The following is a 56,173-nucleotide window of genomic DNA, read 5'->3' as shown; positions in this document are numbered from 1 at the left end:
TGTCGGCGACGTTGCCCGCGTCCTTGAGGACCTGCTGGCGGCGCTTGACCTCGCCGGCGAGGGAGGCGTGGACGCGCTCGACGAGACCGGCCTGGTTCTCCAGGTTGGTGATGACTCCGGCGACGTGCGGGAGGTCGGCGAACGGCGCGAAGGTCGCACCGCCCTTGTAGTCGACGAGGACCAGGGCGAGGTCCTCGGGCGGGTGCGTGGCCACCAGGGCGAGGACGAGGGTGCGCAGCAGCTCGGACTTTCCGGAACCGGTCGCGCCGACGCACAGGCCGTGCGGGCCCATGCCGAGCTCGGAGGACTCCTTCAGGTCGAGCAGCACGGGCTCGCGGGCGTCGCTGATGCCGATGGGCACGCGCAGGAAGGCGCGTTCGCCGCGCGGGGCCCACAGGCTCGCCAGGTCGAGGCGGGCCACGTCGTCGATGCCGAGCAGGTCGGCGAAGTCGACGGGCCCGGACAGCGGGGCGTCGATGAGGGACTCGGCGGACAGGCGCAGCGGGGCGAGCATCCGGGCCAGGCCCTCGGCGAAGGGGATGCCGACCTCGTCCACGGTGCCGTGGGCGCTGATGGGCTCGTCCTGGCGCAGGTCCTCGATGAGCACCTGGTCGCCGTCGACGGTGATGCGTACGCCGACGTGGCCGGGCTCCTGGATGCGCTGTTCGAGCAGGTGGAGGACGGTGACGCCCATCTCGCGCAGGCCAACCGCGTCGTCGGGGCGCGGCAGTTCGACGGCGTCCTCGCCGTGCCCGTCGGTCACGACCAGCAGCCGCGACGTCATGGAGAGGGCGTCCTTGCCGGACAGCCCGCGGCGCACCTCGGCCGCGTAGGAGGCGCGGCGGCGCAGTTCCGGGCCGATCTGCCGGGCGAGCTGGTCGGCGGAGGGGGCGATGCGGCGGGCGGCGACGGGGCCGTCGAGCTGCTCGGTGTCGAGGAGGTGCGGCATCCACTTGGCCCACTCCCAGTCGGGGAGCCGGTCGCCGGGCGCGGCCAGGGCGATCGCCACGTCGTCGGGGGCGTGCATGGCGGCGGCCTGTACCAGCAGGGCGCGTGCGACGCGCAGGCAGTCCTCGCGGGGGCCGATGACGCTGATGTTGCCGACGCGGTCGAGAGGCACGGTGAGCGGGAGCTCGGTGCCGTTGCGGAAGCGGGCCGTGAGCGCCGAGGCCTCGTTCAGCATGAACTGGTCGGGCGGGGTGAGGACCGTGGAGCCCTGCTGGCCGATCTGCAGATCGCGGACCGGCATCTCGCCGGTCCCGACGCGCACGCGCAGGAAGTCGCCGTCGGTGCGGCGCCGTTCCCACAGCCGGGCCGGGTCGCGGACGATGTCGTACAGGGCGTGCGGCGGCGGGTTGAGCACGTCGGCGTGCTCGCCGCGCTCGCGTTCCTCGGCGGAGAGCTCCTCGCGCAGGTCCTCCAGGTAGGCGAGGTAGGCCTCGCGCTGGGTGCGGCGGGTGCGCTGGGCCTTGCCGCGCTGCGAGAAGACGAGCGCGATGGAGCCGACGATGGTGACGACGAGGATCAGCGCGCCGAGCGCGGCGAACTGGCTGTTGCGCACGACCGTCATCATCACGACGGACGACATGACGCCGGCCACGGGCAGCAGCGACATCGCGATGCTGCCCGCCTTCCCCTCGGGGAGGTTGGGCGGGGCCTCGATGGTGCGCGCCTCGGGGGGCGCCGGCGGCCTGACGGTCCGTGCCGGGCGGTGGATCAGTCGGGTACTCATCGTCAGTGGCGCTTCTGGGAGAGCTGGAAGACGTCCGCGGCGAGCCGGGAGGCGGTCTGCCGGGTCGAGTGGGCGAGCAGTTCGGTGCGGATGCGGCCGCCGTCCGCCAGGTGGCGGTCGTAGGGCAGGACGTGGACGCTCGGTCCGGCGGCCTCCAGGGTGCGGACCGCGTCGGCGAGGTCGACCCCGGAGTGCGGGGCCTGCTCGGTGATGACGACGGCGGTGCTCGCCAGCATGTGCGGCGGCAGGCCCTTCATCCACTGGAGTACCGCGAAGGTGCTGCTGACGCCGTCCAGGGTGGCGGGGGTGGCGAGGACGCGGGCCTGGGAGGCGGAGAGGGCGACGCGGGCGACCTCGGCGGGGAGCGTCTCGCAGTCGACGACGGCCACGCCGAAGTAGCGGCGCAGCGCCACCATGGCCCGTTCGTAGGAGCGGGTGTCGAGCATCGCGCCGATCTGGCCCTGGCTGCCGGGCAGCAGCCAGGCGTTGTCGCGGAGCTGGACCAGGTAGCCGGTGATGTCGAGCAGCGACATCTGGGGCTCGACGATGTCGGCGACGTCGCCGGTGGTCCAGCGCAGGCTCTCGGCGCCGAGCCGGATCGGCAGCGAGCCGAGCGCAGGGTCGGCCTCGACGAACAGGACGGGGTCCTGCCGGTAGTGCGCGTACGTGGTGCCGAGCAGGGCGGCGACCGTGGACTTGCCGGCGCCGCCGCGGATGGAGGTGACGGCGATCTGGCGGCCGGTGGTCACCGGCTGCTGGAGCAGTTCGGCGGCGCGGGTGGCTTCGGCGACCTCGCGGGCGGCCGAGGAGGAAACGGTTCTCCGTACGGCGCGCAGGGCGCGGGCGCTGAACGGCTCCCCGTGCCGGGGCTTGCGGCCGGTCCCGGAGAGCTGCCGGTCCACCGCGGGCTTGGAGTCGGGCGTACGGGGCCGCTGCCCGTGGCCCGCGGCGGCGTACGCGCCCTGGGGGCCGGCGGGCGCCGGGGCGGCCGCAAGCCCCGGCACGGGGCCCTGGTGCGGGTACCCGTACGCGGGAGCCTGGGCGGGAGCGGGCCCACCGGGGCCGGCCACCGGCCGGTGCGCCGCGCCGGCGCCCTGCGGTCCGGCGCCCGGGACCTGGTGCGCCTGCGGATGCCCGTGCGCGGGGGCCTGCCCGGCAGGACCCGAGGCCGGCTGCTGCTGCGGCCCCGTCTGCCCCTGCGCCGGAGGCTGCGCTCCGCCCCTGAGGTCGCGCAGGACGTCGCCCTGCCAGTTCTCTGCGTTCGGCATGTCTGCCCCTGCCCCTCTTCCTCAGAACTTGTTGAGCAGTTGCCCGTACACGCCGAACACGCCGACGGCGAGCGGGAAGAGCCCCACCATGCCCACCGATTCGATGAGGTCGGCCGTGCGCCGCAGGCGGACCTGCACGTGGTCCGGCGGCTGCACCGCGAGGACGAGCAGCGGCAGCAGCGCCGCCACGACCAGGACGGCCAGCGGACCGGCGCCCCCGTCGTGGCCGGTCCACAGCATCACGAGGCGTACGACGAGCAGCGCCGCGGCGGCGATCAGCGCCACGACCTCGGCCACCAGCGGGAAGGCGCGCGCCCTCGACAGCAGTACGACGGCGACGAGCGACGGCAGTGCGACCGTCCACACGGACGGCTTCTCGGCGAGCGTCAGCAGCCAGCCGGCGGCCGCGGCCGAGATCGCGGTGACGATCGTGGCGAGCGCGAGCCCGCGGTGCGTGGCGGCGAGCGCGTTGCCGACCTCGTGGCGGCTGACGGAGGCGCCGCCCGAGCGGCGGTCGTCGAGGGCCGTGAGCCCCGAGGCCATCAGGGCGAGCCGCGGCAGCAGGCCGAGCAGCACCACGGAGACGAGGGCCATGACCGCGCCGAGCCGGGCCGGGTCGCTCTGGACGGCGGCGACGACCTCCCACAGGGCGGTGATCACGGCGGTGGCCACGGCGCCGAAGAGCCCGCCGCGGCCGAGCGGGGAGCAGTAGCCGAGCAGGGCCAGCGTCAGGACGAGCGCGCCCGCGACGGCGGCGAGCCGCGCGGTTCCCGGCCAGTCGTAGGCGTCCGCGGCCGTCCACGCGGTCAGGACGCCCAGTCCGCCGGATGCGAGCAGGAGCGCCGTCGCCAGGCCCCGGTTGCCCTGGCCGATCCGCGAGACGACGGCGCCGGTCGCCATCAGGACGAGCGTGACGGCGGCCAGGGCGCCGGCCAGCGAGTCGAGGGCGAACTCGTGGCGGGCGAGCAGGGCTGCGGTCACGGTGAACGCGACGGTCGCCACGCCCGCGCTGCCCCGCCGGGCGGCGGGACGCCAGCGCCAGGCCTGGAGGTCGAGGTCGTCGGAGACCAGGTCGGTGACGTCGTGGACCACCGGGGCGGGCGGTGCGGAGTGGCTCCTGACCAGGCGCAGGACGGCTCCGTCGGCTATGCCGGCCGTCGCGAGCGTGCTGTCGTGCGGCAGCGCGGTACCGTCCGGGGCGATCAGCTGACGGGTCAGCGGGCGCGAGGCGGCCCGGTCGTCGAGCAGCTGGAGTATGTCCGGGAGCAGTTGACCGATCGGCGTGTCGGACGGCAGGACCATGTCGGCCCGGCGGCGCTCGCCGATCAGGGTCACCCTGCTGAGTTGCGCCCGGGAAGTCGTTGCTGTGCTCACCACTTGCGGGAACCTATCATCGCGGGTTTGCGACCTTTCGGGGCCAAAGGGGACATGGCGCTGCTGCCGGACCGTGAAATCTCCCGGATCTGCACGCCTGATGCTTCTTCCTCTACGACTGCACCGGCGCGGGCGACTTGGCCGAGTGCGAGGGCGTGGGCTGAGACGTCTTCGTCGGGTTGGGTGACTTCGACGGCTTCGCGGACTTCGCCGGCGACGGGCTCGCCGGGGTGGACGGCTGTTGCGAGGTGCCGGGCTGCCCGAGCGGTTGCAGCTGCCCCTGTTGTTGCTGTTGCTGCTTCTGCTGCTCGGCCTTCTGCTTCGCGAGCGTGTGCTGGACGAAGGACCAGCCGACGCAACCCGCGCACAGGACGGCCGCGATGGCGATGCCCGCGAACAGCTTCCCGAGCCGTTCGTCCGCCGTGCGCCGCGCCCGCTGGGCGCCGAAGAGGAGGGCATCCCTCATCCTGCGGCGGCGTACCGCCACCGACTCCAGAAGCTGGCTGTCGTAGTCCCGTGCCATCTGTCGTCCGTCGCCCCAGTCCCGGCTCGTCGAGCGCCTGCCACCGCTCCAGGGCGCGGCTGCTGAGTGTGCGCCATGCCGAACCCCCGTGTTTTGCCTCTGCAACATAGAGCATGCATGCGAATCCAGCACATCCGGACCGGGGAATGAACCGGAGCGGGAAGCGGAGAGCCGGCGGCTGCCCGGCCGGTCACGGCCCCGGTGCCGGGTCCTTGGGCTCGCCCGCGAGGCGGACCGTGCTCATGATGCGCATGATCAGGGCGTCGCCGACGGCTCCCGGGACGCCCGTACGGCCGTAGAAGTTCCAGGCGACGAGGTCGCCCCGGGAGTTCTTGAAGCCGAAGACGACCGCCCGGCCGTCGCCGGCGCAGCGGTTGGGCCGGGCGGCGCCCTCCGAACGGGCTGTGACGTAGCTGCCCTTCACCCCGGTCCGCGTCGTGTACTCCTTGGGCTTGTCCCACTTCACGACGCTCTTGTCCGGCTGCGTGTACGCGGCGTAGACCCAGGTCGGTGCGGTCTTCTCGGCGACCTCCGCGGCGTCCTTGGCGCCGACCGCGCCCTTGGTGCCGGTGTTCGCGAGCCTGACGTCCGTGACCTGGCCGTCGCCGTCCCCGTCGATGCTGCACCACCTCGACTTGTAGAGGGCGGGCGCGGTGTGCCCGATGAGGACCTTGTCCGGGTCCACGTCGTCCACATGGCCGCTGAAGACGGTGGGGGCGAGGACCTCCCAGTCCGGTGGGACGTCGAAGGCGGTGCCGTGCTGCGGGTTGACCACCGTCTTCCAGCCCGCGACGATCGGCTTCGACGGGTCGGCGGGGGCGGCCGGCGGGCGCTCCCCGTCCCTGCGGAAGAGGACCACGGCGCCGGCGGCGGCCGCGAGCGCCACGGCGGTCAGCGCGCCGACGCCGGCGATCGCCGCCCTGCTCCTCCTCTTCTTCACGGGTGCCTGCGGGGCCGTCTGCGGGGGTGCCGGCGGGGGTGGGAACTGGTACGGGTTCGGGGTCTGCACGTCGCCCTCCTGGTCGACCGGCTGTCTACGGGGCTACTTGCCGAAGGAGAGGATCGCCCGGCTCGTCTTGCGCGGCTCCGGGCTGTGGACCCGGCCGTTGACCATGAACACCCGTCCGCCCGACCAGGCGAGGCGGATGCCGTGCGCGTAGAAGACGCCCTCGGCGCCGCGGGCCACGGCCGGGCTCTGCAGGACCGGCTGCGCGGAGCCGTCGGCCGCGGCGAGGGACACGACCGAGGCGGCCTGGCCGCTGCCGGGCGAGACGTAGGCGACGACGCGCCCCTGTTCCACCGCGAGCGGCCACATGGTGCGGCCCTTGGGCTGCTCGGCGGTGCGCCACTTCTCCTTGCCCGTGTTCAGGTCGACGGCGACGACCTGGTTGGTGTCCTCGGTGTCGAGGGTCTTGGCGGGCTTGCCCGCGCCGAGGTAGAGGGTGTCGGCGTCCACCGCGGCGGCGTAGCACTCCTGGTGGCCCGTGGAGTTGCCGAAGCCGTTGCACCGCCCGCTCACCCCGAACCCCGGGGTGTTCTGCGAGCGGACCCGGCCGTCGGCGGCGAACGCCGTGACGTTCCAGGTCTTCTTGTCCTTGTGGTGCGCGGTGACGACCAGCGGGTCCACGGAGAGCACCCGGCCGACGGTCCAGTCCTTCTCGTACGTGTGGTTCCACCGGGAGGCGCCCGTGGCCGGATCCAGCTCCTCGACCATCGACCGCCCGCCGGCGAGGGCGTCGCCGCGGTCGAAGCAGTAGCGCAGGGCGACCAGCCGTGCCCCGCCGGCGAAGGCGGCCGGGGTGCAGCCGTTCGTCTTCGAGGTGCCGAACAGCTTGCGGCCGTCGCTGACCGAGAAACCGCTCATGACGGCCGTCCGGGCGACGGCCACGGTGTCGCCGGCGATCGCCATCTCGAAGGAGAGCGCGCTGTCCTGGTCGTTCTCCGGGGGCACCCGTACCTTCCATCCGGCCTTGCCGGTGGTGAGGTCGATCTGTTGGAGGTCGGTGCAGTGCGCGCGCTCCGAGCCGGTCTCCTTCACTCCCACGACCAGTTTGCCGTCAGCGGACGGGGCGTGCGGCAGCCCGCACATCGGTGTCTGGAGGGGCAGCTTCCACCGCTCCTTGCCGTCGGCCGCCGCGTGGGCGACGAACTCGGCCTCCGTCGCCCTGACCACCACGTCTCCGACCCGCCACGGGCCGTACTGCGAGGCTCCGCCGCCGGCGACCTCGCTCCGGTTGTCGCTCAGCCAGACCCTGGCCTCGCCGGGCCGGATGCCGGCGTTGGGGTCGTAGACGTGCGGTCCGACACCGGGGCCCTTGCCGTCGCCCTGGTCGACCGGGGGCGTACCGGAGGGCGCGGCGGCCGGGTCCTCGCCCGCTGCGCCGCCGCCGCGCACCGCGAGGTACGCCCCGGCGCCTGCGACGAGCAGGGCGGCGGTCAGACCCGCGATCACGGTGACCCGGCGCCGGCCGGGGGAGCGGCGGCCGGCCGGTCCCGCGCGTCGCTGGTCGAACGCCGGCGGCGGCGGCCCGAAGCCGGCCTGCGGGGGCACGGCGCTCGGCCGCTGCTCTTCGGGCTCCGGCGGTGCGCCGGGTGTGCGACCGGTCATGGGGAGAGTCTCGCCTCCGCGAAAGCCTTTCTAGAACAGATATTCAGACTTCTTCGGGGCCCGGGCGACCCGGGTCGCCCGGGCCCCGACACGGGGTTAGCGTGGATTCCGGGTCTTCGTCCTGTCGGGTGAGGAGGCCGGACATGAGGACACGCTGGCGCAGCGCGGCCGTGGCCGCGGCGGCCCTCGGCCTGGTGGTGTCGCCCGTGGGCGCCGGTGCGGGAGCGGCGTACGCGTGGGGCGCGGCCGCCCCGGCGTGGCCGGCCGTGACGGTCCTGGCTCCGGACCCCACCCCCGCCGCCGAGGAGTTCCCGCAGCTGACCCCCGCCGTGGCGCGGGAGTTGGACGCCGCGATCCGGAAGGTCCTGACCGAGGCGAAGGTGCCCGGGGTGATCGTGGCGCTGTCGGCGCCCGGCAAGGGGACGTACGTCCGGGCCTTCGGCGTGGCGGACGAGTCGACGGGCATGCCCATGTCCCCCGGCCTGAACACGCGGATCGGCAGTGAGACGAAGACGTTCACCGTGACCGCCCTGCTCCAGCTGGTCGACGACGGAAAGGTCGGCCTGGACGACCCGATCGGGAAGTACGTCGACGGCGTCCCGAACGGCGACCGGATCACCCTGCGCGAGCTGGCGGGCATGCGCAGCGGCCTGTTCAACTACTCGGCCGACGAGGACTTCGGCAGGGCGTTCCTCACCGATCCCGGACGGCCCTTCACCCCGCAGCAGCTGCTCGCGTACTCCTTCAAGCACCCGGTGCTGTTCGAGCCGAACGCGAAGTTCGACTACAGCAACACCAACCTGATCCTGCTGGGGCTGGTGGTGGAGAAGGTCACCGGGCTAAGGCTCGACGACTACATCAACCGCGAGGTCGTCGCGGCCGCCGGGCTGAAGCACACGCTCTTCCCGGTCGGCGCGGAGTTCCCCAGTCCGCACGCCCAGGGCTACACGGACCAGACGCTGTCCGGGAAGACCGCGAACGCCACCGACTGGAACCCGTCCTGGGGATGGGCGGCCGGCGCGATGATCTCGAACCTCTCCGACCTGCGGAGCTGGGCGAAGACCGTGGCCACCGGGACCCTGCTGAAGCCCGCCACCCAGGCGGAGCGGCTGAAGGTCGTCCCGTCCCTGCCGGGGGCGGGCTACGGCCTGGGCATCTTCAACGTCCAGGGCTGGATCGGCCACAACGGCTCCCTGCCCGGCTACCAGTCCCTGACCGTCTACCTGCCCGGCCCGCAGGCCACCCTGGTGGTGCTGCTCAACACGGACACCGACTACCGGGGCAGCGCGCCCAGCACCCTCTTCGGGCAGGCGATCACCAAGATCGTGACCCCCGGCCACGTCTTCACGCTGCCGGCCCAGCCCGTGACCGGGCACTGAGCGGCCACCTTGCGGAACTCCCGTCGTAGCGTGGGTGCGTCGGGGCGGCTGCCGCCGTCCCGCGCGCGACGCACACCCCAGGGAGAGGCGCATGACCGGTCAGGCAGCGCAGCAGCAGGCCAACCAGCAGCAGGTCAACCAGTCCGCCACGCAGGCCGATCCGGCCGTCGTGGTCCGCGAGGCCGGCGAGGCGGACGTCGAGACGGCGGCCACGCTGTTCCGCGGCTACCTCGACTTCTACGAGGTGGACGTCGAGGACCCCGACGCCCCGCGGGCCTTCCTGGCCGAGCGCATCGCGAAGGACGAGTCCCTGGTCCTGCTCGCCGACGTCCCCGGGCACGGCACCGTCGGCTTCGCGCAGGTCTACCGCGCCTTCTCCTCCCTGACGCTGACGACCGCCTGGATCCTCAACGATCTCTACGTCGCCCCCTCCGGCCGCCGCACCGGTGCCGGCCGGGCGCTGCTGCGCGAGGTACTGCGCCGGGCCCGGGCGGCCGGGGTGGCGGGCGTCCAGCTGGAGACCGCGTACGACAACACGGTCGCGCAGGGGCTCTACGAGGCGGAGGGCTTCGTCCGCGAGGAGTTCCACGTGTACTTCCACGACTTGGGCGCAGCAACCTCCGCCGAGGGGTGAAACATTCCCGTGGGGCCGTCGCGTCAATGGAGTGAGACGGACGCGAGGGGGAGTGGATGCGACAGGGTCGCAGGGACGGGTTCCGTGAATTCGCGGCAGGCCGGTCGGGGCACCTGTACCGATCGGCATGTCTGCTGGCGAGCGGGGACACGCATCTCGCGGAGGACCTGGTGCAGGAGACCCTGGGTCGGATGTACCTGCACTGGGGCCGGATCTCCCGCATAGACAATCCTGCGGCGTACGCGCAGACGGTGCTGGTACGGGCCTACCTCACGCACCGGCGCCGCCGGTCTGCGGGGGAACACCCGGTCGGGGAGTTCCCCGACACGGGAGCGGTGGCCGCGGGAGGCGGTGACGCGGCGCTGCGGATGACCCTGCTGGGGGCGCTGGGTCGGCTCGCACCCAAGGACCGGGCGGTGCTGGTGCTGCGGTACTGGGAGGACCGCAGCGTCGAGGAGACCGCCGACGCGATGAACGTCAGCTCGGCGGCGGTCCGTACCCGGACCTCGCGGGCGCTGGCCCGGCTGCGGGAGCAGCTGGGCGGCAGCCTGACCGCCTTCGCGGAACTCTGAGAGCGACGGAATCCCGCGCTCGCGCACCGCCCATTCCCACCCTTGAAACGGAAGGTCTAGTTCCTCATGCCCTTTGAAGATGATCTCGGTGCGGCCCTCCGGCAGACGGGGGACGGCTTCACGGCCGACCGGCACGCCCTGGTGGACGCCGGCGAGGAACGCGGCCGGCGCCTGGTGGCGCGCCGCCGGGCCGCGGTCGTCGGGGGATCCGTGCTGGCCCTGGCCCTGATCGCGACGGCGGGCGCCTACACCGGCGGACTCCTCGACGGCGGGGGCGCCGCGGACGCGGTCCACGTCGCGTCGCCGCCGACGCCGGACGGCGGTTCGGGCGGGACGGGCGGCGGTCCCGACGCCGGCTCCGGGAAGGGGCCGAGGACCGGCAGCGGCGCGGTCGGCGCGGAGCGGATGATGGTCAACCTGGAGAAGGCCCTGGCGGGCGGGAACGGGAAGCTGACCGCCATGGAGGCGCGCGGCACGGAGAGCGAGGGCGGAGCGGCGGTCTCCGGCGTGTACGACGACGGGAAGGGCAAGGCGGCCGTCTCCGTCGGCCTCTCCCGGGTGGACCCCAAGGGCAGTCGGGCCGACCAGCTCACCCAGTGCGGGGACAAGAACCTCCAGGGCTACGACGACTGCCGGACCGAGAGGCTGCCGGACGGCTCGAAGCTGCTGATCTTCAAGGGGTACGAGTACCCCGACCGCCGGGTGGACACCAAGTGCTGGCGGGCCGTGCTCGTGACCCCGGCGGGCTTCCTGGTCGAGGCCTCCGAATGGAACGCCCCGGCGGAGAAGGACGCGGCCGTCTCACGGCCCAACCCGCCTCTGGACGACGCCCAGTTGAAGATCCTGGTCACCTCGCCCGTCTGGCACCCGGCGCTGAACGACCTGCCGGCCGCCGAGCCGGAGCCGGTGCCGCAGGGATCCGGGTCGGGCACGGCGCTGAAGGACCGGAGCGCCGCCGACGCCCTGGAGTCGCTGCTGGTACCCGTCGGGATCCCGATCGCCTCCCGGGGTGGGGAGGGTTCGTACGGATACGCCGTGCTCGACGACGGCAAGGGCCCGTCCTTGGTCCAGCTCAACGTCTCCCGGGGCGAGAGCACCTCGGGCTTCACGGGCGCCGACGTCACCACGCAGCCCGACGGTACGAAGGTCAGGATCACGCAGGGTCCCGCCGAGAAGGGCAAGGGCGTGGTCCAGTGGACCGTGGACACCCTGCGCAAGAACGGCCTGCGGGTGACGGTCTCCGGCTTCAACACCGCCAACCAGAGCGGCGCCGCCACCCGCCCGACGCCCGCGGTCACGCTGGAGAAGCTGCAGGCGATCGCCCTCGCGCCGGGTTGGAACCGGGACCGCAACTAGTGCGCTGCCGAGTTCACTTGGCGTCCGCGTAGCACTCCACGACCGCCGTCGTGAACGGGAAACGGACCGGGGTGTCGCCGAAGGCGATCCGGCCGGCCCGTTCGCCGGCGGCGCGGATCGCCTCCGCCACGTCCCCGGCCTCCTCGGCCGGGCAGTGCACGATCACCTCGTCGTGCTGGAAGAACACCAGCTCCGCCCGCATTCCCGCGGTCGCCTGCCGCAGGGCGGCGAGCAGCAGCAGTGCCCAGTCGGCGGCGCTGCCCTGGACGACGAAGTTGCGGGTGAACCGGCCGCGGGCCCGGGTGTTGGTGGAGGCGTAGCCCGGGGTCCAGGCGTCCTCCCGGTCCTGCCGGGGCCCGGCCCCGCCGTCCGGTTCCCCCTCGCCCGGGTCGACGCCCCCGTCCCCGGCCTCCTCCTCGCCGGAGCCGGCCGGCGGCGGGCAGGTGCGGCCGAGCCAGGTGCGTACGAGCCGGCCCTCCTCGCCGGCCTTCGCCGCGTCGTCCACGTACGCGACGGCCCGGGGGAAGCGGCGGCGCAGCGCTGCCAGGTTCTTCAGGCCGTCCCCGGAGGTCTGCCCGTAGACGGCGCCGAGGACGGCCAGTTTGGCCTTCTCGCGGTCGCCGGAGAAGCCCTGGCGGGAGACGGCGGTGTAGAGGTCCTCGGGCCGGCCGGCGACCTCCATGAAGGCGGGATCGCGGGAGATCGCGGCGAGCACGCGCGGCTCCATCTGGTCGGCGTCGGCGACGACGAGCCGCCAGCCCGGGTCGGCGACGACGGCCCGGCGGATCACCTTCGGGATCTGCAGGGCCCCGCCGCCATTGGTGACCCAGCGGCCGGTGAGCGTTCCGCCGGGGATGAACTCCGGGCGGAAGCGGCCCTCGTGGACCCAGTCTGCGAGCCAGGACCAGCCGTGGGCGGTGTAGATCCGGTACAGCTTCTTGTACTCGATCAGCGGTTCCACGGCGGGGTGGTCCAGTTCCTGGATCTCCCAGCGGCGGGTGGACTTCAGCTTGATCCCGTCCTTGGCGAAGGCCCGGACGACCTCGGCGGGCAGGTCGGGGCGTACGCGCCGGCCGAAGGCCGCCGAAACGCGGTCGGCCAGCTCGGCGAGGCGCCGGGGCTCCCCGCCGCCCGCGTACCGCTCGCCGAGCAGCTCGGTCAGCAGGGCCCGGTGCACGTCGGCCCGCCAGGGCAGACCGGCGCGGTTCATCTCGGCGGCGACGAGGAAGGCCGCGGACTCGGCGGCGACGAGCAGCCGCATCCGGTCGGGGTGGGCGGTGGCACCCTGCCGTTTCGCCTGGTCGGCGTGGACGGCGAGCAGGGCCTCCAGGGAGACCGGGGCGGGCTGCGGGTCGAAGAGGGAGTCCTGGGCGCGGGGGTCGGCGGCGCGCTGCGGCGGATCCGGCGGCACGGGGGCGTTGTTCAGCCGGGCCCAGGCGGCGGCGGCCGAGCGGGGCTCGCCGGAGCGGCCCTCGTGGCCGAGGAGCAGCAGCTCGGCGGCCTCGATGTCGTGGCACCGCTCGACGCGGACGCCGGCCGCGAGCAGGCGCGGGTACACGGCGGCGGTGGACCGCCAGACCCAGCGGGTGCCGGGCGGGGCGGAGCGGATGGCGTCGGCGGGGTCGCGGACGCGCATCCGGACTCCGTCGGCGGGGTGTACGGGTGCGGCGTGCCACCACCCGTCGCCGTCCTCGGCGAGGGCCCACCGGGGAGTGCGGTCGCTCATGGGTGCGAGTGTCCCATCGGGGTCCGACAGCGGCGGGACGGCGGGCCGTGGACGGGGTGCGGCGGCGCCGCGGAAGCCGCTGCGGGGGGCGCTGCCCCCCGCGCCTCGAACTCCCCCGGCTGCCGCTGAGGGCGAGGGCCTCCCCAAGTGGTCGCCGGAGCACCGCCCGCGGATCGAGGCAGCCCGCCGGGAACGGGACGCGAAGGCGGACATGCCAAGCTGAGAGGTGTGACAGACCTTGCCGAGACCGTCGACCGAGCCTTCGCCGGAGCCCTCTACGCCCAGGACGACGCCGGGCTGGACACCGGGGCCTCGCTGCTCGTCGCCGATTCCCGGCGCTGGTCCGGAGTGGGCCGTGAGCTGCTGGCGCGCGGGGAGGCGTACGTACGGCAGGGCTGGGAGCGGGGCTGGCAGCCGGCCGACGTGCTGCGGCTGGTCCGCCGGGACCTCGACGAGCGGCACCTGCGGATCACCGGGGACCTGATCGCCGCCGAGGCGCGCCGCTACGCCAAGCTCCCGGAGCGCTGGACCACCGCCGAGGTGTGGTGGAAGGGCGACGAGGAGTACGCCGACGGGCTCGCGCGGCGGGAGCGGGCCGACCGGTTCACGCTGGCCACTGCCTTCCTTGAGGTGCTGCGGCTGCTGATCCGGCTGCCGTCGATCGAGCCGGTGGGTCCGCTGCCCGGCGACCCGGTCGACGCCCTCGCGGAGCACGCACACATCGAGCCCCGCATGCTGGGCCGGATCCGGGCCCTGCTCGCCAAGGCCGAGGCGACCACCTACCCGGACGAGGCCGAGGCGCTCAGCGCGAAGGCCCAGGAGCTGATGGCCCGGCACACCGTGGACGAGGCCCTGCTCGCGGCCAGCGGCAAGGGCCCCGCCCAGGTGCCCGCGGCCTGCCGGATCGGTGTCGAGCCGCCGTACGAGGAGGCGAAGGCGGTCCTGCTCGACGCGGTGGCCACCGCCAACCGCTGCCGGGCGGTGTGGAACAGCGGCTTCGAGTTCTCCACGGTGGTCGGCTTCGAGAGCGACCTGGAGGCGGTGGAGCTGCTCTACACCTCGCTCCTCGTGCAGGGAACGGCCGCGATGACCCGCGCGGAGGCCGCGCAGCGATCGGGAGGGCGCAAGCGGACCAAGACCTTCCGCCAGTCCTTCCTGCTGGCCTACGCCAGCCGGCTCGGCCACCGGCTCGCCGAGACCGCCGAGCACACCGCGACGGAGGCCCCGGACAACCTCCCGGCCCTGGTGGCGCGCGACGTGGCGGTCACCTCCCGGGCCGAGGAGATGTTCCCGCGGACCACCACCACCCGGCTGCGCGGCGCCACCGACCACGCGGGCTGGGAGGACGGCACGGCGGCCGCCGACCGGGCCCACATGGGCGGCCGCCGCCGCCCGCTCCCCAAGTCCTAGAGACGGCTCAGGGGTGTCCGGCCCGATCGGCCGGACACCCCCTGAGCTGAGCCCGGCCGTCGGCTACGGCGGCGTGTCGTCCGTGCGCAGGGCCCGGGCCTCCGACTTCAGGATGCGCGTCGACTTCCCCTCGCCGCCCTGCGCCCGCCGCCGGAGCGGCCCTGGCCGCGCCGGGCCGCAGCACCATGCTCCTGGAGGCCCGCCTCCCGGAGCGCGGCCACCGGCCGGTCCCGGCTCCGGCTCCGGCCCCGGCCCCGAGCCGGGTCCCGGTCCTGCTCCGGAGGTGCTGCGCGGGGCGGCCGAACAGCTCCCGGCCTCGCTCGACGAGGTCTCGGACGCCCTCCGCCCCTGAGAACGGACCTGTCTGTGATCATCGGAACACCCCGCGTGCACGTGCATCTGCGCATGCAGCAGCTGGTGAACACAGCTATGATCCGGTGGAGTTGACATCTGCACTATCGGGGGCTTCCTGTGGACCACGCGTACAACGGGATGGCAGCTGCAGAACTCGCTTCCTTGTTTGAGCTGACGTGGCAGAAGAGCAGACACAGCAACTCGCAGGGTTCCTGCGTGGAGTTCGCGAAGCTGCCGGGAGGCGACGTCGCCATGCGCAATTCGCGCTTCCCGGACGGTCCGGCGCTCGTCTATACGCCGGCCGAGATAGAAGCCCTGCTCCTGGGCGTCAAGGACGGCGAGTTCGATCACCTGATCGGCTGACGGAACGGCGCACTCATCAAGCCATGCACGTGCACTGGCCGGGACCGATCGCAGTGATCGGTCCCGGCCAGTCGTCTTGAAGCAGGCCGCTCGGTCGGCTCAGTCGTGGAGCAGGAACAGCGCCCAGACCACCTTGCCGGTCAGCCGTCCCGCGAGCGGGTGCCAGCCCCAGCTGTCGCTGTACGAGTCCACCAGGAACAGCCCGCGCCCGGACTCCAGGTCGAAGTTCTCCTCGGTCCGCTCCGGCGAGAACGCCCCGCCGGGCCGGTCCTCGCTGGGGTCGCGCACCGCGCACACCAGCCGGGTGCTCCACCGCATCAGGTGCAGCCGCACCGGCGGCTCCGGTTCGGCGCCGGGCCCCCTCGAATCCTCGGGCAGGGCGTGGCGCAGGGCGTTGGTGACGAGCTCGGAAACGACCAGCGCCACATCGTCGAAGCGTTCGTCGAGGCCCCACTGGGACAGCGTCGAGCGGGTGAAAGTGCGCGCGCCCCGCACCGCATCGAACCGTGCGGGCAGAGCGCATGAGGCGGACCCGGAGACAGCCGTGGGGTCGACCGGGGGAAGCCCCTGCCGTAACGGCTCGAGCATGGTCGATCCATTCGTCCCCATGCGAGGCACTCCCGGGATTCGCGGACGAAGCGGTGGCTTGTGTCCAAAGAGAACTGCGGGGTGGGTCCCGCGCCGGCGCGAAGAGCACGCAGGTGCGCGGGGACCATGGTTCCGAATGCTCCGGCCGGATGCAAGGGCAGATGCACGTGCACGCGCCGGACCTGTCCACTCACGTGACGGTTCTTGCTCATTTCTTCCTACGCATACTTACGGACTTCTTTTCCCGCAGGCGGGATTCCGTTACAGAACGAGTACGGCCCGATGCGTTTTGGTGGCAGACTGCGGCCCCTGGGGTGCGGGGGCCCCGAGCACGCGCACACCACGCGCACGCCAATGCGATGGGGAGGGCAGTACTAGTGACCGCAGAAGCAAGCGGTTCTGTGGTGCGCCGCATCCTCCTGGGCTCCCAGCTCAGGCGACTCCGAGAATCCCGCGGCATCACCCGTGAGGCGGCCGGCTACTCGATCCGCGCATCCGAATCGAAGATCAGCCGCTTGGAGTTGGGAAGGGTGAGCTTCAAGGCACGGGACGTGGAGGACCTCCTCACGCTCTACGGAGTCACGGACAGCACCGAGCGCGAGTCCCTGCTGGGACTGGTCCGCGAGGCCAACGCGACCGGCTGGTGGCACAGTTACGGCGACGTGCTGCCGGGCTGGTTCCAGACGTACATCGGGCTGGAGGGCGCCGCGTCGCTCATCCGGATCTATGAGGTGCAGTTCGTCCACGGCCTGTTGCAGACCGAGGCCTACGCCCACGCGGTCGTCAGCCGCGGCATGCCCGGCGCCACCGCCGCCGAGATCGACCGCCGCGTCGCGCTGCGCCTGGAGCGACAGAAGGTGCTCGTCTCCGAGAGCGCGCCCGTCTTCCACGCCGTCCTCGACGAGGCCGCGCTGCGCCGCCCGTACGGCGACCGCGACGTCATGCGCGGTCAGCTGGAGCACCTCATCGAGGTCTCGCAGCGGCCCAACGTGCAGCTCCAGGTGATGCCCTTCTCCTTCGGCGGGCACGCGGGCGAGAGCGGAGCCTTCACCCTGCTGCGCTTCCCCGAGTCCGACCTGCAGGACATCGTCTATCTGGAACAGCTCACCAGTGCCCTCTACCTGGACAAGGACGAGGAAGTGGGGCAGTACGAGCGGGCGATGGAACGCCTCCAGGCGGACTGCCCCGATGCCGACCGGACCAGGGATCTTCTCCGCGGCCTACTCCAACTGTCTTGATCCGCACGTAGTATGACGTCTGATCAGTGCATGATGACCGATCGGTCTCCGGTGCAGCGCACGGGTGCGCGCTCGCAGTAAGGGATGGCATGTCCATATTCAGCGACCTCGCTCACCAGTACATCGACGGCGAATGGCTGGCCGGCAACGGTTCGTGGGACATCATCGACGTCAACCCGTACAACGGGGAGAAGCTCGCGGCCATCACCGTGGCCACGGTCGAGCAGGTGGACCAGGCCTACCGCGGCGCCGAGCGCGCCCAGCGGGAGTGGGCCGCCACCAGCCCGTACGTCAGACGCGCGGTGCTGGAGCGCGCCCTGCGGATCACCGAGGAGCGCGAGAAGGAGATCGTCGAGGCGATGATCGACGAGCTCGGCGGGACCCGCCCCAAGGCCGAGTACGAGGTCCACCTCGCGATGGAGTTCATCCGCGAGTCGCTGCAGCTGGCCGTCCGCCCCGAGGGCCGCATCCTGCCCTCGCCGGTCGAGGGCAAGGAGAACCGGGTCCAGCGGCTGCCCGTCGGCGTCGTCACCGTGATCAGCCCCTTCAACTTCCCCTTCCTGGTCACCCTGAAGTCGGTCGCGCCGGCCCTGGCCCTGGGCAACGCGGTCGTCGTGAAGCCCAACCAGAACGCCCCCGTCGTGGGCGGCGGGGTGATAGCCAAGATCTTCGAGGACGCGGGACTCCCGGCCGGCCTGCTGAACGTGCTGGTCACCGACATCGCCGAGATAGGCGACGCGCTCCTGACGCACCCCGTCCCCAAAGTGATCTCCTTCGCCGGGTCGGACCGGGTCGGCCGGCACGTCGGCGCGGTCGCCGCCCGCCACTTCAAGCGCACGGTCCTGGAGCTCAGCGGCAACAGCGCGCTCGTCGTCCTCGACGACGCCGACCTCGACTACGCGGTGGACGCGGCCGTCTTCAGCCGCTTCGTCTACCAGGGCCAGGTCTGCATGGCCGCCAACCGGATCCTGGTCGACGCTTCCGTCGCCGAGGAGTTCACCGAGAAGTTCACCGCCCGCGTACGGAGCCTGAAGACGGGCGACCCGCACGAGGCCGACACCCACATCGGCCCGCTGATCAACTCCTTCCAGGCCGACGCCCTCACCGCGCTCGTGGACCAGGCCGTGGAATCCGGCGCGCAGGCACTCGTCCGGGGGTCTACGCGCGGCAACCTGGTCGAGCCGACGGTGCTCGCCGGGATCCCCGAGGACTCCCCGCTGCTGGGCCAGGAGATCTTCGGACCGGTGGCCCTGCTGGTGGTCTTCGACGGCGAGGACGAGGCCGTACGGCTGGCCAACGCGACCCCGTACGGGCTCAGCGGCGCCGTGCACACCCGGGACGTGGAGCGTGGCGTCCGCTTCGCCCAGCGGATCGAGACGGGGATGATCCACGTCAACGACTCCACGATCGGGGACGAGCCGCTGGCCGCCTTCGGCGGGGAGAAGGCCTCGGGTCTGGGCCGGCTCAACGGCGAGGCCACGGTCGAGGCGTTCACCACCCAGAAGTGGATCTCCGTACAGCACGGGCGGACGGCCTTCCCGTTCTGATCAAGGGTCCGGACACCCCTAGACTCGACCGGGCGTAGGCAGCCGCCCGGGGGAGATCGAGTTGAGCAACATACCGGAGACCGGCCGGACCCCTCGGGTCCAGAACCGGCTCGTCGTCATCCAGGTCGTGGTCTTCTCCCTCCTGCTCACGCTGGGCGGACGGCTGTGGTACCTCCAGATCCGCAACGGCACGGAATACACGGACGAGGCGAAGAACAACCACGTCCAGCAGGTGGTCCAGCCGGCCGTGCGCGGCTCGATCCTCGACTCGCGCGGGGTCCCGCTCGCCGACAACGCCACCCACCTGGTGGTCTCCGCCAGCCGTACCGAGCTGCTGACCATGAAGGACAAGGGCAAGTCCGTCCTGACCCGGCTCGCCGGTGTCCTCGGCATGGACCCCCAGGAGGTCATCGACAAGGTCCGGCTCTGCGACTCCAAGACCAAGCAGCCCTGCTGGAACGGCTCCCCCTACCAGCCGATCCCGGTCAGCGACGAGGCGACCACGGAGCAGGCCCTGCAGATCCGTGAGCACCCCGAGGACTTCCCGGGCATCACGGCCGAGGCGACCGCGCTGCGCCGCTACGCCGCCCCGGACCAGGCCAACACCTCCCAGGTGCTGGGATACCTCTCCCCGGTCACCGACGAGGAGATCGCCAAGGCGAAGAAGACCGACTCCCCGTACCTGCGCTCCGACCAGGTGGGCCGCTCCGGGCTGGAGCGCACCTACGACAAGGACCTGCGGGGCAAGGCCGGCATCACCCGCTACGAGGTGGACAACCTCGGCCGCGTCATCGGGCAGGGCCAGACCGACCCGGCGCAGCCCGGCTCGAACGTCGTGACCTCGATCGACTCCCGCGTGCAGGCGGTCGCCGAGCGCGAGCTGAACAACGCGATGATCGACGCCCGAAAGGTGCACGACAAGAACACCGGCCGCAACTACGAGGCCGACTCGGGCGCGGTCGTGGTGATGGAGACCAAGACGGGCCGGATCGTGGCGATGGCCTCGAACCCGACCTACGACCCCAACGCGTGGGTGGGCGGCATCTCCGCGAAGGACTACGCCTCCCTCACCGACAAGGAGTCCAACTACCCGCTGCTGAACCGGGCGATCCAGGGGCAGGCGGCGCCGGGCTCCATCTTCAAGGTGGTCACCTCGACCGCCGCGGTCAACGCCGGCTACCCCTTCAACAACCGCTACCCCTGCCCCAGCTCGTACTCGGTGGGCAACCAGACCTTCACGAACTTCGAGTCGCAGGGCCACGGCGACATCACCATCGGCCGGGCCCTGGAGGTCTCCTGCGACACGGTCTACTACCTGATCGCCGACCAGGAATGGAAGAAGGACGGGGGCATCAAGCCGAAGAAGGACCCGAACGACTGGTTCTTCAAGACGGCGCACGACTTCGGTCTGGGCAAGCGCACCGGCGTCGACCTGCCCAACGAGGTGCCCGGCCGGATCCCCGACCGGAAGTGGAAGCAGGACTTCTTCGACGCCAACAAGGACGCCTGGTGCCGGGACGGCAAGAAGAACGGCAGCTTCGCCGAGAAGATCGCCTACGAGAACTGCCGCCAGGGCAACCAGCTGCGCGAGGGTGACGCGATCAACTACTCGATCGGACAGGGCGACACCCTCGTCACCCCGCTGCAGATGACGTCCGTCTACGCGGCCATCGCCAACGGCGGCACCCTGCACCAGCCGAGCGTCGGCAAGGCGATCGTCAGCGCCGACGGGACGTCGGTGAAGGAGATCGCCCCCAAGGAGGCGGGCAAGCTCCCGATGGACGCCAGGACGCGCGACAACATCGACAAGGCCCTCGCCGGCGTGGCCACCGACGGCAGCGCCGCCTGGCGCTTCGGAGGCTGGCCGCAGAAGCAGATCCCGATGCACGCCAAGACCGGCACGGCCGAGGTCCAGGGCAAGCAGACCACCTCGTGGTTCGCCTCGTACACCGAGGACTACGCGATCGTCATGACGATCTCCCAGGGCGGCACCGGCTCCGGGGCCTCCGGGCCGGCCGTCCGCAAGATCTACGAGGCGATGTACGGGCTCGACCCGACGGGCAAGCAGGACCTCACCAAGGCCCTGCTGCCGAAGCCCGCCACCGCGCTGCCCGCGATCCGGCCGGACGATCAAGTCTCGCCGAACGGAACGGCCAACTAGGACAGGAACTGACCGCATCGCTCCGTAATGTTGGGGTTGTCGGGGGAGACGCCCCCGGCGACACCACGCAGAGGCGGTCCGGTCATGGCCCAGATTTCCACCGAGGTCCTCGGCGACGAGCGCGGCACGCTCCTCGCCTTCGTCGAGGCCCAGCGCACGGCGATCCGCGAGGCGCTCCTCGGGCTCGACGAGGAGCAGGCGGCGAGCCGCCCGAGCGCCAGCGAGCTCAGCCTGTCCGGGCTGCTGAAGCACGTGGCGGAGGTCGAGCTGAACTGGCTGCGGCTGGCGCAGCAGCGGCCGAACGAGCGGCTGCGCGACGAGGCGAGCTACGGCGACAGCTTCCGCCTCGTCGACGGCGAGTCCATCCCGTCCGTGCTGGCCTTCTGGGACGGGGTCCGACAGGAGACGGAGGCCTTCGTCGCCGCCGTGGCGAGCCTGGACATGACGTTCCCGCTGCCGCCGGCGCCGTGGTTCCCCAAGGACGCAAAGGTCTCGATCCGCTGGATGCTGCTGCACCTGGTGGAGGAGTTCGCCCGGCACGCGGGCCACGCGGACATCGTCCGCGAATCCATCGACGGCACCAAGGCGATGGGCTAGGCGAAGAGCCGGGCGAAGGGCCGGGCGAGGGGCCTGACGGCCGGGGCTTAGCCTGGCCCCATGTCAGCGATCCGGCTTCTTGTCCTCGGTGCCGTCCGCCAGCACGGGCGGGCCCACGGTTACCAGGTGCGCAACGACCTGGAGTACTGGGGCGCCCACGAGTGGTCGAACACCAAGCCGGGATCGATCTACCACGCGCTCAAGCAGATGGCGAAGCAGGGCGTCCTGCACGCCCACGAGGTGGCGCCGAGCGCGGCGGGCGGACCGCCGCGCACCGAGTACGAGGTGACGGACGCCGGCCGGGAGGAGTACTTCAGGCTGCTGCGCGAGGCGCTCGCGGCGTACGACCAGAAGACGGACGTGCTGTCGGCGGCGATCGGCTTCATGGTCGACCTCCCGCGCGAGGACGTGCTCGGGCTGCTCCGGGAGCGGCTGGCGAAGCTTGCGGGGTGGCGGTCGTCGGTGACCGACTACTACACGCCGGAGGGCGGCCCGGAGGAGCTGGGCCACATCGGCGAGATCATGCACATGTGGGTCCATTCCGCGGACGCTGAGGCGGAGTGGACGCGGGGGCTGATCGCCCGGATCGAAGGGGGCGCGTACTCCTTCGCGGGCGAGGGCGGCGAACCGTTCGTGGGGGTGTTGGCGGAGGGCCAGGAGAACCCCTACGCCTAATCAAGTTTGACTAGCCCGCGGGTGGGCATTACCTTTGCGGCTCGCGGTAATCAAATTTGACTAGTGATGGGTGGGGAGTGGCTTTGGCGATCTCCGTCGAAGGTGTCCACAAACGCTACGGCGACAAGCAGGCCCTGGCCGGGCTCGACCTGGAGGTGGCGCCCGGCACCGTGCACGCGGTGCTCGGCCCCAACGGCGCCGGCAAGACCACGGCCGTGCGGATCATGAGCACCCTGCTCCGCCACGACGAGGGGGTGGTCCGGGTGGCGGGCCACGACGTGCGCAAGGACCCGGCGGCCGTCCGCTCGCGGATCGGGCTGCTCGGCCAGCACGCCGCGCTCGACGAGGAACTGGCCGGCCGGCAGAACCTGGAGATGTTCGGCCGCCTCCACCACCTGGGCGCCCGCCGGGCCGGACGGCGCGCCGACGAACTGCTGGAGCGCTTCGGCCTCGCGGACACCGGCCGCAAGGCGGTCAAGCAGTACAGCGGCGGCATGCGGCGCCGCCTCGACCTCGCCGCCTCCCTGATCACCGACCCGCAGGTGCTCTTCCTGGACGAGCCGACCACCGGCCTCGACCCGCGCGGCCGCGCCGAGGTGTGGAGCGCGGTCCGCTCCCTGGTCGGCGGCGGCACCACCGTCCTGCTCACCACGCAGTACCTGGAGGAGGCCGACCAGCTGGCCGACCGGATCGCCCTGATCGACGGCGGCCGGGTCGCGGCCGAGGGCACGGCCGACGAACTGAAGGCCCTGGTCGGGGCGGACCGGATCGTCGTCGTCCTGCGGGACGCCGCCCGGCTGGCGGAGGCCGCGCGGCTGCTGCCCGACCCCACCGTCGACCCCGACACCCTGACCCTGAGCTTCCCGGTGGCGGACCGCATGGCGGGCCTGGCCCGGACCCTGCGGACGCTGGAGGAGGCGGGCGTCGAGGCCGCCGACCTCGCCGTCCGGCGCCCCACGCTGGACGAGGTCTTCCTGCACCTGACCGACCGCGAGGAGGTGGCCGCATGAGCGCGGCATGGGTGGTCCCGGACTCCTGGACGATGACCCGGCGCGAGCTGTCGCACTGGGCCCGCCAGCCGGTCCAGATGCTCGTCGGCCTGGTCTTCCCCGTGATGATGCTGCTGATGTTCGGCTTCCTGGTGGGCGGCGGCCGCGGCATCGACGGCGAGTACGTCGAGTTCCTGGTCCCGGGGATGCTCGCCCTCACCATGGCCTTCGGGCTGGAGGCCACCATGACGGCCGTCACCCAGGACCTGAACAAGGGGGTGATCGACCGCTTCCGCGCCATGCCGATGTCCTCCTCGGCGGTCCTGGTGGGCCGCAGCGTCGCCGACATGCTCCAGTCGGCCGTCGGACTGCTGGTCCTGGCCGGGGTCGGGCTGCTGCTCGGCTGGCGCTGGCACGGCGGCGCGGCCGCCGCCCTGCTGGCCTTCGGGCTGCTCCTGCTGCTGCGCTTCGCGATGCTGTGGATCGGGATCTGGCTCGGCATGGTCGCGGGCCGACCGGAGCTGGTGCAGGCGGTGCAGATCCTGGTGTGGCCGGTGGGCTTCCTGTCCAACGCGTTCGCCACGCCGGAGTCGATGCCGGGCTGGCTGGGCGCGGTGGTGGAATGGAACCCGCTCTCGGCGACGGCCACCGCCGTCCGCGACCTGTTCGGCAACCCGGCCGCGGCGCCCCCGTCATGGGCCGCCGACCACGCGGCCCTGCTGGCGGTCGCCTGGCCGCTCCTGCTGCTCGCGGTCTTCTTCCCGCTGGCGGTGGGCCGCTACCGGGGCCTGAGCAGGTAGCCGCCGAAGAGGACTTGCACCTCACGCGGCGTGAGGAACCACAGTGAAGGGCGTACCCGAGCAGAGGAGGGAAGAAATGGGCTTCTCCGTGGGCCAGGTCGCCGGTTTCGCCGGGGTCACGGTGCGCACCCTGCACCACTACGACGGGATCGGCCTGCTCTCCCCGAGCGGCCGCAGCAGCGCGGGACACCGGCGGTACGACGACGCCGACCTGGACCGGCTGCAGCGGATCCTGTTCTACCGGGAGCTCGGCTTCCCCCTCGACGAGGTCGCGGTCCTGCTGGACGACCCGCAATCGGACCCACAGGAGCATCTGCGCCGGCAGCATGCCCTGCTGACCGACCGGATCGCCCGGCTCCAGCAGATGGCCAAGGCCGTTGAGCACGCCATGGAGGCGAAGAAGATGGGCATCAACCTCACGCCCGAGGAGAAGTTCGAGGTCTTCGGGGACCAGGACCCGGAGCAGCACGCGCAGGAGGTCGAGGAGCGCTGGGGCGACACCGAGGCGTACGCCGAGTCGCAGCGCCGGGCGGCCTCGTACACGAAGGACGACTGGCAGCGGATCCAGGACGAGTCCGCCGAATGGGGCCGCCGGTACGTGGCGGCCATGGACGCGGGCGAGCCCGCCGACGGCGAGCGCGCGATGGACCTGGCCGAGGAACACCGCCTGCACATCCACAAGTGGTTCTACGACTGCCCGTACGAGATGCACACGTGCCTCGGTGAGATGTACGTGGCGGACGAGCGCTTCACGGCGTTCTACGACGCGATGAAGCCGGGCTTCGCCGCGCACCTGCGCGACGCGATCCTCGCGAACGGCGTGCGCAACGTGTAAACGGAGCATCACGCGGACGACCCCCGCCGGTACCTGGAACCGGGCGGGGGTCGTGTGCGTTGATAATTGAAACGCCCCCATCGGCACTTCCCCTCGATCCAGGAGAGCCCGGAACCCGTGTATACGCTTGCGCTCGGCCCTGAGTGGCTGTCCCCGGACTACCTGATCTCGCACTTCGGTCTGATCGGCATCCTGGTCATCGTCTTCGCCGAGTCGGGTCTCTTCGCCTTCCTTCCCGGCGACTCCCTGCTCTTCACCGCGGGCCTGCTGGTCGCGGACGGGCAGTACATCAAGCAGCCGCTGTGGCTGGTCTGCACCCTGATCGTCGCCGCCGCCATCATCGGCGACCAGGTCGGCTACATGATCGGCAAGTACTTCGGGCCGAAGCTCTTCAACCGTCCGAACTCCAAGCTCTTCAAGCGGGAGAACCTGGACAAGGCGCACGAGTTCATGGACAAGCACGGCCCCAAGGCCATCGTGCTCGCCCGCTTCGTGCCGATCATCCGCACCTTCGCCCCGATGGTCGCGGGCGCCGGCACGATGAAGTACCGCACCTTCCTGACCTACAACGTCATCGGCGGCATCGGCTGGGGCGCGGGCGTCACCATCGCGGGCTACTGGCTCGGCCAGATCGAGTTCATCAAGACGAACGTCGAGCCGATCCTCGTCGGCATCGTCCTCGTCTCGGTCATCCCGGTGGTCTTCGAGGTGCTGAAGGCCCGCAAGGAGTCCAAGGCGAACGCCGGGCAGGCCGCGGAGGCGGTCGCCGCCGACGGCACCGGCCCGCAGTCCCCGGGCCAGCGCGGGCGCCACGCCAAGCGCTGAGACCGCACGCGTCGAACGGGCCGCACGCCCGCCCCGCCGGGGCAGGGGTGCGGCCCGTTCCGCGTGTCCGGCACCCGGAGCGAGGGCCGTCGGCGGCCGCCGGCACGGTCGGTGCCGTCAGTAGCCGCGGGTCCGCTTCGCCGCGGCACGGCCCTTGGCGCTCGCCGCACCGGGGATGCGCATGAACAGCCGGGAGGTCTCCGACCCCAGGTTGACCCCGATCGCGATGGCCAGCGCGATGGCCGCGGCGTTCACCAGGGAGCCAAGCCCCTCGTTGAGCCGGTCCTCGGCGATCAGCAGCAGCCCGTAGTACGTCGCCGAGCCGGGCAGCAGCGGCCCGATGGCGGCCGTGACGTACGGCAGGGCCGAGGCGAAGCGGTAGCGGGAGAAGAGCTGCCCGAAGAGGCCCACCAGCCCGGCCGCGATGGCGGTGGACGGCACGGGCGGGATCCCGCCCGCGTAGTGCAGCGCCCCGAAGGTCACCCAGGCCACCCCGCCGTTGAGGGTCACGATCCACACCGTGGAGCGTTCCTGCTGGAGCAGGATCGCGAAGGTGAAGACGAGCACCATCGACGCCGCGATCTGGATCAGCGGCCGCTGGGTGATCTGCAGGACCTCCTCCGGCTTGGGCGAGGCGCCCAGCTGGAGCCCGAGGTAGAGCACGACCAGCACGCCCATGATGATGCCGATGAAGAGGTACATGACCTCCAGGAGCCGGGCGGCCGCGGTGATGTAGAAGCCCGTCAGGCCGTCCTGCACGGCCGCGACCAGGGCCCGCCCCGGCAGCAGCGCGAACAGCCCGCCGGTGATCACGGCGGAGGCCTTGATGTTCTCGATCTCCGCGAGCTTGAGCGCCACCCCGAAGGCGGCCGGCGGCATCGCGGCGGCCACGAACTGGTAGAACTCCGGCAGCCCGCGCCCGGCGCACAGCCAGGCGAGGCGGTCCCCGAGGACCGCGCCGAGCGCGGCCGCGAAGAAGACCAGCACCCCGCCGCCGACCAGGATCGAGGCGGCCCCGGCGAGCAGCCCGGCGGCCGCCGTGAGCACCCACGTGGGGTACGGGTGCCGGTTGCGCCGGATCTCGGCGAGGCGCCGGTAGGCCTCCTCCAGCGAGATGTCGGTGTCCGGTGTGCTGATGTCGGCCACCAGCCGGAACACGGCCGCCAGGCGGGTGTAGTCGGTGCCCCGGCGGCGCACCGTCCGGCTCGCCGAGACCGGGTGGTCGACCAGCGAAGGCTGGTGCGTGATCGACAGCATGGTGAAGGTGACGGTCGGCTCGCAGCGGTCCAGCCCGTAGGAGCGGGCCACGGCGAACATCGCGGCCTCCACGTCCTCGGAGCCCTCGCCGCCCGACAGCAGCAGCTCGCCGATGCGCAGCGTCAGGTCGAGTACGCGGCCCACGGCGGGCCCCGCCTCGCTCGGCCGCTGCACGAGGTCCGGTACGGGGCGCACGTCGACCGGCATGCGCAGCATCGTGCGCATGCGGTCCTGCCAGGGCGACTCCTTCATCTGGGCGACGGGGAAGCCCTGGCCGGGGGTGTAGGCGGGCGGGGACTGCGCGGCGCTGTAGGTGGCCGGCGCGGCGAACGCCGAGCCCTCCGGCTCCGGGGGGACCGGTCCGGTGTTCGGCGGGCGGACGAACTCCGAGGTGGGCTGGTCGTCGCCGGACACCTCCGGCTCGATGCCGGCAGGCGGCGTGAAGGCGCTGTGCGCTTCGTCGGACTGGGGCTTCCTGTCCTCCGCCCCGTCGGCCTCCGCCACGCGTCCTCCAGTTCGTGATCACCCGGAGTATCAGTATGCGGAACCGTTTCCTCCCCGTCGAAACCTGGTTCCCCGGCCCGGGAACACGACGGCGGGCGGCATCCCCCGAGGGGATGCCGCCCGCCATGTCACGGGGGGCGCGGAGCAGTGCCCCGGCCCGTCACCGCCGAGCGTGAGCTCAGTGGTGGCCGCCCTGCGCCTCCAGGCGCTTGTACGAGGCCTCGATCTCGGCCTCGGCCTCGGTGCGGCCGACCCAGTTCGCGCCCTCGACCGACTTGCCCGGCTCCAGGTCCTTGTAGACCTCGAAGAAGTGCTGGATCTCCAGGCGGTCGAACTCGGACACGTGGTGGATGTCGCGCAGGTGCTCGACACGCGGGTCGGAGGCCGGCACGCACAGCAGCTTGTCGTCGCCGCCCGCCTCGTCCGTCATGCGGAACATGCCGATGGCGCGGCACTTGATCAGGCAGCCCGGGAAGGTCGGCTCGTCAAGGATGACCAGCGCGTCCAGCGGGTCGCCGTCCTCGCCGAGGGTGTTCTCGACGAAGCCGTAGTCGGCCGGGTAGCTGGTAGAGGTGAAGAGGCGACGGTCCAGACGGATCCGGCCGGTCTCGTGGTCCACCTCGTACTTGTTCCGCGAACCCTTGGGGATCTCGATGGTGACGTCGAACTCCACGTCCTGCTCCTCCATGATCAGCTTCATTGCTTCGAGACGGCATTGATTCAACTGCGTGCGCGTCCGGCCCGTCCCTGTCGGGTGGGGTGCCATGCTCGCGGCAAGACGCAGTGGTTAAGTGTCCCTCACGCATATGTGTGATCGCGAAAGGGGCTGGTCCGAGGTGCCATTGGTCAAGACGTGGCAGCTCACCGCGGGTGCGGCCGTCGCCGGCCTCGCCCTGTCGGTGGCAGCGGTGACCGCCGCCGGTCCATGGGACTCCGGCCAGCGTAAGGCCGAGCGGGACAGGGCCGCCTCCTGGGGCCGTACGGGTGGCGCAGATCACGGCGGCACGGCCGGTGCCGGACCCCTCCCGCAGGCCGCGCCCAGCGCCCCCGGAGTGCTCGGCGCCGTCGGCCCCGGCGTCCCGCGGGGGCAGGCCGCAGCGGCCACGCCGTCCGACGCGCTGGCCGCCAGGCTGAAGCCGCTGCTGGCCGACCCGGCGCTCGGCACCGTCCGTACCGCCTCCGTCGTGGACACCGCCACCGGGCAGGTGCTCTACGAGTCCGGGGCCCGGGACGCCATGACCCCCGCCTCCACCGTCAAGATCGCCACCGCGGCGGCCGTACTGGCCGCCCTCGGGCCCGAGCACCGGATCAGGACCACCGTCGTGCCCGGCGCCACCCCCGGCCAGGTCGTCCTCGTCGGCGGCGGCGACCCCTCCCTCACCGCGAAGAAGAAGAGCCCCGCCGGATCCGGCGGCAGCCTCGTCGCCCTCGCCGCCGACACCGCCCAGGCCCTCAAGGCCGCCGGCACCGACACCGTGACCCTCGGGTACGACGACAGCCTCTACACCGGCCCCGTCCGGCACCCGATCGGCGTCAACCCCAACATCGCCCCCGTGACCGCCCTGGCGGCCGACGAGGGCCGCCCCGACGACTCCACCTCCGGGCCCGTGGACCGCACCGACGATCCGGCCAGGGCCGCCGCCCGCGCCTTCCGCACCCTGCTGGCCGAACGCGGCATCAAGGTCACCGGGGAACCCGCCCGGGCCAAGGCCGCCGCCGGCGCCCAGCCGCTGGCCGTCACCCAGTCCACCCCGGTGGCCGGGCTCGTCGAGCGGATGCTGACCAACAGCGACAACGACATCGCCGAGGCCCTCGCCCGGCAGACCGCCCTCGCCTCCGGACAGCCCGCCAGCTTCGAAGGGGCCGAGAAGGCCGTGGCCGCCCGGCTCGCCGGCCTCGGCATCGACATGACCGGCTCCCGCTTCGCCGACGGCAGCGGCCTGAACCGCGCCGACAAGGTCAGCGCCGGCCTGCTGACCGGCCTGCTCGCCAAGGCGGCCGACCCCCGGCACCCGCAGCTGCGGCCCGTCCTGACCGGGCTGCCCGTCGCCGGATTCACCGGGACCCTGCGCGCCCGCAACGCGGGCACCTCCCCGGCCGCCGGCCTGGTCCGCGCCAAGACCGGCACCCTCACCGGAGTGAACTCCCTGTCCGGCACCGTCGTCGACTCCACCGGCAGGCTCCTCGCCTTCGCCTTCCTGACGGCGAACAGCCCCGGCCCCGAAGGCGCCGAGAAGGGCCTCGACAAGCTGGCCGCTGCCGTCGCGGGCGCTCCGTAGGGGGTCCGCCGGACGGCTCGCCCACGTACGGTTGACGCATGACGAGCATCAGTGGTGCGGAGATGGTCGACTGGAACCTCGCGGTGGCGACCGCGACCCGGCTGGTACGGCCCGGCCCGGAGGTCACCCGGGACGAGGCGCGGGCCGTCGTCGCCGAGCTGCGCGGGCACGCCAGGACCTCGGAACGGCACGTGCGCGAGTTCACCCGGATGATCCCCGAAGGAGCCTCCGTCCCCGACACCCCCGTCCTGGTCGTCGACCGGGCCGGCTGGGTCAAGGCCAACGTCGCCGGATTCAGGGAGCTGCTCATGCCGCTCCTCGGCAAGATGCAGGACCGCCGCGCGAGCGCCCCCGGCGGAGCCGTCCTCGGCGCGGTCGGCGGCAAGGTCACCGGCGTCGAGCTGGGCATGCTGCTGAGCTTCCTGGCCTCCAGGGTCCTGGGGCAGTACGAGACCTTCGCGCCCGTCTCCCGCGACCTGCCGGCCGGCGCGGCGGGCGGCCGGCTGCTGCTCGTCGCCCCGAACATCGTGCACGTCGAGCGCGAGCTGGAGGTGGCCCCGCACGACTTCCGACTGTGGGTCTGCCTGCACGAGGAGACGCACCGTACCCAGTTCACGGCCGTCCCGTGGCTGCGCGCCCACCTCGAAGGCGAAATCCAGACGTTTCTCGGCGCCACCGAAGTCGACCCGATGACGGTGCTCGAACGCATCCGGGAAGCCGCCCAGTCCTTCGCCGGCGCCCGCCCGGACGCCGAGCACGGGGACGAGGGCCGCTCCCTCGTCGAGCTCGTGCAGACCCCCGAGCAGCGCGAGATCCTCGCCCGCCTCACCGCCGTCATGTCCCTCCTGGAGGGCCACGCCGACTTCGTCATGGACGGGGTCGGTCCCCAGGTGGTGCCCTCGGTCGCCGAGATCCGCGAGAAGTTCCAGCAGCGCCGCGCCAGCGGGGCCGGCCGGCTCGACGCCGCCCTGCGCAAGCTGCTCGGCCTCGACGCCAAGCTGCGCCAGTACCGCGACGGCGAGCGCTTCGTGCGGGCCGTCGTCGGCCAGGTCGGCATGGACGGCTTCAACCGGGTCTGGACCTCACCGAACACACTGCCCACCAAGGCGGAGATCGACCGGCCCGCGGACTGGGTGGCCCGGGTCCACGGCAAGGGGAGCGAGGGGGGCGGAGAGAACCGGGAGGGGTGACGCCGGGAGCACGGGCCCGCCGCGCGCCGGCGGGCCGGCCCCGCACGGCCTCGCCGCTTCCCCCGCGTTCACCCGCGCCACACGTGACGGAGAGGCCTAAACATGTCTCACTGGGGGAAGCAGCATCACCCGTCCGAGGGACCGTGAGCCGTAGAAGGGCGTGCGATGCTCGGGGAACGGCTCGGCTCTGTCACCATCGACGCACTCTGAGTGACATCCTCTCCGTTCGCGGGGGCGGCCGGGCGAGCGCCCCCCAGCGCACCACCCGAAGCCTCCGAGGCATCCGAACTCCATCGAAGGGCACCGGACATGGGTCCCCATCCTGCGGTCGCGGCGATACGCCTGGCGGTCCGCCGCGTACTCCACGACGTCCTCACCGAGCTCACCGACCTCCCCCGGACCCCGTCCGGAGGTATCCCCCGTGCCGACCGTCGCACCGGCGCGGGCACCCCGCCACTCGTGCTCGTCGCCTGCTCCGGCGGCGCCGACTCCATGGCCCTCGCCTCGGCCCTCGCCTTCGAGGCCCCCAAACTCGGCATCCGGGCCGGCGGCATCACCGTCGACCACGGACTGCAGGACGGCTCCGACCAGCGCGCCGCCGAGGTCGTCACCCGCATGACCGCCCTCGGCCTCGACCCGGTGGAGTCCGTCGCCGTGCGTGTCGGCCGTGACGGCGGCCCCGAAGCCGCTGCCCGCGACGCCCGCTACGGCGCCCTGGACGAGGCCGCCGACCGCCTCGGCGCCGCCGCCGTGCTGCTCGGCCACACCCGGGACGATCAAGCGGAAACCGTCCTGCTGGGACTCGCCCGCGGCTCCGGCATCCGCTCGCTGTCCGGCATGCCCGAGGTCTCGGGCGGGCCCGGCGGCCCCGGCCGCACCCACCGCTACCGCCGCCCCTTCCTCCAGGTCGACCGGCAGACCGCCCGCAAGGCGTGCATGGTCCAGTCCCTGGCCGTCTGGGACGACCCGCACAACATGGACCCCGCCTACACCCGCTCCCGCCTGCGCCACGAGGGACTGCCCGCCCTGGAGAAGGCGCTCGGCAAGGGCGTCGTGGAGGCCCTCGCCCGCACCGCCCAGCTCTCCCGCGACGACGCCGACGCCCTGGACGCCTGGGCCGCCGAGGCCGACCGCGGCGTACGCGACGAGGACGGCCGCCTGGAGTGCGCCAAGCTGTACGCCCTCCCCCCGGCCGTCCGCCGCCGCGTGCTGCGCCGGGCCGTCGTCGCCGCCGGCTCCCCCGCGGGCTCCCTCTTCGCCCGCCACATCGAGGAAGTCGACCGCCTCATCACCGGATGGCGCGGTCAGGGCGCCATCAACCTGCCCGGCAGGGTGGAGGCCCAGCGGCAGGGTGGCAGACTTGTCATCCGGCAGGGCTGATTGGTGCTGAAACACGGCTGAGTCCTCCGGGGGACACCCCGGAGCCCCGGCCGACAACGAAAGTGATGCGGGTGGACGAGAAGGACATGGGCAGCGACCTCCAGTCGGTGCTCATCACCAAGGAAGAGATCGACGCGAAGCTGGCCGAGCTGGCCGCGAAGATCGACGCGGAGTACGCGGGCAAGGACCTGCTCATCGTCGGCGTGCTCAAGGGCGCCGTCATGGTGATGGCGGACCTGGCGCGCGCCTTGTCCACCCCGCTCACCATGGACTGGATGGCGGTGTCCTCGTACGGCGCCGGAACCCAGTCCTCCGGTGTGGTGCGGATCCTCAAGGACCTGGACACCGACATCAAGGACAAGCACGTCCTGATCGTCGAGGACATCATCGACTCCGGTCTGACGCTGTCCTGGCTGCTGTCGAACCTGGGCTCCCGCCAGCCGGCCTCCCTCGAGGTCGTCACGCTGCTGCGCAAGCCCGAGGCCGCGAAGGTCGCGATCGACGTGAAGTGGGTCGGCTTCGACATCCCCAACGAGTTCGTCGTGGGCTACGGCCTCGACTACGCGGAGAAGTACCGCAATCTGCCGTTCGTCGGCACCCTCGCCCCGCACGTCTACGGCGGCTGACCCCGCCCCGCCCCCGGAATCCCCGGTCCGACCGGGGAACCTGGGGGCGATTCCCGCCGTTGGAGCAGGGGAAGGCGGGTCTGTCACCCGTCCCACGGGCCGCGGGTGACAATTCAGGGGTACATTCCGAAGAACAGTCTTTACTCACACAGCAGCATTTACCTACGGGCAGGAGGGACGGGGTGCCTGGCGCCCCGTATGGATGGACGTGAAGCGATACTTCCGTGGGCCGGTCATGTGGATCGTGCTGGCCGTCCTCGCCGTGGTCGTGTTGATGAATGTCGTCGGCTCCGGCGGCGGCTACAAGTCGGTGGACACCAGCGAGGTCATCAAGGCGATCAACACTGGCCAGGTGGAGACAGCCAAGCTGACCACCGGCGACAGCCAGATGATCAAGATCGAGCTGAGCGAAGGCCAGAAGCTCGGCAAGCACGACGGCACCAAGTTCCAGGCCAACTACATCGGGGATCAGGGCGTCCAGCTCGCCCAGAGCCTCCAGACCAAGTACGACGCCGGTCAGATTCCGGACGGGTACTCCGTCACGCCGGACAAGACCAGCCCGTTCCTGAGCGTGCTGCTCTCGCTCCTGCCCTTCGTCCTCATCGTCGTTGTCTTCCTGTTCCTGATGAACCAGATGCAGGGCGGCGGCTCCCGAGTCATGAACTTCGGGAAGTCCAAGGCCAAGCTCATCACCAAGGACACCCCGAAGACGACGTTCGCCGATGTCGCGGGCTCGGACGAGGCCGTCGAGGAACTCCACGAGATCAAGGAGTTCCTCCAGGAGCCGGCGAAGTTCCAGGCCGTCGGCGCCAAGATCCCCAAGGGCGTGCTCCTCTACGGCCCGCCCGGCACCGGCAAGACCCTGCTGGCGCGTGCCGTCGCGGGCGAGGCCGGTGTGCCCTTCTACTCGATCTCCGGTTCCGACTTCGTCGAGATGTTCGTCGGCGTCGGCGCCTCGCGTGTCCGTGACCTGTTCGAGCAGGCCAAGGCCAACGCCCCGGCGATCGTCTTCGTCGACGAGATCGACGCCGTCGGCCGGCACCGCGGTGCGGGCCTCGGCGGCGGCCACGACGAGCGCGAGCAGACCCTCAACCAGCTGCTCGTCGAGATGGACGGCTTCGACGTGAAGGGCGGCGTCATCCTGATCGCCGCCACGAACCGGCCCGACATCCTCGACCCGGCGCTGCTGCGCCCGGGCCGCTTCGACCGGCAGATCGCGGTCGACCGTCCCGACATGCAGGGCCGTCTGGAGATCCTCAAGGTCCACCAGAAGGGCAAGCCGGTCGCCCCGGACGTCGACCTGGGTGCAGTCGCCCGTCGCACGCCCGGCTTCACCGGTGCCGATCTCTCCAACGTCCTGAACGAGGCCGCGCTGCTCACGGCCCGCTCGGACAAGAAGCTGATCGACAACCACTCGCTGGACGAGGCCATCGACCGTGTCGTGGCGGGCCCGCAGAAGCGGACCCGGATCATGTCGGACCGCGAGAAGAAGATCACCGCGTACCACGAGGGCGGACACGCCCTGGTCGCGGCGGCCTCACCCAACTCCGACCCGGTCCACAAGATCACGATCCTGTCCCGCGGCCGGGCCCTGGGTTACACCATGGTCCTGCCCGACGAGGACAAGTACTCGACCACGCGCAACGAGATGCTCGACCAGCTGGCGTACATGCTGGGCGGGCGCGCGGCCGAGGAGCTGGTCTTCCACGACCCGACCACGGGCGCGGCGAACGACATCGAGAAGGCCACCGCCACGGCGCGGGCCATGGTCACGCAGTACGGCATGACCGAGCGTCTCGGTGCGATCAAGTTCGGCGGCGACAACACCGAGCCGTTCCTGGGCCGCGAGATGTCGCACCCGCGGGACTACTCGGAAGAGGTCGCGGCGCTGGTCGACGAAGAGGTCAAGAAGCTCATCGAGACCGCGCACAACGAGGCCTGGGAGATCCTCGTCGAGAACCGCGACGTCCTCGACAACCTGGTCCTCGCGCTGCTGGAGAAGGAGACGCTGGGCAAGGAGGAGATCGCCGAGATCTTCTCGACCATCGTCAAGCGTCCGGCCCGCCCCGCGTGGACCGGATCCTCCCGCCGCACCCCCTCCACCCGCCCGCCGGTGCTCTCCCCCAAGGAGCTGCAGCTGACGAACGCCGCGAACGGCACGTCCGCCGTCGCGCCGGTCTCCACGGAGAAGGGCATCGAGGTGGCCCCGGAGGACCGCCCCGAGTAACCGGAGGGTCGACCCACCCGGAATGGAAGCCGCGCCCCCCAGGTTCTAGCCTGGGGGGCGCGGCACATTTGTACGACCGCGTGTGCGGACAGGAACGAGGATGAGATGACCGACCCAGTGACCCTGACCGGTGACGAGGGCAGGATCGGCGAGTTCGACGAGAAGCGCGCGGAGGCGGCCGTCCGCGAACTCCTGATCGCGGTCGGCGAGGACCCGGACCGCGAGGGACTCCTGGAGACCCCGGCCCGCGTGGCGCGCGCCTACCGGGAGATCCTGGCCGGCATGTGGCAGAAGCCGGAGGATGTTCTGACGACGGTGTTCGACCTTGGACATGACGAGATGGTCCTGGTGAAGGACATCGAGATCGTTTCCTTGTGTGAGCATCACTTGCTGCCGTTCCACGGTGTCGCGCACGTCGGCTACATCCCGGCGGAGAATGGCAAGATCACGGGCCTGTCGAAGCTTGCCCGGCTCGTGGAGGTCTACGCCCGCCGACCGCAGGTGCAGGAGCGCCTCACGACCCAGATAGCGGACTCCCTGATGGAGATCCTCGACGCGCGCGGCGCCATCGTCGTGGTCGAGGCCGAGCACATGTGCATGTCGGTCCGTGGCATCCGCAAGCCGGGCGCCAAGACGACCACGTCCGCAGTTCGCGGCCAGCTCCGGGCCACGGCCACCCGGGCCGAGGCGATGAGCCTCATCATGGCGCGCTAGCCGCATTGTCGGTGCTGTCCGCCACGGTCCCCCTCCGCAACTTCAGTTCACGGAGGGGGACCGACGGAGTGGGGCGTGCCGAGCAAGCAGACGGTGAATGCCGTTGGCGGGCGGCTGCGGGCGCGCGATGTGCGCCCGGGAGATCGCTTATGGACCTTGCGGGAAGGCCGAACCGAACAGACCGAGGTCACCGATGTGCGAGTGGCCAAGACGCGTGCCCTCGTCGACGTCACTACGGACCACGCGACCTTCGCCGTGCTCCCGATCAGCTTCTTTGGACTCCCGACGGATGGACGCACGCGCGTGACGCCGTCGGCACCGTGGTGGCCTGGTCGCAGGCTCGCAAACTGTGTCGGGTACGGCTTTCGATCCAGCCCGGCTATGAGTTCGGCTACCTGGTCGGGGCGACGTGCTCCGACGGCACGGTGGGCAAGAACTACGTGTCCCTGGTGGTCAACGACGAGGCGTTCGCTGCGAAGTATGCGGACTCACTGACCCGCGTCACAGGGCTTTCCGCGCGGCTGGAAGCCGTGACGAGGCCTTCCGGTTACCTCGGCCGGGATGTACCCGGCTTTCGGGTCCGTGTCGTTTCTTCTCGGGCATCTGGTTCGCGCCCCGTGGGAGGCCTGATCCCGAAAGAGACGGCCTAGGCCCGGGCGGGGGTTTCCGCGGTGGGGTCCTCGTCCTCGGGGAGTTTGAGGACGCGCTCCAGGAAGAGCGCGGCGGCGATGACCGCGATGCCCGCGAGGACCGAGAAGCCGGCGTACCAGGCCTGGTCGCGGCGGGCGGGGACGTCGAGGGCGTCCGTCAGCAGGAAGACCCCCACACCGCCGTACATGCCCGCCACCAGCGCGGCCACCAGGGCACTGGCCTGCCCGAAGACCACCGCGCGGGCCGCCATCAGCGGCTCCACGCCCTTCGCGCCCGGGCGCCGCTCCCGCTGGGCCTTGAGCCGGGCCTTCAGGGACAGCGCGGTGGCCAGCAGCACCACGGCGATGGCCCCCAGGACGATCGGCGCGGCCAGCGGAACGCCCGGCAGGGTGCCGTACGCGTTCCACAGCCGGGCGCCGGCCCAGGACAGGACCCCGGCGACCACGAAGATGCCCGCCAGGACCCCCGGCCTCAGTTGCTTCACTTGCCCGCTCCCCGCCTTCCGCACAGTCCGTCAGCAGTCCACAGGCTAACGACTACTCGGGGAGGTGGAGTTCCAGGTCGGGGCGCGGCGTGACGCCGCTCAGGCCGATTCCGGCCAGGAGGGTGGAGACCGGGCCGCGGCCCGGGAGCTGGGCCTCCGGGTCGATGTCGTGCCAGGGGGCCAGCACGAAGGCGCGCTGGTGGGCGCGGGGGTGCGGCAGGGTGAGGACCGGGTCGTCGGAGACGCGGTCGGCGTACGCGACGATGTCGACGTCGATCGTGCGCGGGCCCCAGCGCTCCTCGCGGACGCGGTCGAAGGCCTCCTCGACGGCGTGCGCGCGCTCCAGGAGCGAGGACGGCGGGAGGGTGGTCTTCACGGCGACGACCGCGTTGAGGTACGAGGGCTGCGAGCCGGGCTCGACGCCCCACGGCTCGGTCTCGTAGACGGGGGAGACGGCCTTGACACGCATGCCCGGGGTGTCGCCGAGGGCGTCGATGGCGCCCTGCAGGGTCTCCAGGCGGTTGCCCAGGTTCGCGCCGAGCGCGATGACGGCCCATTTCGGGTTGGACAGGGTGACGTCCGCGGCGTCGACCGCCTCCACGACGGAGGCGGGTACCGGCTGGACCGTGGGGTCGCTCTGGGCGTTCAGTCCGTTGTTCATGCGCGGCTCCGGGTGATCGTGATGGTCACGTCGTCGAAGGGGACGGTGATGGGCGCGTCCGGCTTGTGGACGACGACCTCCACCTGTGCCACCGCTTCGTGCTTGAGGCACTGCTGGGCGATTCGCTCGGCCAGGGTTTCGATCAGGTCGACGGGCTCACCCTGGACGACGTCGACGACCTCTTCGGCTACTACCCCGTAATGCACGGTCTTCGCCAGGTCGTCACCCGCCGCTGCGGGACGGGTGTCGAGGTGCAGCACGAGGTCGACGATGAAGGTCTGGCCTTCCTCGCGTTCCCGGGGGAAGACGCCGTGGTGCCCGCGAGCCTTGAGGCCGCGCAGCGCGACACGATCCACGCGAATCACTCCTGCTTTCGTAGGTGCTTCCGGCCCCGGGGCTCCCCGGGGCCATGGGCCTGCGCCGAGTGCGGTCGGCGTCGTCCGACTTCGAATTTACCTGCGAAACAGTCGGGTACCCGCCGTAGGGGTCAGGAGGAGGGGTCCTCGTCGTCCTCGTCGGACTCCGTGAGGACGGGAGAACCGTGGTGGGACCAGAGGCGCCAGCCCTCGGATGTGCGTCGGAACACATTCGTGGCGACGACCAGCTGGCCGACGAGCGGGCCGAGCTGTCCGCCGTCCTCGGCGGGGCCGCCGCTGAGGATGTTCTCCGTGCACGTCACCAGGGCCGTGTCGCCTATGACGGCCACCTTGGTGTCGGTGAGGAAGAACTGGATGTACTCGGTGTGGGACATGATCAGCGCGTACGAGCGCAGCACCTCGCCGCGGCCCGAGAGCACCGGCCAGCCGGGGTGCACGCAGGAGATCTCGTCCTCCAGCCAGAGCGCCGACAGAGCGTCGAAGTCCCCCCGTTCCATTGCCTCGTAGAAGGCCGTGTTGACCTCTTCGACCGCTTCGATGTCGGTTCTGCTCACTGTTCTCCTTGTCGGTCGATGAGGGTCAGAGTGCCCCTTCCACGGCGCGGGCCACCCGAACCGCGTCGGCGGTCGCCCGTACCTCGTGGACCCGTACGGCCCAGGCGCCCTGGTGCGCGGCGATGGCGGAGACGGCGGCCGTGGCGGCGTCGCGTTCGCGGGCCGGCGGCGGGGCGGCGTCCGTCCCGCCGGCCAGGACCCGGCCGAGGAAGCGCTTGCGCGAGGCGGCGACCAGCAGCGGGAAGCCGAGGGCGCGCAGGTCGGCCATGTGCGCGACCAGGGCCAGGTCGTGCTCGGCGTTCTTCGCGAAGCCGAGGCCCGGGTCGACGAGGAGCCGCTCGGGGGCGATGCCGCCGGCGACGACCGCGTCGATGCGGGCCCGGAGCTCGGCGGTGACCTCGGCGAGCACGTCGTCGTAGACGGCGAGGCTGTTCATGTCGGCGCTGAAGCCGCGCCAGTGCATGACCACGAAGGGGACCTCGGCCGCGGCGACGGCCGGGATCATGCCGGGGTCGGCGAGGCCGCCGCTGACGTCGTTGACCAGGGCGGCGCCGGCGTCGACGGCCCGGGCGGCGACGGCCGCGCGCATCGTGTCGACGGAGACGGTGACGCCCTCGGAGGCCAGGCCGCGCACCACGGGGACGACGCGGCGCAGCTCCTCCTCCTCGTCGACGCGGGAGGCGCCGGGGCGGGTGGACTCGCCGCCGACGTCGATGAGGTCGGCGCCCTCGGCGACCAGGTCGAGCCCGCGCTTGACGGCGGCGGTGGTGTCGAACCAGCGGCCGCCGTCGGAGAAGGAGTCGGGGGTCACGTTGACGACGCCCATGACCGCGCAGCGGTCCCATTCCGGCAGACCTGCGACCCGGCCCCTGCTGGTGGCTCCGCGCTTCGTGTTCATGGGTCAAGGGTAGGGCTGACCTGGATGTGACAGCCCTTGGCACTGGCCCTGTGGCCGTCGCCGTGCCTGTTCCGGCCGGTCTGCGGGACCCGGCGGGGTACGTCGAAGGCCCGGGCGGGGTGACCGGCCGGGCCTTCGGGGGTGTCGTGGGAGCGGTGGGGCTACGCGGCCTGGACCTCGCGCTCGGCCTGCTTCGGGACGGACGCCACCAGGTTGTGCGAGCAGGTGCGGACCGGCTTGGGGCGGCGGCTGGCGAACAGGCGCGGCAGGGCCAGCGTCACGAAGCCCTCGGCCTGCATGGCGGCGAAGCCGATGCGGGGCAGGTCGCGGGTGGTGCGGAAGACCACGAAGCGCGGCTCCCAGCGGGGGCGGAACTTCGCGTTGAACTTGTACAGGGACTCGATCTGGAACCAGCGGGAGAGGAAGACCAGCAGGCTGCGCCACATCCGCAGGACGGGGCCGGCGCCGATCTTCTCGCCGCGGGCCAGCGCCGAGCGGAACATCGCGAAGTTCAGGGAGACCTTCTCGATGCCGAGGGCCGGGGAGGCCTCCAGGGAGGCGACGATCAGCAGCTCGTTCATGCCGGGGTCGGCGCCGCGGTCGCGGCGCATCAGCTCCAGCGACATGCCGTCCTTGCCCCACGGCACGAAGTGCTGGATGGCCTTCAGGTCGCCGAAGGGGCTGGTGTCGCCCTCCTCGACGCGGTGCGCGGTGGCGATGAAGCAGTCGCCGTCGCCCGGGTCGCCGACCCGGCCCAGCGCCATGGAGAAGCCGCGCTCGGTGTCGGTGCCGCGCCAGGCCTCGGCCGCGCCGCGGACCTGCTCCAGCTCCTCCGCGGTCAGCTCGCTGACCCGGCGGACCTTGGTGGTGTAGCCGTTGCGCTCGATGCGCTTCACCATCTGGCGGACATTGCGCATGGCTCGGCCCGAGAGGGAGAAGTCTTTGACATCGACAATCGCCTCGTCACCCAGTTCCAGGGCGTCGAGACCGGTCTCGCGGGTCCAGACCTCGCCGCCGGTCTCGCTGCAGCCCATGACGGCCGGGGTCCAGGAGTGGGCCTTGGCCTCCTCCATGAACCGCTCGATCGCGCCGGGCCACGCCTCGACGTCGCCGATCGGGTCGCCGGAGGCGAGCATCACGCCGGAGACGACGCGGTAGGTGACGGCGGCCTTGCCGCTGGGGGAGAAGACGACGGCCTTGTCGCGGCGGAGCGCGAAGTGGCCGAGGGAGTCGCGGCCGCCGTGCTTGGCGAGCAGCTCGCGCAGCTTGCCCTCGTCGTCGACGGTGAGGCGGGCGGCCGGGTGCTCGGGGCGGAAGGCCAGGTAGATGGTGGTGAGGGCGGTCAGCATGCCGAGGGCGCCGAGGGAGTAGCCGACGGTCCAGGACACGCGGCCGGCGTAGTCGACGGGGCCCTCGAAGCCGAAGAGGCCGTAGACGACGTGGGTGATCTGCTCGTACAGGCCGGGGTTGCCGACGACCTTGCCCGGGTGGACGTTGACGATGACCAGGCCCAGGCCGATGGAACCGGCGCTCATGAGGACGAAGTTCGCGAGCGCCTTCCAGCGGCTGCGCGGGTCGGGCAGCGCCTTGAATTCACCCTGGTGGCGCAGCAGCAGCGCGAGGAGCACCGCCGCGATGACCACGCCGATGATCGAGTGGCGGTACGTGAACTGCGCGGCCGCGCCCGCGGGCAGCAGGACGACGGCGGCCCGCCAGGCGCGCCGCTTGTGCCGCTTGAGGCCGTGGGCGAGCAGCAGCAGCAGTACGCCCGCGCTGATGGACATGGCGGCCGCGAACGGGCCGAGGGAGCCCGGCAGCACCTCGGTGACCGCGTGGATCCGGCTGTGCCGGAAGCGCGGGAAGACACCGGCCGCGATGTCCAGAAGGCCGACGATCATGACGGCCGTACCTACCAGGCCGGGCACCGACTCCGGCTGTGGGCCTCGGAGGATTCGGCGGACCCTGCTCGGAACCTGTCCCGACTTATCGCCATCTATCCTGCTAGACATCGCTTCCCGTTGCTCCGCGAGAGATCAAGTGGCCGAAGGCCGCGACAGCCTCCGGTGTGTGGTGCGTCCCTTAGGACGACATCGACGGACAGCGGGTTCACTCTTCCGTCGGAAATTTCCAGTCCTGCCATCAGAAAGTCGACTGACTGCTCATGGGTCTCACCAGTAATACGGTCCTGGCGCTGGCCGTCCTCGCCGGTGTGCTGCTGTTCGCGGCCACCATCTGGTTCTGGCCGAAGCTCTCCGGCCGCACCTGGCGTGCGGTCGCCGGCCGTATCGGGCTCCTGCTGGCGACCCAGCTGGCGCTGTTCTCGGCCGTAGGGCTCGCGGCCAACAAGTCGTTCCTGTTCTACGGTTCGTGGGCCGATCTGTTCGGCCAGGAGACGTCGATGGGCAAGGTCGTCGACCACTCGATGAGCAGCAAGGACATCAAGGTCGTCGACAAGCAGAAGCTGGACGTCCCCGGTGGTGCCAAGCCCCAGGTGGGCGGTCAGATCCTGAAGGTTGCCATATCCGGGCAGAAGTCGAAGATAACGAGCCCCGGCTACGTGTGGCTCCCGCCGGAGTACTTCCAGCCGCAGCACAAGGACGAGAACTTTCCGGCGTCCGTCGTCCTGACGGGCTACCCGGGCACCGCCGAGAACCTGATCAAAGGGCTCGACTACCCGATGAAGGCCTTCAGCCTGTCCAAGTCGGGCAAGATGAAGCCGATGATCCTGGTCATGCTGCGCCCGACGGTGGCGCCGCCGCGTGACACCGAGTGCGTCGACGTCCCCGGCGGCCCGCAGACCGAGACCTTCTTCGGGGTGGACCTCCCGCAGGCCATCCAGGACACCTTCCGGGTCGGCAAGAAGCCCGAGAACATGGGCTTCATCGGCAACTCCACGGGCGGCTACTGCGCCCTGAAGATCGCCGCGCACTACCCGCAGACCTTCGGTGCCGCCGCGGGCCTGTCCGCGTACTACGACGCTCCGGACGACCCGACGACCGGTGACCTGTTCCACGGCGACGAGAAGCTGAAGAAGCGCGCGGACATCCTGCACGTCATGGAGAACAAGAAGCCGGCCGGTACGTCCTTCCTCGTCACCAGCAGCGAGAAGGGCGAGCCGAACCTCGCGGACACCAAGAAGTTCATCAAGAAGGTGCAGGGCCCGGACCGGGTCTCGTCCATCGTCCTCGACAGCGGCGGCCACAACTTCAACACGTGGCGCCGTGAGATCCCGCCGATGCTGGTGTGGATGAGCGGCCGCATCCAGGCCTGACGGCCGTGCGGTGCGACGGCAGGAGCGGGGGCCCGACCGGCAGGTCGGGCCCCTTTCTCATGCCTCCTGCAACTCGGCGCGGCGCAGCGCCCGGTGGACGCCCTCGGGAGTCAGTACGCCGGCCAGCTCGCCGGTGTCCGGATCCGTGACGCCGATCCGGCCGGAGTCCTCCTGGAGCAGTGCGGCGAGCGCCTCGCGCAGCGTCGCGCCGAGCTCCACCGACGCCCCGGGCGCCGTTCCCTCGGCCGGTGCCAGGTCGTCGGCCCCGAGGGTGGTGACGGCGAGCCGCTTGAGCCCCCGGTCGGCGCCGACGAAGGAGGCCACGTAGGGAGTGGCCGGGGCTCCCAGCACCGCGGCCGGGCGGTCGAACTGCTCGATGGTGCCCGTCCCGTAGACCGCGATGCGGTCGCCCAGCCGGATCGCCTCCTCCAGGTCGTGCGTGACCAGCAGGATCGTCTTGCGCACGGTCTGCTGCAGGGTCAGGAACTCGTTCTGGAGCCGCTCGCGCACCACCGGGTCCACCGCGCCGAAGGGTTCGTCCATCAGCAGCACCGGCGGATCTGCGGCGAGCGCGCGGGCGACCCCGACGCGCTGGCGCTGCCCGCCCGACAGCTGCTCGGGGTACCGGCTCCCGTACACCGACGGGTCCAGTCCGACCAGTTCGAGCAGCTCGGCCGCCCGGGCGCGGGCCGCGGCCCTGGGGGTGCCGATGAGCTGCGGCACGGTCGCGGTGTTCTCCAGCACGGTCTTGTGCGGGAAGAGCCCGACCTGCTGGATGACGTACCCGATGCGGCGGCGCAGCTCGACCGGGTCGGCGGCCGCGATGTCCTCGCCGCCCAGCAGGATCCGGCCGGACGTCGGGTCGATGAGCCGGTTGACCATCTTCATGGTGGTCGTCTTGCCGCAGCCGGACGGTCCGACCAGCGTGACCAGCTCTCCTTCCGCCACCTCGAAGGACAGGTCCTCGACTGCCGTCGTCCCGTCGGGGTAGCGCTTGGTCACATGCTCGAATCGGATCACGGACCCATCTTTCCTCACCGGCGCCGCCCGATTGTGAAGGGCGTGTTGCCCCCGTGCGAAGGATTCCGGCCATCGACGGTGATGGGGGTTAGGGTCGTTCGAGGCCGGGCGATCGAGCATGTGTACGTTTGAGGACGGGGGGTGAGGCGCATGTCGGGGCAGAACTGCCTGGTGGCGAACGACTGGATCTGCTGGGACTACGTCACCTCCCGCTCCCAGGAGCTCACCGACGCCACCGTCGAGCACGTGTGGATCACCGGCGCGTCCGTCCTGATCGGCCTGGTCGTGGCCGTGCCGCTCGCCCTGCTGGCCCGCCGCGGCCGGCGCTGGTCGGCGTCCGTGCTCACCTTCACCACCCTGCTCTACACGGTCCCCTCGCTGGCCATGTTCTCGCTGCTGCTGCCCGTCTTCGGGCTCTCGGCGGCGCTGGTCGTGACCGGTCTGGTGCTGTATTCGCTGACCATTCTGGTCCGCAACGCGCTGGCCGGCCTGGAGGCCGTCCCCGAGGAGGTGCGGGAGGCCGCGCGCGGCATGGGATACGGCCCGGGGCGGCTGCTGTGGCAGGTGGAACTGCCGCTGGCGCTGCCCGCGCTGCTGGCCGGCGTACGGATCGCCACGGTTTCGACGATCGCGCTGACCACGGTCGGATCCATCGTCGGCAAGGGCGGTCTCGGCAACCTCATCGCGCCCGCGGTGAACAGCTCCTTCAAGGCGCAGGTCCTCACCGCCTCGGTGCTGTGCGTGCTGCTGGCGCTCGCCGCGGACCTGCTGCTGCTCGGCCTGCAGAGGCTGCTCACGCCGTGGACCCGGGCCGGCGGCCGGCCGTCCGGCCAGGGGAAGGGGGCCTGAGGGCATGGGTGTGGCGGGAGGGGCCTGGGACTGGCTCGCCAACGGCGCCAACTGGTCCGGGGAGAACGGCGTCTGGCACCGGCTCGGCGAGCACGTCTACGTCAGCGGGCTCGCCCTGGCGATCGCCTGCGCGATCGCGCTGCCGGTCGGCCTGTACCTCGGCCACCTCGGCCGGGGCGGCACCCTCGCGGTGAACGTCTCCAACGTCGGCCGGGCCGTTCCGGTCTTCGCCGTGCTGGCGCTCTTCATGGTCTCCCCGCTGCGCAACGCCGGCTACCTGCCGACGGTGGCCGCCCTCGTGCTCTTCGCCGTCCCGCCGCTGCTGACCAATGCGTACGTCGGCATGCGCGAGGTGGACCGGTCGGTGGTGGAGGCCGCCCGCGGGATGGGCATGTCCGGCGGGCAGCTCTTCTGGCGGGTGGAACTCCCGCTCGCGCGCGGCCTGGTGATGACCGGGCTGCGTTCGGGATCCGTGCAGGTCATCGCCACGGCCACGATCGCCGCCATGGTCGGGCAGGGCGGTCTCGGCCGGATCATCACCGCCGGCTTCAACACCTACAACACCCCGCAGGTCGTCGCCGGGGCCCTGCTCGTGGCCGCCCTGGCCCTGCTGGTGGAGGGCGTGCTGGTGGCGGCGGACCGGCTGCTGCCCCGGGCCGGCGCCCACCGCTGATTCCCGTCCCCCTTTTCGAACGGAGCAACTCCATGACCAAGACCACGCGCGTCCTCGGCGCGTCCCTGGGCGCCCTGGCCCTGACGGTGTCGCTGGCCGCGTGCGGCGGTGACAGCCTGGAGAAGAGCAAGGACGGCGGCTCCTCCGGCGCCCCGGCCGCGGAGGGCAAGGGCAGCCTGGTGATCGGCGCGGCCGGGTTCACCGAGTCGAGCGTGCTGGCGGAGCTGTACGCGCAGGTCCTGAAGGACGCGGGCTACAGCACGTCCGTCAAGACGGTCAACAACCGCGAGCTGTACGAGCCGTCGCTGGAGAAGGGCGAGATCGACGTCGTCCCCGAGTACGCGGCCACGCTCGCGGAGTTCCTGAACGCCAAGGTGAACGGGCCGAAGGCGCCCGAGGAGAAGCCGGTCGCGTCGAGCGACGTCGCCGCGACGGTGGCGGGCCTGGAGAAGCTCGCGGCCCCGCTCGGGCTGAAGGTGCTGCCGGCGGGCTCGGCGGTCGACCAGAACGCATTCGCGGTGACCAAGGAATTCGCCGAGAAGAACAACCTCAAGTCCCTATCCGATCTTGGCAAGTCGGGGCTGAAGGTGAAGATCGCGGCGGGCGACGAATGCTCCGTCCGACCCTTCTGCGGGCCGGGACTGACCACAACGTACGGAATTCAAGTTTCCGGTATTGACCCGAAGGGCGTCGGCACCCCGCAGGCCAAGCAGGCGGTCAAGGACGGCGTCGACCAGCTCGTGCTCACCACGACCACGGACGCCACCCTCGACAGCTTCGGCCTGGTCCTGCTGGAGGACGACAAGAAGCTCCAGAACGCGGACAACGTGCTGCCGGTCGTCAACGCCAAGGACGCCGGAGCCCCCGAGGTCGCGGCCGCGCTCGACAAGCTGACCAAGGTACTCACGACCGCCGACCTGGTCGACCTGAACCGGAAGGTGGACGCCGAGCGCGCCAAGCCGGCGGACGTCGCGAAGGCCTACCTGGAGTCGAAGGGCCTCGTGAAGAAGTAGTGCTTACTGGTTGATGGAGAAATGTGGGGTAACTGCCCGGGAACAGATTGCCGGGTGGGTACCCCACACGACCTCTACGCCCTGTAAATTTCAGGCCATGCCCCGTGGACGCCACCGCAATCCCGAACCCCTGCACCGGCTGCTCACGCCGACGGCCGTTGCCGGTGTGTCCGCCACCAGCGCCGGCGCCGCCTGGCTGCTGGCCGGCCCCGACGACGGCACCGCGCTGAGGCTGCTCGTGGCGCTCGCCGCGGCCGCCGGGATCGCCGGCGCCGTCGTGATGCGAGCCTGGGACCGCAGTGCGGGCCGCCGGGTCGCGGAACTCGCCCGCGAGCGGGTCAAGGACGAGTGGCGCACGGACGAGCGCATAGCCGAGCTGGAGTCCGACCTCGAAGAGGCCCGGATGCTGCGGGGCAGGCTCGACGCCAAGCTGCGCGCCAAGCGCGTCGAACTGGCTGGCCTGCGGGGCGAACACGCGGCGCTGCTGCGCCGGTACGCCACGGCCGAGACCGAGCGGGCCAGTGCCCTGGAGAAGCGCCGGCTGCTGGCCATCGAGGCCGCGTCGACCACGGCTCCGGCCGATCCCAAGCAGCTTCCGGCCGTCTCCGAGGAGCGCACCTCGGCGGGCGCGCCGACCTCGGTCGGCTACGCCCGGGCCCACGCGGCCATGGCGGCGCTGGCCCGCAAGGCGCAGGAGCGGGCGCTGCCCAAGGCGCGGGCCGCGCGCGAGCTGCCCACGGCGCCGCCGGCGACGGCCACCGCCGCCACCTCGGTCCCGGCCCGCCGTCCGGCGGCCGCCGTGGCCCCGTACGCGGCCCAGCGGCGTACGGCCTCCCGCGTCGAGGGCGGCTTCGACTTCTTCGGCACCAAGAACTCGGCGCAGGCCCGTGCGGCGATCGAGGCGGTCCAGAACGAGGACCTGGCCGACGTGGTGGGCGCCGAAGCCCTCGCCGTGCACAAGGCGGAGTCCGCGCAGCAGAGCACCGAGCCGGAGTTCAAGCCGCCGACCGACGAGACCCGCGCGGTGGGTCAGGTCATCGACCTGACGGCCCACGACGAGACCGAGTCGATCGACGTGGTCCGCCTGCGCACCGCGATTTCCTAGGACGCCCCTCCCCGGTCAGGGGCCGTACGAGGCCACCAGCCGGGCCAGATGCCGGCCCGCCACCAGGAGCGGGGTCCGGCTCCGGGTGACCTGCGAGGTCATTTCCGCGCCCTCAAGGGTGTTGACCACGGTGATCGCCAGATCGCGCGCCTCCTCCTCCGGGTAGCCGGACGCCAGGAGCTTCGCCGCGACCAGCTCCTGCCAGTTGGCGAAGGCCCGGGCGCAGGCCGCCTGCAGATCGGGGAGGCGGCCGACCGTTTCCAGGGCGGTGGCCGTCACCGGGCAGCCGTCGCGCCAGTCGGATGCCTCCAGGGCCTCCGCGAGCAGGCCGGTGACCGCCTCGACCGCCTCCGCCGGGTCCGGGCGGGCGGCGAGCCCCGCGCGCAGGAGCGCGGCGAACTCCTCGTCGCCGAAGTGGATCGCGGCCACCGCGAGCTCCTGCTTGCCGCCCGGGAAGAAGTGGTACAGCGAGCCCAGGGTGGCCTCCGCCTCGCGGACGAGCTGTTTGACCGGGGTGTTCTCGTAGCCGCCGTGCTGCATGAGGCGGGATGCGGTGCGGACCAGCCGCTCGCGCGTCCCCAGCTCTGTCTTCGTCCCTGTCGCTGCCATGGCCGGATTCTATCCGGAGTATTAGACAGAGCGCTCGTTCTAGTCCCGTGCTACGGTCGTACCGAGCGCTGGATAGAGCGTTCGTTCTAGTCACTTACTCCTGGGGGAGAGCACCGTGGACAACACCAAGGTCACCGTCGTCGGCCTGGGCCCCATGGGCCGGGCCATGGCCGCCGCCTACCTCGATGCCGGCTACGAGGTCACCGTGTGGAACCGCAGCGCCGGCAAGGACACCGACCTCGTCGCCCGTGGCGCGCGCAGCGCGCCCGGCATCGCCGAGGCCGTCGCCGCGAGCCCGCTGGTCGTGCTCAGCCTGATCGACGTCGAGGCCATGTACGGCACCCTCGGCGACGCCGACCTCACCGGCCGCGTGCTCGCCAACCTCTCCTCCGACCTCCCGGACAAGGCCCGCGCGGCCGCACGGTGGGCCGAGGAGCGCGGGGCCGCGTACCTCACCGGCGGGGTCAACGTCCCGCCCGCCGGCATCGGCCGCGAAGGGTCCTCGATCTTCATCAGCGGCCCGCGGGAGGCCTACGAGGAGCACCGCGCCGCGCTCGACCTGCTCGCCGCCACCGACTACCGCGGCTGCGACCCCGGCCACGCGCAGCTCTACTACCAGCTCAACATGATCCTCTTCTGGACCGCCTACACGGGCTGGTACCAGGCGGTCGCCGTGGCCCGCGCCAACGGCCTGACGGCGTCGGACATCCTGCCCTACGCCGGCTACACCGCCGACACCCTCCGCGGCTTCTACACCGAGAGCGCCGCGCTCGTCGACGCCGGCGACCACAGCGGCGAGGACCAGCGCCTGACGATGTGCGCCGCCAGCGTCGAGCACATCCTGCACACCGCGGCCGACTCGGGCGTGGACACCGCGATCCTGGCCGCGCACGCGGAGCTGTACCGCCGCGGGGTCGAGGCCGGCTTCGGCGACGAGAGCAGCTCGCGCCTGATCCAGCTGCTGGCCGCCGAGGAGGCCTGACGGCCGGCGCGGCGCCTCAGAACAGCGGCAGCTGTCCCGGCACTTCGGGCAGGACGAAGCCGTCCAGCGTCGGTGCGGAGGCGCCGAGCACCACCCGGGCCCGCGACCCGGGGCAGGACACCAGGTCGCCGCGCGAGGCGGGCGGGTCGTGGCGGGCGATGCGGCCCGCGGTGACGGCGCAGTCGCGGCCGCAGGCGGGGCAGGCCCGGCGGGGGGAGTGGGACATGCCGCCAAGTCTGCCCTGCCGCACCGACATCAGTCCCGCACCGGCTGCGCCGCGGCCCGCCGCTGGGCCGACCACACCTCGTGCACCCGCTCCACCCGGGCCCACAGGGCCGCCCTGTCGGCCGGGGTCAGGTCGCCGAGGTCCAGCCCGAAGAGCCCGCCCAGGACCGCGAGGAGTTCCTCCGGTCCGGACAGCACCCGCTCGTCCGTCTGCTTCCCGCCCTCCAGGCGGGTCAGGACCTTCCCGCGCAGGCCGTCGGTGCCGCCCGCGTCGCGCCGGAACACCGCGAAGACCCGCACGAAGGGCGACTCCTCGTTCGTGGACAGCCATGCGTGCATCCCCTCGAAATCGGCCGTCGCCGCCGGGGCGTCACGGAAGTTCATCCGGCGCGCGCCGCCCGAAGAAGCGAAGAAGGACCAGCCCGGGCCCTCGCCCTCCAGCGGGTCCAGCCGTTCCAGGGAGTAGGTGAAACCGTTCTGCTCGTACGGGCCCGCGACGAGCGGCAGCGGCTCGTACGGGCCCATGTCCCCGAGCCCGGCGTCCACCCAGTACTCCGCGCCCCCGACCCGGACGGTCAGCGCGAGGTGGTCGCCCCGGACCGCGCGCGACGCGGCGTCGGCGCTCACGGCCCCGACGTGCCGGGTCACCTCGTAGCCCAGGGACTCCAGGAGCAGGGCGAAGGCGCCGTTCAGGTGGAAGCAGTAGCCGCCCCGCCCCTCGGCGAACCGCCGCACCGACAGCTCCGGGTCGATGCCCGGCGGCCGGCCGAGCTGGATGTCGATGTTCTCGTAGGCGATGCGCTCCAGGTGCGCGCGCTGGAGCGCGAACAGCCCCTCGGCACTGGGGGTGCCGAGGCCGAGGTCGGCGGCGCCGAGGCGGCGCAGGTAGCCGTCGAAGAAGTCCGATGTCATCGGGCCAGGCTAGGCGCGGAAGGCCCTACTCCCTTTGAATTACGGCTACTTGTCGATGTCGCCGACCACGAAGAACAGCGAGCCCAGGATCGACACCATGTCCGCGACCAGCTGCCCCGGCAGCAGCACGGCCAGCGCCTGGATGTTGTTGTAGGAGGCGCTGCGCAGCTTCAGCCGGTACGGGGTCTTCTCCCCCTTGGAGACCAGGTAGTAGCCGTTGATGCCCAGCGGGTTCTCGGTCCAGGCGTAGGTGTGCCCCTCGGGCGCCTTCAGGACCTTGGGCAGGCGCTGGTTGATGGGACCCGGCGGGAGGTCGTCCATCCGGTCCAGGCAGGCCACGGCGAGGTCGAGGGCGTTGTGGGTCTGCTCCAGCAGGCACTCGAAGCGGGCCAGGCAGTCGCCCTCGGTGCGGGTGACCACCTTCAGGACGTCCTGGAGCTCGCCGTAGGCCAGGTACGGCTCGTCGCGGCGCAGGTCGAAGTCGACGCCGGAGGCGCGGGCGATCGGGCCGGAGACCCCGTACGCGTGCACCGCCTCGGCGGACAGGACCCCGACGCCGCGGGTACGGCCGCGGAAGATCTCGTTCCCGCGCACCAGATTGTCGTAGACGTCCATCCGGGTGCGGACGTCGGCGATCGCGGCGCGGGCCCGGCCGAGCCAGCCGGCCGGGAGGTCCTCCTTGAGGCCGCCCACGCGGTTGAACATGTAGTGCATGCGGCCGCCGGAGATCTCCTCCATGACGGCCTGGAGCTCCTCGCGCTCGCGGAACGCGTGGAAGATCGGGGTGATCCCGCCCAGTTCGAGCGGGTACGAGCCGAGGAACATCAGGTGGTTCAGCACCCGGTTCAGCTCGGCCAGCAGGGTCCGCATCCACACGGCCCGCTCGGGGACCTCCATGCCGAGCATCCGCTCGACCGCCATGACCACGCCGAGCTCGTTCGAGAACGCGGACAGCCAGTCGTGACGGTTCGCGAGCATCACGATCTGTCGGTAGTCACGGGCCTCGAAGAGCTTCTCGGCACCGCGGTGCATGTAACCGACCACCGGTTCGGCGCTGGCGATCCGCTCGCCGTCCAGGACGAGGCGCAGGCGCAGCACGCCGTGCGTGGAAGGGTGCTGGGGGCCGATGTTGAGCACCATGTCGGTGCTCTCCGCCGCTCCGCCGATGCCGACCGTGGTCTCCGTCATGCGGGCATTGTCTCAGTCCTAAGGTGGGGGGATGGATACGGGGACGAAGGGTGAGACGGGCGAGCCCGGCTGGGTCGGGCTGCCGGGCGGGCTGCTCACCCTGCGGCGGACGCTGCTCGTGGGCTGGACCTGTCTGCTGGCGGTGGCGACCGGGCTGCTGCTCGGCCTGCTCGTGGGGCCGGCGTGGGCGGCGGTGGGGGCGTTCTGGCTCGCCGTGGGGGCCTGGGGCTGGGTGCTCATCGGCCGCAACTGGCGGTCCTGGCGGTACGCCGAGCGCGCCGACGACCTGCTGATCAGCCGGGGGGTGCTGTGGCGGGAGCAGACCGTGGTCCCGTACGGCCGGATGCAGCTGGTCGAGGTCACCTCGGGCCCGCTGGAGCGGCGCTTCGGCCTGGCCTCCCTCCAGCTGCACACGGCGGCGGCGGCCACCGACGCCCGGATCCCCGGGCTGGTGCCGGCCGAGGCGGAGCGGCTGCGCGACCGGCTCGCCGCCCTCGGCGAGGCAAGGTCGGCGGGCCTGTGAGCGCCGACCCGGCCGGCCCCGCCGGTACCCCTCCCGCCCCTCCTGCCGGTCCCGCCGGTGGCGGGCCGGGGGCCGAGCGCCGGCTGCACCCCTTCACGCCGCTGCGCCGCGCCTGGGTGCCGATCGCCGCGACCGTCGGCATCCTCGCCCAGCAGGGCGACCGGGCGGCGCGCTGGGTGGCGGACCTCTCCACGCTCCTACGGCTGGCGACGCTGGTCGGCGTCGTCCTGATGTTCGGCGTGTACGGCTTCCTGAGCTGGTGGTTCACCCACTACGCCGTGACCGACACCGAACTGCGCATCCGCACCGGGCTGCTCTTCCGCCGCACCGCGCACATCCGGCTGGACCGGCTCCAGGCCGTCGACGTCACCCGGCCCCTGCTGGCCCGGCTGACCGGAGTCGCGAGCCTGCGCCTCGACGTCATCGGCACCGAGGAGAAGGACCAGCTGTCCTTCCTCGGCGAGCAGGAGGCCGTCGCCCTGCGCGCCGAGCTCCTGGCACGCGCCGCCGGCTTCGCCCCCGAGGAGGCGGTGCGCCTCGGCGAGGCCCCGCAGCGCGAACTGCTGCGGGTGACCCCGCGCGAGCTCGCCGTCTCGCTGGCGCTCAGCCTCGGCGTCTGGGCCGCGCTGGCCGGCGGGATCATCGCGCCGTTCTTCGTGTGGTGGATCAGCTCCAGCCCGTGGGCGGCCGTCGTCACCCTCCTGCCGATGCTGGGCGGGGTCTGGGCGGCCACCGTCGGCCGCTTCCTCACCGAGTACGACTGGCGGGTCGCCGAGTCCCCGGACGGGCTGCGCCTGGACCACGGGATGCTGGACCGCGCCCACGAGACCGTGCCGCCGGGCCGCGTGCAGACCGTACGGATCGTGGAGCCGCTGCTGTGGCGGCGCAGCGACCGGGTCCGCGTGGAGCTGGCCGTGGCCGGGTCGAAGAACGAGGTCCTGGTGCCGGTGGCCTCCCGGGCCGCCGCGTACGCCGTGATCGCCCGCGTCCTGCCCGGGGTGGACCTGGCGGGCCTGTCCTTCTCGGGCTCCCCGGACACCGGATCGCGCTGGGTGGTCCCGGTGTGGTGGAAGGGCTACGCCCTGGCGCTCTCCCCGGAGGTGTTCGCCGCCCGGCACGGCCGCCTGTGCCGGCGTACGGAGATCGTCCCGCACGCCAAGGTGCAGAGCGTCCGCTTCTCCCAGGGCCCGTGGGCCCGCGCCCGCGGCGTCGCCGACGTCCACGTGGACACCGGCGCGAACGGCACGGTCACCGCCCGGCTGCGGGCGGCCTCCGAGGCCGCGCGGCTCCTGCACGACCAGGCCGCCCGCTCCCACACCTCCCGCGCGAGCGCCCGCCCGGACCGCTGGATGACGCAGACCGACCTGCAGGCGTGAGGCCGGCCAGTGCTCTGATCGCGGACGTTCACCGGGTCACATGGCTCGGGAACGTTGCATGAGTAGTGTCTGTCGGATGGACAGCACGATGAATCTGCCGACGGAAGAAGACCTGGAGCTGGTCGAGTTCGCCCAGCGCGTCGTCGAGACCAACGGTGACGGTGAGGTGCACACCGTCGGGGCAGCCGTGAGAGACGCACAGGGCCGGATGTTCGGTGGTATCAACCTCTATCACTTCACCGGCGGACCTTGCGCGGAGTTGGTGGCGCTCGGGCATGCGCGTGCTGCGGGAGCACGCGAGCTGACGGCGATTGCTGCCGTCGGTGATAGGGGGCGCGGCGTGCTCGCGCCGTGTGGCCGGGACCGGCAGGTCCTGCTCGACCACCACCCGGGTATCCGCGTCCTCGTGCCGGCAGCCGGCGGCATTCGCAGTGTCGCGATCACCGATCTCCTGCCCCATGCCTACGTCTGGGGGGAGCAGTCCGCAGCGTCCGACGGAGCGCCGTGCTCGGCCGCGATGCAGACCCTGCATTTCCATCGCGCCTATCTCGAGGCTGTACGCACCGGGCGGAAGACGACCACGGTGCGGTTCCGTGACCCGGTGGAGACGGGCCCGGTGAACATGGTGTTCGAGTTGGATGACGAGGTGGTGCTCTCCGGTGTGGTCACTCGGATCACTTCCAAGAGCGTTGCCGAGTTGACCGAGGCGGACGCTGTCGCCGACGGGTTTCGTGATCTCGCCGAGCTGCAGGACAGGCTGCGGTTCCACTACCCCGACATCGAATCAACCGATGACGCCACCATCGTTCATTTCCGTCTGACGCGTTGACGGCGGGCCCGTAGGCACCCGCAGGGCCTCGCGGCCGATCCGGATCGGCCGCGAGGCGTTCCGTCACGCGGCGGACGGTGTCCTCGTCCGCCTGAACGAGACGCGCCACCACCGGGGCACTAGCCGGCCCCGCCGCCCGCGCGGACCAGGCCCGTCTCGTAGGCCAGGACCACCACCTGCACCCGGTCGCGCAGGCCCAGCTTGGTCAGGATGCGGCCCACGTGGGTCTTCACCGTCGCCTCCGACAGGACCAGCCGCGCCGCGATCTCGCCGTTCGACAGCCCCTGTGCCACCAGCAGCATGACCTCGCGCTCGCGCTCCGTCAGCCGCTCGATCTCCTTGTGCTCCGGCTCCTGCGTCGTCGTCGGCAGCATCGGCGCGAAGCGGTCCAGCAGGCGCCGCGTCGTGGACGGGGCCACCACCGCGTCCCCGCTGTGCACCGAGCGGATGGCGCCGAGCAGTTCGGCCGGCGGCACGTCCTTCAGCATGAAGCCGCTCGCGCCCGCCTTCAGGCCCGAGAAGGCGTACTCGTCCAGGTCGAAGGTGGTCAGGATGATCACCTTCGGGTGTTCCGCAAGCTCGCAGATCCGCCGCGTCGCCTCGACGCCGTCGAGCCTCGGCATGCGGACGTCCATCAGCACCACGTCCACCTTCGTGGCCCGCAGCACCTCCAGCGCCTCCAGGCCGTCGCCCGCCTCGGCGACGACCTCCATGTCCGGCTGGGCGGCGAGCACCATGCGGAAGCCGGTGCGCAGCAGGACCTGGTCGTCGACCAGCATCACTCGGATGGACATCAGTTACCTCGTCCTCGTCATCTCTTCTTCAGGGGCAGCAGTGCGCTGATCCGGAAGCCGCCACCGGGCCGCGGCCCCGCGTCCAGGGTTCCGCCGACCATACCGATCCGCTCGCGCATGCCGATCAGCCCGTGTCCGGCGCCGTCCGCGCCGCCGTCCTCGTACAGCTCGTGGGCCGCGCCGCGGCCGTCGTCCTCGACCAGCAGGCCGAGCCCGTCGTCGAAATAGACCAGGCGGACGCTGGCCTTCGCGTCGGGGCCGCCGTGCTTGCGGGTGTTGGTCAGCGCCTCCTGCACGATCCGGTACGCCGTCAGCTCGACGCCGCTGGGCAGCTGCCGCGGGGCGCCCTCGACCTCGAAGTCCACCGTGAGCCCGGCCGCCCGCACCTGCTCGACCAGGACCTCGATCTGCTCGACGTCGGGCTGCGGCACGTAGTCCTCGGACTCCTGGGGCTCGCCCGTGCGCAGGACGCCGAGCAGCCGGCGCATCTCGGCGAGGGCCTGGCGGCCGGTGCCGGAGATGGTCTGGAGGGCCTCCTTGGCCTGCTCGGGGGCCACGTCCATGACGTACGCGGCGCCGTCCGCCTGGACCACCATCACCGAGACGTTGTGGGCGACGACGTCGTGCAGCTCGCGGGCGATCCGGGCGCGCTCGGCGGCCACGGCCACCTTGGACTGGGCCTCGCGCTCCTTCTCCAGCCGGTGGTTGCGCTCGACCAGCTGGGCGTAATAGGCCCGCCGGGTGCGCAGGGAGTCGCCCAGCACCCAGGCCAGGACGAAGGGGACGATCATGAAGATAGCGAAGAGGACGTTGTCGACGTCGTTGGTGCCCTTGTCCACGCCGTACCGCAGGAAGTAGAGCGGCGCGGCCACCAGCCCCCAGCCCAGGGCGGTGCGCGAGACCCAGCGCGGGACCTCGCTCGCGGCGACCGTGTAGAGGATCACGAACATGGCGATGTCGTAGAACCCCGCGACGATCCCCGCGCCCAGCTGGAGCAGACCCGCCCCGAGGGTGAGCCAGAACATCGCCTGCGTCCACTTGCGGCGCAGGGCCAGGGCCGTGCTCAGAGCGATCACCACGGGGACGGCGGCGATCTTCAGGGGTCGGCTGATGTCGGGCTCGCCCGTGACGTTCAGCATCGAGACCCCGAAGAAGAGCACAGCCCAGAAGCTGTCGACGCCCGTCGGGTGTCTGCGGAGGAAGTCGTAGAGGCGCTGCACGTAACCCAGAGTAGGGAACGGTGATAGGTGCTGGAGTCAACCAGAGGTCCGAACCTGACACCGGGGACATACTCCCCAAGGTGGAGGGTGAGCATAGCCTTCGGTGATGAGCACTCCTGGTGAACCCACCGCTGCGGTCCGGTGGCGAGTTGCGATGGACGCCGCGCTGTACGGGCCCGGCGGCTTCTACGTGCGCCCCGCAGGCCCGGGTCCGGCCGGCCACTTCCG

54 protein-coding genes and 1 pseudogene (2 of these 55 running past the window's edge) are annotated in these 56,173 nt (G+C 71.8%); 32 read left to right on the top strand and 23 right to left on the bottom strand.

The window, feature by feature from the left end:
* The 6 genes from eccCa to OHA91_RS17420 form a co-directional block, all read right to left on the bottom strand.
* On the bottom strand, positions 1-1,732 hold the beginning of the coding sequence (gene eccCa / locus OHA91_RS17445; RefSeq protein ID WP_328739585.1) for a type VII secretion protein EccCa. The gene continues 2,243 nt to the left of window position 1, outside the view; only the first 1,732 of its 3,975 coding nucleotides appear in the window; it begins with the start codon at positions 1,730-1,732; its stop codon lies beyond the left edge, outside the window.
* A 2-nt stretch (positions 1,733-1,734) separates the two neighbouring features.
* The gene (locus tag OHA91_RS17440; RefSeq protein WP_328739584.1) at positions 1,735-3,000 is read right to left on the bottom strand and encodes a MinD/ParA family ATP-binding protein; all 1,266 of its coding nucleotides are present in this window, start codon (positions 2,998-3,000) and stop codon (positions 1,735-1,737) included.
* A gap of 21 nt (positions 3,001-3,021) precedes the next feature.
* Positions 3,022-4,377, bottom strand: coding sequence for a type VII secretion integral membrane protein EccD (gene eccD / locus OHA91_RS17435; protein WP_031147717.1), 1,356 nt, complete (start codon positions 4,375-4,377; stop codon positions 3,022-3,024).
* Between the two features lie 109 nt (positions 4,378-4,486).
* Positions 4,487-4,897 carry a hypothetical protein gene (locus OHA91_RS17430; RefSeq protein WP_078959145.1) on the bottom strand — a complete coding sequence of 137 codons (411 nt, stop codon included), beginning with the start codon at positions 4,895-4,897 and terminating at the stop codon, positions 4,487-4,489.
* A 190-nt stretch (positions 4,898-5,087) separates the two neighbouring features.
* On the bottom strand, positions 5,088-5,906 hold the full coding sequence (locus tag OHA91_RS17425; protein WP_266498895.1) for a hypothetical protein: 819 nt from the start codon (positions 5,904-5,906) through the stop codon (positions 5,088-5,090).
* A 33-nt stretch (positions 5,907-5,939) separates the two neighbouring features.
* Positions 5,940-7,505, bottom strand: coding sequence for an outer membrane protein assembly factor BamB family protein (locus OHA91_RS17420; RefSeq protein WP_266498891.1), 1,566 nt, complete (start codon positions 7,503-7,505; stop codon positions 5,940-5,942).
* Between the two features lie 143 nt (positions 7,506-7,648).
* Here OHA91_RS17420 and OHA91_RS17415 point away from each other — a divergent pair, with 143 nt between their 5' ends.
* The 4 genes from OHA91_RS17415 to OHA91_RS17400 all read left to right on the top strand — a co-directional run bounded on the left by OHA91_RS17415 (position 7,649) and on the right by OHA91_RS17400 (position 11,446).
* Positions 7,649-8,884: a serine hydrolase domain-containing protein gene (locus OHA91_RS17415; protein ID WP_328739583.1), complete on the top strand. Its 1,236-nt coding sequence runs from the start codon at positions 7,649-7,651 to the stop codon at positions 8,882-8,884.
* Positions 8,885-8,975: 91 nt separating this feature from the next.
* Positions 8,976-9,518: a GNAT family N-acetyltransferase gene (locus OHA91_RS17410; RefSeq protein ID WP_266498888.1), complete on the top strand. Its 543-nt coding sequence runs from the start codon at positions 8,976-8,978 to the stop codon at positions 9,516-9,518.
* Between the two features lie 56 nt (positions 9,519-9,574).
* Entirely contained in the window at positions 9,575-10,090 is a 516-nt protein-coding gene (locus OHA91_RS17405) for a SigE family RNA polymerase sigma factor (RefSeq protein WP_031147726.1), read from the top strand.
* A 66-nt stretch (positions 10,091-10,156) separates the two neighbouring features.
* Entirely contained in the window at positions 10,157-11,446 is a 1,290-nt protein-coding gene (locus OHA91_RS17400; protein ID WP_328739582.1) for a hypothetical protein, read from the top strand.
* A gap of 13 nt (positions 11,447-11,459) precedes the next feature.
* On the opposite strand, the gene OHA91_RS17395 is transcribed toward OHA91_RS17400, so the two are convergent.
* Positions 11,460-13,172 (bottom strand): bifunctional 3'-5' exonuclease/DNA polymerase, encoded by a 1,713-nt coding sequence (locus tag OHA91_RS17395; protein WP_031147730.1) that lies wholly within the window; start codon positions 13,170-13,172, stop codon positions 11,460-11,462.
* Between the two features lie 228 nt (positions 13,173-13,400).
* On the opposite strand from OHA91_RS17395, the gene OHA91_RS17390 reads away from it, so the two are divergent.
* Together OHA91_RS17390 and OHA91_RS17385 are read left to right on the top strand one after the other, a co-directional pair.
* A complete protein-coding gene (locus OHA91_RS17390; RefSeq protein ID WP_328739581.1) occupies positions 13,401-14,582 on the top strand; it encodes a DUF2786 domain-containing protein in 1,182 nt (393 codons plus the stop codon).
* A 471-nt stretch (positions 14,583-15,053) separates the two neighbouring features.
* Positions 15,054-15,299 carry a DUF397 domain-containing protein gene (locus OHA91_RS17385; RefSeq protein WP_030656519.1) on the top strand — a complete coding sequence of 82 codons (246 nt, stop codon included), beginning with the start codon at positions 15,054-15,056 and terminating at the stop codon, positions 15,297-15,299.
* A 99-nt stretch (positions 15,300-15,398) separates the two neighbouring features.
* Here the strand turns inward: OHA91_RS17385 and OHA91_RS17380 are convergent, their stop codons facing one another.
* Positions 15,399-15,908, bottom strand: a complete 510-nt coding sequence (locus tag OHA91_RS17380) for an ATP-binding protein (RefSeq protein WP_078959148.1) — start codon at positions 15,906-15,908, stop codon at positions 15,399-15,401.
* Between the two features lie 338 nt (positions 15,909-16,246).
* Here OHA91_RS17380 and OHA91_RS17375 point away from each other — a divergent pair, with 338 nt between their 5' ends.
* The 9 genes and pseudogenes from OHA91_RS17375 to OHA91_RS17335 form a co-directional block, all read left to right on the top strand.
* Positions 16,247-17,125: a helix-turn-helix domain-containing protein gene (locus OHA91_RS17375; RefSeq protein ID WP_051892870.1), complete on the top strand. Its 879-nt coding sequence runs from the start codon at positions 16,247-16,249 to the stop codon at positions 17,123-17,125.
* 89 nt (positions 17,126-17,214) lie between these two features.
* Entirely contained in the window at positions 17,215-18,672 is a 1,458-nt protein-coding gene (locus tag OHA91_RS17370) for an aldehyde dehydrogenase family protein (RefSeq protein WP_031147737.1), read from the top strand.
* A 61-nt stretch (positions 18,673-18,733) separates the two neighbouring features.
* A complete protein-coding gene (gene mrdA / locus OHA91_RS17365; protein WP_051892872.1) occupies positions 18,734-20,833 on the top strand; it encodes a penicillin-binding protein 2 in 2,100 nt (699 codons plus the stop codon).
* Positions 20,834-20,917: 84 nt separating this feature from the next.
* Positions 20,918-21,430, top strand: a complete 513-nt coding sequence (locus OHA91_RS17360; RefSeq protein WP_031147741.1) for a DinB family protein — start codon at positions 20,918-20,920, stop codon at positions 21,428-21,430.
* A 60-nt stretch (positions 21,431-21,490) separates the two neighbouring features.
* A complete protein-coding gene (locus OHA91_RS17355) occupies positions 21,491-22,105 on the top strand; it encodes a PadR family transcriptional regulator (RefSeq protein ID WP_328739580.1) in 615 nt (204 codons plus the stop codon).
* Between the two features lie 77 nt (positions 22,106-22,182).
* Positions 22,183-23,115 (top strand): daunorubicin resistance protein DrrA family ABC transporter ATP-binding protein, encoded by a 933-nt coding sequence (locus OHA91_RS17350; protein WP_031147743.1) that lies wholly within the window; start codon positions 22,183-22,185, stop codon positions 23,113-23,115.
* Positions 23,112-23,894, top strand: a complete 783-nt coding sequence (locus OHA91_RS17345; protein ID WP_266498866.1) for an ABC transporter permease — start codon at positions 23,112-23,114, stop codon at positions 23,892-23,894. The genes OHA91_RS17350 and OHA91_RS17345 overlap by 4 nt, the downstream gene beginning before the upstream one ends.
* Positions 23,895-23,970: 76 nt before the next feature.
* Positions 23,971-24,729 (top strand): MerR family transcriptional regulator, encoded by a 759-nt coding sequence (locus OHA91_RS17340; protein ID WP_031147749.1) that lies wholly within the window; start codon positions 23,971-23,973, stop codon positions 24,727-24,729.
* Positions 24,730-24,846: 117 nt separating this feature from the next.
* Positions 24,847-25,524, top strand: a pseudogene (locus tag OHA91_RS17335) (DedA family protein); the annotation flags it as partial.
* Positions 25,525-25,671: 147 nt separating this feature from the next.
* Here the strand turns inward: OHA91_RS17335 and OHA91_RS17330 are convergent.
* Positions 25,672-27,315: a threonine/serine exporter family protein gene (locus OHA91_RS17330; protein ID WP_031147753.1), complete on the bottom strand. Its 1,644-nt coding sequence runs from the start codon at positions 27,313-27,315 to the stop codon at positions 25,672-25,674.
* 178 nt (positions 27,316-27,493) lie between these two features.
* Positions 27,494-27,988: an inorganic diphosphatase gene (locus tag OHA91_RS17325; protein WP_008742522.1), complete on the bottom strand. Its 495-nt coding sequence runs from the start codon at positions 27,986-27,988 to the stop codon at positions 27,494-27,496.
* Positions 27,989-28,151: 163 nt separating this feature from the next.
* Between OHA91_RS17325 and dacB the strand changes: the two genes are divergently transcribed.
* The 7 genes from dacB to OHA91_RS17290 all read left to right on the top strand — a co-directional run bounded on the left by dacB (position 28,152) and on the right by OHA91_RS17290 (position 36,381).
* A complete protein-coding gene (dacB, locus tag OHA91_RS17320; RefSeq protein WP_037631712.1) occupies positions 28,152-29,594 on the top strand; it encodes a D-alanyl-D-alanine carboxypeptidase/D-alanyl-D-alanine endopeptidase in 1,443 nt (480 codons plus the stop codon).
* 38 nt (positions 29,595-29,632) lie between these two features.
* Entirely contained in the window at positions 29,633-30,784 is a 1,152-nt protein-coding gene (locus tag OHA91_RS17315; RefSeq protein ID WP_031147758.1) for a zinc-dependent metalloprotease, read from the top strand.
* A 309-nt stretch (positions 30,785-31,093) separates the two neighbouring features.
* A complete protein-coding gene (tilS, locus tag OHA91_RS17310) occupies positions 31,094-32,164 on the top strand; it encodes a tRNA lysidine(34) synthetase TilS (protein ID WP_031147759.1) in 1,071 nt (356 codons plus the stop codon).
* A 65-nt stretch (positions 32,165-32,229) separates the two neighbouring features.
* Positions 32,230-32,790: a hypoxanthine phosphoribosyltransferase gene (gene hpt, locus OHA91_RS17305; protein WP_030228417.1), complete on the top strand. Its 561-nt coding sequence runs from the start codon at positions 32,230-32,232 to the stop codon at positions 32,788-32,790.
* A 202-nt stretch (positions 32,791-32,992) separates the two neighbouring features.
* On the top strand, positions 32,993-35,017 hold the full coding sequence (ftsH, locus tag OHA91_RS17300) for an ATP-dependent zinc metalloprotease FtsH (protein ID WP_266498857.1): 2,025 nt from the start codon (positions 32,993-32,995) through the stop codon (positions 35,015-35,017).
* Between the two features lie 105 nt (positions 35,018-35,122).
* Positions 35,123-35,731: a GTP cyclohydrolase I FolE gene (folE, locus tag OHA91_RS17295; RefSeq protein WP_031147761.1), complete on the top strand. Its 609-nt coding sequence runs from the start codon at positions 35,123-35,125 to the stop codon at positions 35,729-35,731.
* A 320-nt stretch (positions 35,732-36,051) separates the two neighbouring features.
* The gene (locus tag OHA91_RS17290) at positions 36,052-36,381 is read left to right on the top strand and encodes a hypothetical protein (RefSeq protein WP_328739579.1); all 330 of its coding nucleotides are present in this window, start codon (positions 36,052-36,054) and stop codon (positions 36,379-36,381) included.
* Here OHA91_RS17290 and OHA91_RS17285 read toward each other — a convergent pair.
* The 6 genes from OHA91_RS17285 to OHA91_RS17260 form a co-directional block, all read right to left on the bottom strand.
* Positions 36,378-36,866: a DUF3180 domain-containing protein gene (locus OHA91_RS17285; protein WP_031147762.1), complete on the bottom strand. Its 489-nt coding sequence runs from the start codon at positions 36,864-36,866 to the stop codon at positions 36,378-36,380. The two genes, OHA91_RS17290 and OHA91_RS17285, sit on opposite strands and share 4 nt — an antisense overlap.
* A gap of 52 nt (positions 36,867-36,918) precedes the next feature.
* Positions 36,919-37,527: a 2-amino-4-hydroxy-6-hydroxymethyldihydropteridine diphosphokinase gene (folK, locus tag OHA91_RS17280; protein WP_031147763.1), complete on the bottom strand. Its 609-nt coding sequence runs from the start codon at positions 37,525-37,527 to the stop codon at positions 36,919-36,921.
* Positions 37,524-37,883, bottom strand: coding sequence for a dihydroneopterin aldolase (folB, locus tag OHA91_RS17275; protein WP_030010912.1), 360 nt, complete (start codon positions 37,881-37,883; stop codon positions 37,524-37,526). The genes folK and folB overlap by 4 nt, the downstream gene beginning before the upstream one ends.
* Before the next feature lie 131 nt (positions 37,884-38,014).
* Complete coding sequence (locus OHA91_RS17270; protein ID WP_031147764.1) at positions 38,015-38,458, bottom strand: nuclear transport factor 2 family protein; 444 nt, start codon at positions 38,456-38,458, stop codon at positions 38,015-38,017.
* A 25-nt stretch (positions 38,459-38,483) separates the two neighbouring features.
* Positions 38,484-39,356 carry a dihydropteroate synthase gene (folP, locus tag OHA91_RS17265; RefSeq protein WP_031147766.1) on the bottom strand — a complete coding sequence of 291 codons (873 nt, stop codon included), beginning with the start codon at positions 39,354-39,356 and terminating at the stop codon, positions 38,484-38,486.
* A 161-nt stretch (positions 39,357-39,517) separates the two neighbouring features.
* The gene (locus OHA91_RS17260; protein WP_031147767.1) at positions 39,518-41,365 is read right to left on the bottom strand and encodes a phosphatidylglycerol lysyltransferase domain-containing protein; all 1,848 of its coding nucleotides are present in this window, start codon (positions 41,363-41,365) and stop codon (positions 39,518-39,520) included.
* Between the two features lie 152 nt (positions 41,366-41,517).
* On the opposite strand from OHA91_RS17260, the gene OHA91_RS17255 reads away from it, so the two are divergent.
* Positions 41,518-42,627: an alpha/beta hydrolase gene (locus tag OHA91_RS17255; protein WP_031147768.1), complete on the top strand. Its 1,110-nt coding sequence runs from the start codon at positions 41,518-41,520 to the stop codon at positions 42,625-42,627.
* Between the two features lie 57 nt (positions 42,628-42,684).
* On the opposite strand, the gene OHA91_RS17250 is transcribed toward OHA91_RS17255, so the two are convergent.
* The gene (locus OHA91_RS17250) at positions 42,685-43,647 is read right to left on the bottom strand and encodes an ABC transporter ATP-binding protein (RefSeq protein ID WP_031147770.1); all 963 of its coding nucleotides are present in this window, start codon (positions 43,645-43,647) and stop codon (positions 42,685-42,687) included.
* A gap of 150 nt (positions 43,648-43,797) precedes the next feature.
* Between OHA91_RS17250 and OHA91_RS17245 the strand changes: the two genes are divergently transcribed.
* The 4 genes from OHA91_RS17245 (at position 43,798) to OHA91_RS17230 (ending at position 47,287) form a co-directional block, all read left to right on the top strand.
* Positions 43,798-44,496 carry an ABC transporter permease gene (locus OHA91_RS17245; protein ID WP_031147771.1) on the top strand — a complete coding sequence of 233 codons (699 nt, stop codon included), beginning with the start codon at positions 43,798-43,800 and terminating at the stop codon, positions 44,494-44,496.
* 4 nt (positions 44,497-44,500) lie between these two features.
* Entirely contained in the window at positions 44,501-45,169 is a 669-nt protein-coding gene (locus tag OHA91_RS17240) for an ABC transporter permease (protein WP_031147772.1), read from the top strand.
* 32 nt (positions 45,170-45,201) lie between these two features.
* The gene (locus OHA91_RS17235; RefSeq protein WP_328739578.1) at positions 45,202-46,182 is read left to right on the top strand and encodes an ABC transporter substrate-binding protein; all 981 of its coding nucleotides are present in this window, start codon (positions 45,202-45,204) and stop codon (positions 46,180-46,182) included.
* A 97-nt stretch (positions 46,183-46,279) separates the two neighbouring features.
* The gene (locus OHA91_RS17230; protein WP_031147775.1) at positions 46,280-47,287 is read left to right on the top strand and encodes a hypothetical protein; all 1,008 of its coding nucleotides are present in this window, start codon (positions 46,280-46,282) and stop codon (positions 47,285-47,287) included.
* A 15-nt stretch (positions 47,288-47,302) separates the two neighbouring features.
* On the opposite strand, the gene OHA91_RS17225 is transcribed toward OHA91_RS17230, so the two are convergent.
* A complete protein-coding gene (locus OHA91_RS17225) occupies positions 47,303-47,896 on the bottom strand; it encodes a TetR/AcrR family transcriptional regulator (protein WP_031147777.1) in 594 nt (197 codons plus the stop codon).
* Positions 47,897-48,011: 115 nt separating this feature from the next.
* On the opposite strand from OHA91_RS17225, the gene OHA91_RS17220 reads away from it, so the two are divergent.
* Positions 48,012-48,878 (top strand): NAD(P)-dependent oxidoreductase, encoded by an 867-nt coding sequence (locus tag OHA91_RS17220; protein WP_328739577.1) that lies wholly within the window; start codon positions 48,012-48,014, stop codon positions 48,876-48,878.
* A gap of 16 nt (positions 48,879-48,894) precedes the next feature.
* Here OHA91_RS17220 and OHA91_RS17215 read toward each other — a convergent pair whose 3' ends face one another.
* Genes OHA91_RS17215 through OHA91_RS17205 form a run of 3 tightly spaced genes read right to left on the bottom strand, consistent with a single transcriptional unit; the run spans position 48,895 to position 51,203 of the window.
* On the bottom strand, positions 48,895-49,104 hold the full coding sequence (locus OHA91_RS17215) for a hypothetical protein (RefSeq protein ID WP_031147780.1): 210 nt from the start codon (positions 49,102-49,104) through the stop codon (positions 48,895-48,897).
* 29 nt (positions 49,105-49,133) lie between these two features.
* Positions 49,134-50,015, bottom strand: a complete 882-nt coding sequence (locus tag OHA91_RS17210) for an arylamine N-acetyltransferase family protein (protein ID WP_328739576.1) — start codon at positions 50,013-50,015, stop codon at positions 49,134-49,136.
* A gap of 45 nt (positions 50,016-50,060) precedes the next feature.
* Positions 50,061-51,203 (bottom strand): NADH-quinone oxidoreductase subunit D, encoded by a 1,143-nt coding sequence (locus OHA91_RS17205; RefSeq protein WP_031147782.1) that lies wholly within the window; start codon positions 51,201-51,203, stop codon positions 50,061-50,063.
* A gap of 31 nt (positions 51,204-51,234) precedes the next feature.
* Between OHA91_RS17205 and OHA91_RS17200 the strand changes: the two genes are divergently transcribed.
* From OHA91_RS17200 to OHA91_RS17190, 3 genes are all read left to right on the top strand, one after another.
* The gene (locus OHA91_RS17200) at positions 51,235-51,726 is read left to right on the top strand and encodes a PH domain-containing protein (protein WP_266498841.1); all 492 of its coding nucleotides are present in this window, start codon (positions 51,235-51,237) and stop codon (positions 51,724-51,726) included.
* Positions 51,723-53,102, top strand: coding sequence for a PH domain-containing protein (locus OHA91_RS17195; RefSeq protein ID WP_381624027.1), 1,380 nt, complete (start codon positions 51,723-51,725; stop codon positions 53,100-53,102). Before OHA91_RS17200 ends, OHA91_RS17195 begins: the two co-directional genes overlap by 4 nt.
* A gap of 76 nt (positions 53,103-53,178) precedes the next feature.
* Positions 53,179-53,931, top strand: a complete 753-nt coding sequence (locus tag OHA91_RS17190; RefSeq protein WP_051892876.1) for an ASCH domain-containing protein — start codon at positions 53,179-53,181, stop codon at positions 53,929-53,931.
* Between the two features lie 119 nt (positions 53,932-54,050).
* On the opposite strand, the gene OHA91_RS17185 is transcribed toward OHA91_RS17190, so the two are convergent.
* Both OHA91_RS17185 and OHA91_RS17180 read right to left on the bottom strand, forming a co-directional pair.
* The gene (locus OHA91_RS17185) at positions 54,051-54,725 is read right to left on the bottom strand and encodes a response regulator transcription factor (protein WP_328739575.1); all 675 of its coding nucleotides are present in this window, start codon (positions 54,723-54,725) and stop codon (positions 54,051-54,053) included.
* A gap of 17 nt (positions 54,726-54,742) precedes the next feature.
* A complete protein-coding gene (locus tag OHA91_RS17180) occupies positions 54,743-55,945 on the bottom strand; it encodes a sensor histidine kinase (protein WP_031147786.1) in 1,203 nt (400 codons plus the stop codon).
* Positions 55,946-56,051: 106 nt separating this feature from the next.
* Between OHA91_RS17180 and OHA91_RS17175 the strand changes: the two genes are divergently transcribed.
* On the top strand, positions 56,052-56,173 hold the start of the coding sequence (locus tag OHA91_RS17175) for an SAM-dependent methyltransferase (protein WP_328739574.1). It continues 898 nt past the right edge of the window; the window shows 122 of its 1,020 coding nt (coding positions 1-122); the start codon lies at positions 56,052-56,054; its stop codon lies off the right edge, out of view.

The sequence above is a fragment of the Streptomyces erythrochromogenes genome (genome assembly GCF_036170895.1).
In the GTDB taxonomy this organism is placed as follows: Bacteria; Actinomycetota; Actinomycetes; order Streptomycetales; family Streptomycetaceae; genus Streptomyces; species Streptomyces erythrochromogenes.
The sequence above is the reverse complement of the archived record's forward strand: the minus strand, read 5'-3'. Positions and strand labels throughout refer to the sequence as shown.

Bases quoted from the DNA above. Each gene is read 5' to 3' on its own strand.
- OHA91_RS17440 (WP_328739584.1), bottom strand. From the start codon at position 3,000: ATGCCGAACGCAGAGAACTGGCAGGGCGACGTCCTGCGCGACCTCAGG.
- OHA91_RS17430 (WP_078959145.1), bottom strand. From the start codon at position 4,897: ATGGCACGGGACTACGACAGCCAGCTTCTGGAGTCGGTGGCGGTACGC.
- OHA91_RS17420 (WP_266498891.1), bottom strand. From the start codon at position 7,505: ATGACCGGTCGCACACCCGGCGCACCGCCGGAGCCCGAAGAGCAGCGG.
- OHA91_RS17415 (WP_328739583.1), top strand. From the start codon at position 7,649: ATGAGGACACGCTGGCGCAGCGCGGCCGTGGCCGCGGCGGCCCTCGGC.
- OHA91_RS17410 (WP_266498888.1), top strand. From the start codon at position 8,976: ATGACCGGTCAGGCAGCGCAGCAGCAGGCCAACCAGCAGCAGGTCAAC.
- OHA91_RS17405 (WP_031147726.1), top strand. From the start codon at position 9,575: ATGCGACAGGGTCGCAGGGACGGGTTCCGTGAATTCGCGGCAGGCCGG.
- OHA91_RS17400 (WP_328739582.1), top strand. From the start codon at position 10,157: ATGCCCTTTGAAGATGATCTCGGTGCGGCCCTCCGGCAGACGGGGGAC.
- OHA91_RS17395 (WP_031147730.1), bottom strand. From the start codon at position 13,172: ATGAGCGACCGCACTCCCCGGTGGGCCCTCGCCGAGGACGGCGACGGG.
- OHA91_RS17380 (WP_078959148.1), bottom strand. From the start codon at position 15,908: ATGGGGACGAATGGATCGACCATGCTCGAGCCGTTACGGCAGGGGCTT.
- OHA91_RS17375 (WP_051892870.1), top strand. From the start codon at position 16,247: ATGGGGAGGGCAGTACTAGTGACCGCAGAAGCAAGCGGTTCTGTGGTG.
- OHA91_RS17370 (WP_031147737.1), top strand. From the start codon at position 17,215: ATGTCCATATTCAGCGACCTCGCTCACCAGTACATCGACGGCGAATGG.
- OHA91_RS17360 (WP_031147741.1), top strand. From the start codon at position 20,918: ATGGCCCAGATTTCCACCGAGGTCCTCGGCGACGAGCGCGGCACGCTC.
- OHA91_RS17355 (WP_328739580.1), top strand. From the start codon at position 21,491: ATGTCAGCGATCCGGCTTCTTGTCCTCGGTGCCGTCCGCCAGCACGGG.
- OHA91_RS17345 (WP_266498866.1), top strand. From the start codon at position 23,112: ATGAGCGCGGCATGGGTGGTCCCGGACTCCTGGACGATGACCCGGCGC.
- OHA91_RS17340 (WP_031147749.1), top strand. From the start codon at position 23,971: ATGGGCTTCTCCGTGGGCCAGGTCGCCGGTTTCGCCGGGGTCACGGTG.
- OHA91_RS17315 (WP_031147758.1), top strand. From the start codon at position 29,633: ATGACGAGCATCAGTGGTGCGGAGATGGTCGACTGGAACCTCGCGGTG.
- tilS (WP_031147759.1), top strand. From the start codon at position 31,094: ATGGGTCCCCATCCTGCGGTCGCGGCGATACGCCTGGCGGTCCGCCGC.
- hpt (WP_030228417.1), top strand. From the start codon at position 32,230: ATGCGGGTGGACGAGAAGGACATGGGCAGCGACCTCCAGTCGGTGCTC.
- ftsH (WP_266498857.1), top strand. From the start codon at position 32,993: ATGGACGTGAAGCGATACTTCCGTGGGCCGGTCATGTGGATCGTGCTG.
- folE (WP_031147761.1), top strand. From the start codon at position 35,123: ATGACCGACCCAGTGACCCTGACCGGTGACGAGGGCAGGATCGGCGAG.
- folK (WP_031147763.1), bottom strand. From the start codon at position 37,527: ATGAACAACGGACTGAACGCCCAGAGCGACCCCACGGTCCAGCCGGTA.
- folP (WP_031147766.1), bottom strand. From the start codon at position 39,356: ATGAACACGAAGCGCGGAGCCACCAGCAGGGGCCGGGTCGCAGGTCTG.
- OHA91_RS17260 (WP_031147767.1), bottom strand. From the start codon at position 41,365: ATGTCTAGCAGGATAGATGGCGATAAGTCGGGACAGGTTCCGAGCAGG.
- OHA91_RS17255 (WP_031147768.1), top strand. From the start codon at position 41,518: ATGGGTCTCACCAGTAATACGGTCCTGGCGCTGGCCGTCCTCGCCGGT.
- OHA91_RS17245 (WP_031147771.1), top strand. From the start codon at position 43,798: ATGTCGGGGCAGAACTGCCTGGTGGCGAACGACTGGATCTGCTGGGAC.
- OHA91_RS17240 (WP_031147772.1), top strand. From the start codon at position 44,501: ATGGGTGTGGCGGGAGGGGCCTGGGACTGGCTCGCCAACGGCGCCAAC.
- OHA91_RS17235 (WP_328739578.1), top strand. From the start codon at position 45,202: ATGACCAAGACCACGCGCGTCCTCGGCGCGTCCCTGGGCGCCCTGGCC.
- OHA91_RS17230 (WP_031147775.1), top strand. From the start codon at position 46,280: ATGCCCCGTGGACGCCACCGCAATCCCGAACCCCTGCACCGGCTGCTC.
- OHA91_RS17225 (WP_031147777.1), bottom strand. From the start codon at position 47,896: ATGGCAGCGACAGGGACGAAGACAGAGCTGGGGACGCGCGAGCGGCTG.
- OHA91_RS17215 (WP_031147780.1), bottom strand. From the start codon at position 49,104: ATGTCCCACTCCCCCCGCCGGGCCTGCCCCGCCTGCGGCCGCGACTGC.
- OHA91_RS17210 (WP_328739576.1), bottom strand. From the start codon at position 50,015: ATGACATCGGACTTCTTCGACGGCTACCTGCGCCGCCTCGGCGCCGCC.
- OHA91_RS17205 (WP_031147782.1), bottom strand. From the start codon at position 51,203: ATGACGGAGACCACGGTCGGCATCGGCGGAGCGGCGGAGAGCACCGAC.
- OHA91_RS17200 (WP_266498841.1), top strand. From the start codon at position 51,235: ATGGATACGGGGACGAAGGGTGAGACGGGCGAGCCCGGCTGGGTCGGG.
- OHA91_RS17190 (WP_051892876.1), top strand. From the start codon at position 53,179: ATGGACAGCACGATGAATCTGCCGACGGAAGAAGACCTGGAGCTGGTC.
- OHA91_RS17185 (WP_328739575.1), bottom strand. From the start codon at position 54,725: ATGTCCATCCGAGTGATGCTGGTCGACGACCAGGTCCTGCTGCGCACC.